This is a genomic window from Duganella sp. Root1480D1, assembly GCF_001427305.1.
Lineage (GTDB): Bacteria > Pseudomonadota > Gammaproteobacteria > Burkholderiales > Burkholderiaceae_D > Rugamonas.
The window spans coordinates 1-57,054 of record NZ_LMFZ01000012.1; the positions used below are offsets into that span (position 1 = coordinate 1).

Here is a 57,054-nt window from a genome sequence, read left to right on the forward strand (position 1 = left end):
GCTTGCGCGCTACCGCTGGACTCTCGTTTTCATCGAAACTGTCGAAATCCCTAGCCACACTGATCCGGTCTTCGCTCCTGCATCCGAAACCATCATGCTGTTCGCATTTTGGCGCCACAGTCCCTATTCCGGGACAACATCCCAAGACATATTTTCTATGCGCCTGGGGTGCAGGCCCGGGCTTGTCCAACAAACGGTTCAGATCGTGGCTTCGCACGATCTAACCTTATTCGTTATGTTCGAACAATCTGCGGCTAACGACAGGATGGACTATGAGCGAATCGGTCGTTTCATATATTCATTTCATCGAGTTTCTGGATCTGTTGATGAGTTGAATGTTTTTGCGTCAGATGTAAATGTCCCGCCAGAGCTTGCCGCACGAGCCGCGAATCTGGCTTGTATTTTGAAGAACTGTGGCTCGATCGCCGAAGGTGAGCTTGAATCAACGCTCCGTGAAGCCTCTGAAGTGCAAACAGGGATTCAAGATTGGCGATCGCGCAATGTGGAGCGGTAGCCGGCCAGAAGCGGACCACTTTAAACTCCAATGTTTATGCGTTCAATAATATTTTTCTTTGCAGCTTTTGGTGTATTAAACTCCGTTGCAGACGCTTGCCAGCCTTTACCTGAACAATATTGGAGAAATTCGCCTAATCGTGTGAAGAGCAACTTTGACAATGCTCAGTTTGTTGTTATAGCTACTGTTGTAAGTGTTCGAGAGGTAGAAGAATCCTCTCAGCTTGATCCAGCCTTCAAGATGAATCTAGAACGCGCTAAGTTTCGTGTAGATCGGGCATTCAAAGGAAAGCTTCGACCTGGCGATACTTTTGAGATCGATACCGGCAGAACCACGTGCGGACATGGTGTGCAAGATCAAAATTGGGTTCCACAAAGGAAGAACCCTAGCGATCGAAGTGACTTTCCGAAGCAATGGATAATTTACTATACTTCACATGGTGAAATTACAGATTCTCCCATGCAACCGCCATCATTTGAGATAACAGTTTCGCCGCTTAGTAGGCCCGCTGCAGAAGCGGATTACGACTTAAAGATTCTGGAAAAATTGCGAGCGCGTTAGGCTGTGGTCGGCCAGGAGCGGACGCTGGCATTGAACATTTTGAACTGGAGTATCGTGTTACTTGAAGTTGAAAAAAAAGGCCCCAAGCAAGACCCACTACGGCTCAGGTAGGTGCTGCGATCGCGAAGTTGCGCTCATATGGCCCGTCATCTTTTGCGTCACTCACCGACGAGCAGGGGAATTACATACAGGTGGCCGGTGGAGGGATAACCTGTCTGCCAGAGAGGCGAGCTGTGGCAGGTCCACAGCATTTCCGGGCATATCTAGAAAAGCCAAGCACCATTCATCCAGATGGTACCGTCCTCGCCTTCAGCGGTGGCGAGGTAAAGCTCCGAGCCGACGAGTGGATATCTGCTCCGCTCGTCATTGAAGCGTTTACCGCATTCTTGCAAGGACACGAGCTTCCTCAGACTATCCGGTGGCGAGACATCACGTCCGTACTCGGCTGCCGAAAGACGGCTTGAGGGCGGTAGCTGCCTCCCAACTGGCAGGCGATGTCAGATACTGTCTAGATTAGGAAAGAGCCGGCATGCCGGCTCTTGAGGACGACCTTACTGGCGATTGCCGCGGTCGATCAGTTCGTCCGTGGCATCGTCGATGGCTTCACGCAGGTCGCCACGCTGTTTCTGCAGCTTGCCTTCAACCTGTTTGGCAACGCCCTTCACCTGCTGCTTCGAGCTGCCGACCAGTTCCCCGGTTTCTTCCTGGATCTTGCCGCCGATTTCCTTGGCCTTGCCCTTCACTTGGTCCTTGTTCATGATCCGCTCCTCTTAAAAAAAGTGCGACGAGCAAATCATACGAACAGGCATCGACACCTACTGTACGCAAGCTAACAGAACTAACCTTTACGCCAGACTGAAGCCAGCCATGGCTGCTGTTCGCGCGGTAATCCTGCCGGGCGGTAATAGTGCGTGATAGGCTCGAAGCCAGCTGCGGTTACCACCGTCGACCATGTTTCGAAATCGTAGTAACAACCGTAGCGTGGGCCGTTCCAGCCCTCTTCGTTATGGCCACGAGGATTGGAACTGAACAGCACACCGCGAGGTTTCAACGCTGCATGCAAGCGCGATAAAACATCGGGCAGCACGGCGCTGGGGACGTGGAACAGGGAGGCGTTGGCGAAGATGCCGTCGAACGAGCCTGCCGGCAGGTCCAGCGCGACAAAGTCCTGGTGCAGGACGGTGCAGCCACTCCAGTTTTGGGCCATCTCGACGAAGTGGGCCGAGCCGTCGAGGCCGACCGGCTCATGCCCAAGCGACTTGAAGGTGCGCAGGTCGCGGCCAGGGCCGCAACCCAGATCGAGAATGCGGAACGGTGGCGCTACTTCGATCGCATCGAGCAGCGCCGCGATGTTCTGGCTTACGTCGTGGTCGCGCGTGCCTTCCAGGAAGGCTTGCGCGTTGCGTTCGTAATGTTCCAGCGTCCGGCGGGTGATCTGCTCGATGTCGTCCATTCCCCTACTTTACCAGACGCGCACGCGCTGTTCCGGCGCCAGGTACAGCTTCTGGCCCGGCTTTACGTCGTAGGCCTGGTACCAGGCGTCAAGGTTGCGCACGGTGTAAGTACGCCACTTGGCCGGCGAGTGGCCGTCGGTCATGACCTGGTTGCGCAGCGAAGCGTCACGGGCTTTGTTGGCCCAGCTTGCGGCATAGCCGTTGAAGAAATCGCGGTCTTGCACAGGAGTGGCTTTGCCGCCCAGCGAAACGTGATACGCATCCAGCGCTGCAGCCAGGCCGGCCAGGTCAGCCAGGTTTTCGCTCAGGGTCAGGGTGCCGTTCAACTTCAGGTCAGGGAAGGCTTCATAGGAATCATACTGCGCCACCAGTTTGGCTGCAGCTTGCTTGAAGTGCTCGCCGTCTTCCTTGGTCCACCAGTCGCGCAGGCGGCCCTTGGAATCGAACTGCGCGCCCTGGTCGTCGAAGCTGTGGCTGATCTCGTGGCCGATCACCGCGCCGATCGCGCCGTAGTTCAGCGCATCGCTTGCCTTCATGTCGAAGAATGGCGGCTGCAGGATCGCGGCCGGGAAGTTCAGCGCATTCTGCATCGGCATGTTCACCGCGTTCACCACGTGCGGCGGCATGCACCATTCGGTCGGGTCGACCTTCTTGCCCAGTTTCGCCAGTTGCTGCTTGTAGTGGAATTGCTCGGCGCGCAGGGCGTTGCCCATCGCATCGTCAGGCTTGATTTCCAGGCCATCGTAGGTAGTCCATTTGTCCGGGTAGCCCACGCCCACGTACAGGGTGCGCAGTTTTTCCTGTGCTTCCTTCTTGGTGGCTGGCGCCATCCAGTCCAACGCATCGACGCGCTTGCGGAAGGAGTCGACGATATTGGAGACCATGGTTTGCAGGCGCGCTTTGGCTTCAGCCGGGAAGTAGCGCTCGACGTACATCTTGCCGGCGGCATCCGGTACTGCGTTGTTCACCGCGCTCAGGCCGCGCTTCCAGCGTGGCGACAGTTGCGGCGTGCCGTTCATGGTGCGGCCATAGAATTCAAAGCGCTGGTCGACGAAGGCCTTCGGCAGGAAGCCGCCGAAGTGGTTCACGGTGTGGAAGGCCAGGAAGTCTTTCCAGGCTTGCAGCGGCATCTCGTTCACCAATGCGGCGCTGCCGGTGATGGCGCTCGGGTGGTAGACGATGAACTTGTTCTGCTTGCCCAGGCCTGCAGCGCGGAAGAAGGCGCGCCAGTCCATGCCCGGCGCCTTGGCGGCGAAGTCGCGCATGGTCCAGGTGTTGTTTGCTTTCTGGATGTCGGCGGAGTCTTCGCGGCTGCCGTGGGCCTGCGCCAGTTTGCGCTCCAGTTCATAGACGCGGGCGGCACGGGTTTCCGGCTCGCTGTAGCCGGCCAGCTTCAGCATGGCGGCAATGTGGGCCTGGTAGGCGGTGCGCAGCTGGTGCATGCGCTGGTTGTCGTCCAGGTAGTAGGCGCGGTCCGGCAGGCCCAGGCCGCCCTGCAGGATGTATGGGGTGTAGTGATTCGGGTCAGTCAGGCCTTGCGCGATCCAGATCCCGAACAGGTTCTCGGTATAGAAATTAGTGGAGTTCAGCGGGTCCACGTCGGCACGGATGGAGGCGGCCAGGGCGTGTACCAGCGCGGCCTTGTCCTTGATGGCGTCGATCTTTTCCAGTTCGGGCTTGAGCGACTTCAGGCCATGCGCTTCGATTGCCGCTTCGTCCATGAAGCTGCGGTAGAAGTCCGTCACGCGGCGGGTGTCGCCGGTTGGCGACTTGGCGGCGGTTTCGTCGATCAGCTTGACGATGCGCTCATTGGTCGCGTCGCCCAGGGCTGAGCCGGCACCCCAGCTGCCTTTGTCGGCCGGGATCTGCGTCTTGGCCAGCCATTCGGCGTTCACATGGCCGAAGAAATCGTCGCCCGGCTGCGGGACGGCGTCTTGCGTTTGCGCGGCTGGGGCCGGGGCTGCCTGTTGGGCAATCGCCGGGACCAATCCAAAAGTGGCTCCACAGAAGGCCAGGGTAAGGGCCAGCTTGAGCGGCGTGACGCGGGTGGATGCTTGCATTTTTTGTATCCCTATCTAGTTATAAGTGGCGGAATGAGCCAGGCTGCACTCTAACTGCAACGCAGTCGTGACCTTGCTCAATTGCGACAGACTGCAAATTTCGGGGATCAAATGCAGAAAGCTGGGAATGCTGTGCGGAGCCGTCAACGAATGTTAAAAAACTTGCTGCACTCCCCTCGGGAATCGCTATATAGTTTCACCCACAGCAACGCCGAATTTAGAGGAGATTTTTCATGAAGCTCGAAGCACTGTTCCAGAATCCAACTGCGTTGCCGACCGCCCCGAAGGTTGTTGACGAATTGATCAGCAGCTTCGACAAGGCCAGCGTCTCCACCGAGGAAATTGCCAAGAAACTGTCGGCCGACCCGGTGCTGAGCGCCAAATTGCTGCGCCTGGCCAATTCCGCCTATTACCATGTGTCGCGCTCGATCGGTACCGTGGAAGATGCCATCCTGATGCTGGGCTTCGTCACCGTGCGCACGCTGGTGATCAGCTCCGGCCTGGTGAGCGGCTTCAAGACCGTGCCGGGCATGGACCTGCGCCAGTTCTGGCGCTACAGCCTGCGCACTGCGGTGGGCGCCAAATTCATCGCCAAGGCTTGCAAGCAAAACACCGACCTCGCCTTTACCATCGGCATGATGCATGCGATCGGCCAACTCGTGATCCATGCCGGCATGCCCGAGCAGGCGCTGGCGCTGGACAAGGTGGCCGGTCCGCTGGATGAGCGCCGCCTGGAAGCCGAAACGACGGCATTGGGTTATACCTATGCCGACGTCGGCGCCGAACTGGCCAGCCGCTGGAAATTCCCGCCAACCTTTGCCGAAACCATTGCCGCCATCCCCCACCCGGGCGAAAATGACCTGGCTGCGGTGATCCACCTGGCTGCCTGGCGCGCCCGCATCGACGAGAACAAGCTGTCCCCGGACGAAATCGCTGCCTGCTACCCGACCGCCGTAGCGGAAAACCTGGGACTGGAAGAAAACGCACTGATCGACCAGATGCCATCGCTTGATGAGCTGAGCGCGGGCCTGGACGAACTGATTTCCTGACCGCTTCGCTTGAGATTTGCCGTTGTGACCCTTGGGATGGGGGCGCAACGGCAATTTTTTTGGAAATTTCTCAAATATTTTTCAAAAAGACCCTAAAGTTCCTTCCGAGCCTGACGTTAATCCTGACATGCGGTACTCCGCGCACAGAATTCAAGGCTCAAAATGTCCTCGACCCAAGTCCTCGCTACCTACGAAAAAATTGCCGGTTTGACCAGCCAGATGGTGGGTGCCGCGCAAGCCGGCGACTGGAATTCGCTCGACAGCATGGAAAACCAGTGTGCTGCCGCTTCGGTAGCACTGATGGGCGGCGCGGCTCCCCTGCAGGGCGAAGCCCGCAAGCGCAAGATCGAACTGCTGAAGCAGATCATGGCCAACGACCGCGCCATCCGCGACGTGACCGATCCCTGGCAGAATCGCCTGAACGGCTGATTACAGCGAACTCAAAGAAAGCGCCTCCGGGCGCTTTTTTATTTCCTGAAAAATGGGGTACGTCCCCATTTTTCAGGAAACAAAAAGGCGCCCGCTTGGGGCGCCTTGGAATTCGGAGGGGCGAGCACCAGGTATCTCCTGGTGTCGCCTCAGCGCCGGTTGCACCCGGCGTTCATATCGCCTCAGTCGGCTATGAACTGCTTCCAGACGGGGTCGTTTCATCAACGTCGCTCTGCGGTTCGCGTCACACTATCGGTGGTGACTGCGGCAGAACCCGGTCCGTGTGAACCCAGTATAACGCAGGTAAAAAATTCCTGTCCAGAGGTGAAATGCAATGCTAGTTACTACTGTGCAGCAACCTCCACAGCGTCTTCCAGTGTCGGTACGTCGTCTTCGGCATTGCCCTTTTTCCGGAAGGACTGCCAGATCTTCAGCGGGCCTTTCGCCTGGCGCCTGCGCAGGAAGTAGATCAGGCCGCCAAGCGCTGCCAAACCGGCCAGCACTCCACCGACAATCATCATCAGCCTGCTGCGCGGATTGGCCGCCAGGTCCGCCGCTACGCCGGGCTTGACCGGGGTGGCGCCGGGTTTTGCTGGCGCTGTGCCCGCCTTGGCCGCGGCAGCAACCGGCTTGGCTGAGGCCGAGACCGCTTCTGGTTTTGCTGCGCTCGATGGCGTGGATGCGGCCCCAGACGCTGCCGCGGGCGCAACGATCGCAGTCTGAAGGCGTTGCATCTTTCCTTCGATATCGGTCAGCTTGCTTGTCAAGGCTTCGCACTGCCGGATTTGGGCTTCCACCTCCTTCTCAGGGGCGCATGACCGGGCGGGCACTGAAGCAGCCGCAGCCGCGGCAACGACAGGCTTTGCCGTCGACTTGCGCGGCGGAGGAATCACTGCAGGTTCCCGGGCAGGCTCGACCTTCGGCGCGGGAGCTGGCGCTGGTGGCGGAACAGGATGTGCGCTCTGCTCCTGGGCTTTTGCCAAGGCGACTTGCTGGCGGTGCGCAAAGGCACGCTGGGCAGCCTCGTTGAGGCCAGCCTCGCCGTTATCCTGTGCTGCCGGGCTCGCAGCGACTGGAATGGCTGCACTGGGCTTCGTGGCCGGGGCAGCCAGGGGCAAGGGCTCCGCCGCTGGCATGATTACCGTATTCGCCGCCCGCTGGCCTGGAGGCTCGGGCGTCATCCAGAGCGAAGCAGCACGGATGATCTGCCGCCCTCCACTATTCAACTCGATGAACAGGTGCAAAGCCTCCGCGTTCACAGGCTGAAGCGTGGTCAGGTGCAGGAAGCGTTTGTTGTCGCGCCGGGCAATAGCGATGTACAGACCGCTCAGTGCAGGCGGCATAGCCACGTTGGCCCCCTTGAAGACATCGGGATTGGCAAGCCTGGCCTGGATGTCGGCCAGGTCGGCTGCCGTCAAGTCGACCAGTTCAATATCCGCCGAAAGTTGCTGCCCAATGTGGGAATTGACCTTGATCTCGCCCAGTTCGGCCGCCCGCAACGAACCGCACAGAGCGATGACGAGCATCGGCAATGCAAGGGCGCGAATGGTCAATCGTTTGCTTAGCATGGAGGACAGGCCTATTTCTTCAATGTATTCATTAACGGCAGAATATCCGGATTTTGTAGGCCTCGGCAGAGTGAGCGGCATTGGCGTTAGAATCCAGACATCACTTTCCAACCCGGGAGCCTTACATGAACAGCAGAACCGAGCGCGACAGCTTCGGCCCGATTGAAGTTCCAGCCAGCCAGTTGTGGGGCGCCCAGACCCAGCGCTCGCTCGAGCACTTCCGCATCTCCAGCGAACGCATGCCGGCCGAACTGATCGCCGCGCTCGCTAGCGTGAAGCGCGCCGCCGCCAAGGTCAACGTGGATCTCGGCGTGCTCGATAGCGCCAACGCCAATGCCATCATGCAGGCGGCCGATGAAGTCCTGGATGGCAAACATGCGGGCGAATTCCCACTGGCCGTGTGGCAGACCGGCTCGGGCACCCAGTCCAATATGAATATGAACGAGGTGCTGGCCAATCGCGGTTCCGAACTGCTGGGCGGCGAGCGCGGCGAGGGCCGCAAGCTGCACCCGAACGATGACGTCAACAAGGGCCAGTCGTCGAACGACATCTTCCCGACCGCCATGCATGTGGCGGCCGCGCAGGCCGTGGCAACCAACGTCCTGCCGGCCCTGCGCCAACTGCGCGCGACACTGCAGGCGAAGGCGCACGCGTTCGAGGGCATCGTGAAGATCGGCCGCACGCACCTGCAGGACGCCACGCCGCTGACCCTGGGCCAGGAGTTTTCGGGCTACGTTGCCCAGTTGGACTACGCTGAAAAAGCAATCGAAGCCACCCTGCCCGCCGTACTGGAACTGGCTGCCGGCGGCACCGCGGTCGGCACCGGCCTGAACTCTCATCCCGAGTATGCGACGCGCATCGCCGCTGAATTGGCGAAGCGATTGAAGCTCCCCTTCCGCACTGCCGACAACAAATTCGCGGCGCTGGCCGGGCACGATGCCCTGGTAGCCGCGCACGGCGCACTGAAGACGCTGGCCACCGCACTGATGAAGCTGGCCAACGATGTGCGCTGGATGGCGTCCGGCCCGCGCTCCGGCCTGGGCGAGATCAGCATTCCCGAGAATGAGCCGGGCAGCTCGATCATGCCTGGCAAGGTCAATCCGACCCAGAGCGAAGCGCTGACCATGCTGTGCTGCCAGGTATTCGGCAACGACGTCGCAATCACCGTTGGCGCCTCGTCGGGCAATTTCGAGCTGAACGTCTTCAAGCCGCTGATCGCCCACAACTTCCTGCAAAGTGCCCGCCTGCTGGCCGACGGCATGCGCAGCTTCGACGAACATTGCGCCCATGGCATCGAGCCCAACCTGGACCGTATCGAAGAGCTGATGGAGCGCTCGCTGATGCTGGTGACCGCGCTGGCTCCCCATATCGGTTATGATCGCGCCGCGCAAATTGCGAAGAAGGCCCAGCATGAGGGCAGCACCTTGAAAGAGGCGGCCTTAGCCCTTGGTTTTGTGAACGAAAGCCAGTTCAATGAGTGGATTGTTCCGCTGGAGATGACCAAGCCCGGCGGCAAGGGTTAATGCCTGGTGGGAATACAACACCCCCGCGCCAACCCAACAGAAAGAGGATTAAAATGCAGAAAGTAGATTTCGAATTGACAGGCGAGTACATCGAGCTGAACCAGCTCCTGAAGGTGGTTGGCCTGTGCGACAGCGGCGGTGCCGGCAAGCAGATCGTAGCGAGCGGCGATGTCAAGGTCGACGGCAAACAGGAGTTGCGCAAGACGGCGAAGATCCGGGCGGGCCAGAAGGTTCGCCTGGGCGACGTGCAGATCGAGGTTCATGCCGAGGGCAGTGCGGCCTGATTGATCCGCGCGGAGGGTTAGCTCCATGGATGGTCCCTACGAGAAGCAAGCGCAGTCCCAGGAACAACTGATCGGTGACCTGCGGCAGGTCATCGAGAACGCCGAGGAGCTGCTCAAGAACACCGATCATTACACCAGCGTGCTGTATCAATCGGCACGCGCCAAGCTTGCGCAGGCCCTATTGGCAGCGAACGAGGAGCTGGAACGGTGCGAGGATGCGCAACTCTTGCGCATGATCGAAGCCACCCATCGCGCGAATTTGCTGCACCTGGACTTGTCCGGCGAGGATAAGCTAATGCGGGCGTTTAACTAGGATTTGCTGTTGCAGCCATTGCTGGAGGCTGGCGGCGACGTTGAAATTTTTATCCAGCGCAAAGGCGGCGTCCAGCGCGTCGCCGAATGTTTTCCCTTCCTTGAGTGCCTGTAGCGCAGCATATTCCGGTGCGTGCAACGGCGTGACCTGGGCTGTCCATTCCGGGCGGCTGAGCAGCGCGCGGCTTGGCGCATCCATCTTTTGCGGGAATTCCTTGCCCTGGTGGGCCAGCCAGAGAGGCACGATGGCCCACTCCGATTCGAATAGCTGGGCGCTTGGCTGCCAGGTGAAACTTTGTTCCTCCACTGTTTGCGGATTGATGTCGCTGGTGTGCAGCGCCAGCTCGTGCCGCGCATAGTGGATGCGGTGCAGTTGCCATTCCAGGCGGGCCATGTCGGGCAGGTAGGGCAAATCTCTTACGTGCTCGAAACCGCGCAGGAAGGATTCGAACTGGGCGCCGAAGCGGTTCAGGTCCCCGCTGTCCGATGGATGGGCGCAGCCGTATTCGCGGGCCAGGCCAGTGAAGAATTCTTCGCCGACCAGTTGTGCTATGACTGGATAGGCGGCAGCCAAGGCCTTGCTCCAGGTCGACGTAAGGTTGCCGCGGTATCGGCCGAAACGCTCAGCGTGCCTGAGCTGGAGGCCTTTTTCGGCGCCTGGCGCGAACAAGGCATCCGAAAATGCCTGCTGCTGCTCGGCTAAAGCGTCGTCGCTGCCTCGCTCGGAATGTCGCGCAAGAGCCGGGGCGCCGGAGTGGCTGCAGGCAGGCGGGAACCGGGTGGCGATGGCGGCAGCTTTGTCGGCTTCGCCAAGCAGCACTTCCAGCGCAGGGATGTCGGTGTCCCATTCGATCAGCGTGGGGACGGCGCCGAACCGGGCTAACGCCGCCTCGTACAGGCGCCAGACAGGATCGGCGACTACTGCACCGTGGTGGTCAACCACGCCATCGGGAGTGACGAGGTGCCCGGCGAGGTGGATTTCACCGACTGTGCCGCGGACGATTGCTGCCAGCGCTGCCATCGCGTCTTCTTCGTGGTTGCATTGATTGACATACAGGTTATTCACGTCCAGCAGCAGACCGCAGCCGGTACGGCGCGCGAGGACGGCCAGGAATTCGGCTTCACTCATTGCGTCGTCGGCAAAGCGCACGAAGCTGGAGACGTTTTCGAGCAGGATGGTGCGGCCAAGCGTGTCCTGCATGCGCCCTACCCGCTCTTCCAGCAAGTCAAGCGCGGCGTGATTCAGCGCCAGCGGCAGCAGGTCGTTCAGGTGGCGGTCGAAGACTGCGCCCCAGCACAGGTGCTCGGAGACGAGCGCGGGCTGGATGCGTTGTGCGAGGCTGGCGACGCGTTCGAGGTGGCCGGTGCTGAAGCCTCGCGCAGAGCCGAGGCCAAGGCCTACGCCGTGCAGGCTGATTGCATAGTCGCGCCTCAGTTCCTGCAATACGTAAAAATCGCCGCCGGCCTGGTCGAGGTAATTTTCAGTGTGGACTTCGAGCCAGGCGGCGCGCGGCCGCTGTTCGAGGAATTGGCGGTAATGTGGTGCCCGCAATCCAACGCCGGCTCCTCGAGCCGCGGTGTGTGACGCCATCGATTATTTGGCTGGCGCGGAGGTCTTGCCGCCGGCTTTCTCGCAAGTGCCTTTGGCGACGAATTTCCACTCGCCCGCCATATTGTCGGTCTTGGCCTGGCTGGAGCAGCCGTGCGTGCCGGTGGCGCAGTCGTTCTGGCCAGCCTTGGCAATGCCGTAGCACTTTTCTTGTTCCGCTGGCTTGTCCTGGGCGGCGGCAGCAACGGTGCTGGCGGTGGCGTAGACGGTTGCCAGCGCGGCGGCGATCAGGGCTTGACGGTTTTTCATGCGGGGTCTCCTCAGTCGATTTGCAGGTCTGCGATTAGACCATAAAAATTGCCTGATAGTTCCCGCCAGCCTCCAGCTATGCAGGAATTTTTGCAAGTAGCTCGTCGTAACGTTGGAGGTGATTATCGGGATAAAAATCGCTCGCTTGTATGCCAAAGCCAGGACGCCATTTGGCCCAGCCAATTTCGCCAAAATGATCGACTGGCCATTCACCCAAATAGGTATGCTCTTGGAATTGGGCGGATGAACTGAGGACAACGCCATCGTTTGCACCACGCAGCCCGCCTATTCGGGAGGCAAGTTTCAATAGGATCAGTTGGGAATTCGCTGGAGCGACGCCTGCGATATTCATGTAATGCACACCTTTGACGTCAGGCGTTTTCGCATTGAATGCTTGCGCTTTTGCGGTTGTCAGGTCTGCTATTGCACCGAATTGTTTGAGAAGAACTGGCGGCAACAGGTCATCGAAGTTGCGAGTAGCCGAATGAACGATATCCGCAACTGCGGAACCATGGTGCGGCGTTCCGATTGTAGTGAGCGATTTAACACGCGCGGCGATCTTCGGGTAGTTATGCAGGACGTAGCGCGCGTCCAGACCACCCATGCTATGGGCGATGATATCGATCCGGTCCTGGGGCAGAGTGCTCAAATACTGCGCCAACTTCTCGCCACGATCTTCAATGGATTGAAGCGGCGGAATCGTTGGCGCCTCAACTGTATGTCCGGCTTTTCTCAGGTGGGCGGCCACCCCATTGAAATAGTCGATGGCAGGTTTAACTGGCCACGGCAAGTCAGGGAATAGTTCAGCACCAACACCAAGAATTCCGTGCACCAGAACGATGGTAGCCATAGCCAGTCCTTTTACAGGTCTTCGAATTGAACAGGGCCCTCCGCCGGACCTCACATCAAGTTTCGCACCTAGATTCTAAGGAATTAACGCAGAAAGAGAGTCGCAAATTTCCACCACTTGCGAAATAACAACGCCCAAGAAAAAACCGCCAGCACCGTTGCCCGGTGCGGCGGTTATCTCCTGACTTCGAAATGCCTGGACAGCGCGGTGTCAGGCGGTGGTGTTGATGTTCTGGCCGAGGTGGGATGGCAGGTTGGCGGCGGCTGGCGCTGGCGGGATCGCTTCAATCAGTGCCTGGGCGCTGGAGGCTTGCACGTCTTGTGCTTTTTTCAGGACGGCGTAACCAATCTCGGTACGATTGCTCGTATCGGCCATTGTCGTTGCCAGTTTTGCAATGCTCACTGCATCCATTTTTGATCCTCCCACGCGTATCTAACTTGATTTACGGATGGGATTTGGCGAACTTTAGGCTTGGCGCGGGATTTTTTTCATCAGCCAGGCCAATACGGTGTCGGGGCGGTTGAGGTCAAGCCATTGCAGGCGGGGCGGCAGGCCGTCCGGGGCCGGCTGGTCGGAGGCGACGGCGACGACGGTGTGGTCGTCCAGGTAACGCGGCGGCTGGCCCGCGATGCCGCGGTAGACTTCAAGCTTGTCGATTTGCCATGCATGGAAGCCCTCGACCAGGGTCAGGTCGGCGGGTTGCAGGCGGGCCAACTGTTCGTCGGCGCCCGGTTCTTCGGCACCGCGCAATTCGTGGATGATGGCGAAACGGTAAGGCGAGGCGATCATCACTTCTGCAGCGCCAGCGTGGCGGAACCGGGCGCTGTCTTTCCTTGGCGGCTCGAGTTCGAAGTCGTGGTGGCTATGCTTGATGACGTTGACTTTCCAGCCACGGGCGGCCAGCTCGGTGACCAGGTATTCGATCAGGGTGGTTTTGCCGCTGCCCGAGGGGCCGGTGACGCCGATGACGTTCTGCTTACCGGTCATAGCGGCACCCGGTAGCGGTAGCCGCGGAAGCTGAAGACTGCTTGCTTGGGTTGGAGCTTGTCCAGGATCAGGCCAGGGGCGACTTCTTCGCCTTCCCTGCGCAGGACTTTGTCGATCAGCAGCAGGCGATCGGCGGGGTTCTTCGAGTACATGTAGCCACCAAGGGTGATCTGGGGGATGGCGCGCTGGATTGGCTCGGGGAGCTCGCGCAGGGCTTGCACTTGTTCTTCCACTGGCGCTGGCGCAGGAGCCGGGGCCGGGGCTGGAGTAGCCTGCGCTGCGTCTGCCCCTCGCGCTGCGGTTCCGGCTTGTTTTGGGGCGTGAGCGTCAGCGGCGCGCGGGCTGACTACCTGCTGGGCGGCTTGCTGTGGGACCGGTTGGCCAATCGCGGCATGCCCGGCGAGCGAAGCGCTGGAGGCAGCTGCGGCGCCCGGAGCCACAGGGCGCGCGACGGCCACGGGGGTTGCCGGGGCCTGGGTGACGACAGGGGCGGCTGCCGGCGGGACGCCAGCTTGGGCGGGAGCCGCTTGGGCGGTCGGGGCCTGGACGGCAATGGCGGGCACGGCGCCGCTTGGAGGCTGGCTGGCGGCCGGCTGCTGGCGCACCAGCATGGTCGCAAGGCCGGCGATGGCGGCGGCCATCAGGGCCATCGCCACGATCACCGGCGTGCGCTTGCTGCGCGCGCCCTGCCCTGCCGGCACGCTGGCCAGGCTGGGTGCGTGGATGGTCGGGGTGCTGCCGATCTGGCGTTCGGCCTGCGCTTTTTTCAGTGCTTCGAGAATATAGGACATATTATTTACCCGCCTCGGCCAACAGGTGCGGCTCGGTCTCCCTGCCCGGCTGCGACAGGCGGATGAAAGTTCGCGGCCCCGCCACGCCGTCGGCCTTCAAGCCTTCGGCAATCTGGAACTCGCGCAAGTATCGCAAAGTTTCGCCAGCTAGTGGCTGGTTGTCTCGCGGTTTCTTGACCCCGTTCATTTGTGCCAGGCGGCGTGCCAGCCAGTCCACGTCCGGGCCTTTATCGCCTTCGCGGACTTCTTCGCGCCAGGAGCGCGGTGCACGCCAGAAAGTGGTGAAAGTGCCGTCAAAGCGGTCGTCCAACGCATCCAATGCCACAGTCTCGCTGCCGCGCGCACCTACCAGGGTAGCGTTCTTGCCGTCGAGCGCCGTCAGCAGGACATTGCGTGGCAGGGATTGGCCGTCGCGCAGTTTGATGATGACGGGCCGGTCAAGGTTGCGGATTTCTTCCAGGCCGCCTTTGGTCTGCATGCAGTGCAGGTTGCGCTTGAGGGCTTCGGCACAGCCCTCGCCTTCGGACAAAGCGACATCCCACTTCGACGCCAGTTGGCTCAAGGCGGCGTCCATGGTCAACCAGCTCGGTGCGGGGGCTTGCGGTGCGGCAGGCGAGTCCGGCGAAGAGTCGGCGCCGTGCGGCGCCGAAGCTGCCGCCTGCGCTGCGTGGGGTGCAGCGGCACTCGCCGGCGCTGCACGGCCAGCTTGCGGCGCGGCTGCGGCCACGGAAGCCGACGGCGCCCGTGCCGATGGCATCATCTGCCAGGCTGCGGCGGCAGTAAGCGCCGCCCCGGCCAATACGCCGGCTGCGGCCACGCGCCATGCACGCGCCTTGACCGGGGCAGCCTCGCCGGCAAACACTTCTTCCGCCGCGCGGCGCAGGATGAGCGCATTGACCTGCGCACGATTTTCAACATAAGCGCCGAGCAGTGCGCGGTCGCACAACAGGTTGATCCGGCGCGGCACGCCCTTGCTCAATTGGTGGATACGGCGTAGCAGCCCGCGCGGGAACAGCTCCACCGCACCAGCGCCAGCCACCGCCAGGCGGTGCTGGATATAGCTGCCCACTTCCGTCTCGGACAAAGGCCCCAGGTGGTAGCGCGCAATCACGCGCTGCGCCAGTTGTTCGAGTTCCGGCCGCGCCAGCATCTGCCGCAGTTCCGGCTGGCCGATCAGGATAATCTGCAGCAGCTTGCGCTCGCTGGTTTCCAGGTTGGTCAGGAGGCGCAGCTGCTCCAGCACGTCGGCCGACAGGTTTTGCGCCTCGTCGATGACCAGCACATTATTCAGGCCGGCAGCGTGCGACTCCAGCAGGTAGCTGTTGACCGCGTCCACATAGGCCTTGACGCTCGCCCCTTCCGGCGCCACGCCGAATTCATCGCACACCGACTGCAGCAGTTCTTCCACCGTCAGCTTGGGATTGAAAATATAGGCCAGCCGGCAATCGGCCGGGATCTGCTCCATGAAGCAGCGGCACACGGTGGTCTTGCCGGCGCCGATTTCGCCGGTCAGCAGCACGAAGCCGCCGCCGCTGCCCACGCCGTACAGGAGGTGCGCCAGCGCCTCGCGGTGCCGTTCGCTCATGAACAGGTAGCGCGGGTCGGGGGCGATCGAAAACGGTTGCTGTTTGAGGTTGAAGTATTGCGTGTACATGGTCGGCGCTTAGCGCAGCGCGGGCGGCAGTTGCTTGAATTTGGCGCAGTATATCTTGGAGCGCGTGTTGAAATAGACGATGCGGCTGCCTGGCTTGGATTCCCGGACCGGATAGCGCGAAGTGTCGATTTTCGCATAGGCCTGGCCGTCCTGGCGAAGGATGGCCTTTTCCAGCTCCTCCGGCGTGGTATCGGTCACCGCGCCGACAAAGCTGTACGGGTAGCTTTCGTCGCTGATGATCACCTCCAGCACGGGAAAGCCCCACAGGATCGCGTCATCGGTGCGGAACCAGTAAGCCCCGCCCTCGCGCTTGTAAGGGCGCCCGAAGTACTGGCTGAGGTAGTCGAAATAATAATTATTGGAGGTCTGGTCGCGGCACAGCAAGCCATTGCCGAGCACATCGCCGAAATGGGAAGGTGGCGCTGCCGGCGCCGCGCAACTGGTGGCCAGCAGGCCCGCCGCCGTAAGGAAGCGCCGCATCATTCAGAGCTTCTGGAACCAGGCGCGGTTCGCACTGATCTTGGCCTTGGCCGAGGGAGGCAATGCTTCATAGCAGCCAGGGTATTGCTTCAGGGAACCCTCGCGGACTTCCTTCTGCAAACCATTGATCAGGAACACGTATACCGTTCCACCCTGGTCGGTCTTCTTGGTTCCTAAGTACTTGATCATATGTGTCTCTCCTGACGAGCATTATGACATTTCAAGGCGAAATCACAACTTTTTGACCGATACCGTGTGCATTTCAGTATCGGAAAAATGCAGTTGGTTCCCCGATTTTGCGCGTCTGTCTTTTTCCGGCCCGGCGGCAGCGCCAATTCGCATATCTTTCCAGCATCACCAATCCTGAACAGTGACAATCAAAATGAATAAGCTGATCACCTACGCCGCCGCTGCTTCCCTGATCGCACTGGGCGTCACGGCCCTGCATGCGAGCCCTCCGGACAGCGAAAAGAAGGCCGATGCCACCCCAACCAGGGAAAATCGCCCGGTGACGGCTTTCTCGCGTATTGAAGTCGACGGCCCCTATAAAGTGCTGATCAATGCCCAAGGCGAGCCGGCAGTGGAAGTCAGCGGCCCGAAACGCCAGGTCGAGCAGCTCGAAACCGTCGTCCAGGGCGACACCCTGCACGTGCGGCCACTGCGCCGCAATCACTGGGTGTTCAACTTCGGCAAGCAGCGCGAGCCTGTGATCGTAAAAATCAGCACCAACGGCCTGAAAGCCCTGAGCAACAGCGGCAGCGGCGACGTGGAGCTGGAGCGCGTGGACAGCAGCGAGCTAAAACTGATCTCCACCGGTCCCGGCGACTTCAGCGCCTCCGGCACGGCCACCGAATTGACCGTCAAGGCCAGCGGCAGCGGCGACATGCACCTGCACCGCATGCGCGCCACCAACGTCAACCTGGTCATGACCGGTCCTGGCGATGTCAGCGCACCGGCCATTACCGGCGACCTGAATGCGGTCTTGTCCGGTTCCGGCGACCTGGAGGCAAGCGATGTGCGCGCCAATAAGGTGAACGCCGCGATGAGCGGTCCCGGTTCGGTCGAATTGCGCGGCAGCAGCCGCGACATCCGCGTCGAAATCTCCGGCTCGGGCGACCTGGACGCCTGCAGCATGCAGGTGGAAAACGTCAGCGCCATGCTGAATGGCCCGGGCGGCGCCTGCCTGAGCGGCCAGATCAAGAAATTCGACGCCGAAGTGCATGGCTCCGGCGACCTGGAAGCGCGCGGACTGCAAACCCAGAATACCCGCGTCAGCCTGAGCGGCCCTGGCGGCATGAACCTGTCCGGCAGCAGCGACACCCTGAGCGCCGACGTCAGCGGCTCGGGCGACCTGGATGCCAAGCAGCTCAAGGTAGCCAAGGCCATTGCCCGCAGCAAGGGCCCCGGCAATATCTTCCTGAGCAAGGTAAGCGACTCGCTCGATGCCGACGTGCGCGGTTCGGGCGACCTGAAAGCCGAACCGGAATGCAAGGACGTCAAGGTCACCATGAGCGGCCCCGGCGGCGTGCAACTGCGCGGCTGGACCGGCACCCTGAACGCGCAAGTAAGCGGTTCGGGCAGCCTGGATGCACGCGACATGTTGGCCAAGCAGGCCGAAGTCAATGTGCGCGGCCCTGGCAACGCCACGGTCAACGTGCAAGGCAAGGTCGAGGCGCAAGGCCAGCAACTGATCTCCGACAAACAGCGTGTGGTGACGGTCGACCGTCGCGGCGCCCACGCCGAATGATTGACGACATCGCTGCTGACGCCTGAGGCGCCGGCAGCGATTAGCTTTTCTCCCTGATGCCCGGCCTTCGTGCCGGGCTTTTTTTCGTCCACATTGCAACTTTGGCACCACAGTCCATACCAAAGTGCATACCATTCACTCCAGTGCAATTCTCCTTAACAATCAATAACTTGGTATTTATAACCGGCGTTTAGCCCCAGACCTAAACAATACCAGTTAAATACCTGTTGACAAGCTGGTGTGCTCCTCATATAGTCGCCACAGTTCTTTTCATCCCTCGAAAAAATGATCGAATTCCTGATAGGCGTCGATGGCGGCGGCAGCGGTACACGGGTGCGTCTGGCGCGTGCCGACGGGCAGTTGCTGGGCGAAGGCCAGGCCGGCCCGTCCGCCCTGCTGCACGGTATTAAGAATGCATGGGCCGCCGTTGAGGAAGCCACGGCGCGTGCGTTCGAGGCTTCCGGCGTGGCGCAACCGGCGCGCGCGCACATCGCGATTGGCCTGGGGCTGGCCGGCGTGCATAACAAACAGTGGGCCGCCAATTTCGTGGCAGCCAATCCTGGCTTTGCCGCCGTGGCGCTGGAAACCGATGCCTTTACCACCGTGTTGGGCGCACATGAAGGGCAGCCGGGCGCCATCATCGCGCTGGGCACCGGCAGCGTGGGCGAAATCCTGCACACCGACGGCTCGCGCCATGAAGTGGGCGGCTGGGGTTTCCCGTCCGGCGACGAAGCCGGCGGCGCGTGGATCGGCATGAAGGCGATCAACCATGTGCAGCAGGTCATTGATGGCCGCGTGGCGGGCAGCGCCTTCTCGCAGGCAGTGGCCGATGCATGCGGCGGCGCCCGCGACCGCATCCAGGTCTGGCTGGCGAATGCCAACCAGACCGCCTTCGCGCAATTGGCCCGCATCGTCCTGCAGTATGCCGAAACCGATACGACCGCGCGCGGCATCCTGTCCGAAGCGGGCCGGCAAGTGGCATTGATCGCCCATGGCCTGGATCCGAGCGGCACCCTGCCGATCGCTTTGTGCGGCGGGCTCGGTGAGCCGCTGCGCGCCTACCTTCCCCCTGCCCTGCAGCAGCGGATCGTTCCACCCAAGGGCGACTCGGCCGCGGGTGGTCTGCGCCTGATCCAACAACATTTGAAGGAGTAGCCCGTGCTATCCCAGTTGAGCGATTTCCGGCCTGACGCCGACAGCGACACCCCTCTGTATATGCAGTTGGCAAACAAGCTGTCCGATGGCATAGCGAGCGGGGACTGGCGCGCCAACGAAGCGCTGCCGTCCGAACGCGTGCTTTCGGAAATACTCAATATCTCGCGGGTGACCGCGCGCAAGGCGATCGACATGCTGTGCGCGCGCGGCATGCTGACGCGCCGCCGCGGTTCCGGGACCTACATCACGCCCAAACTGGAACAGCCGCTGTCGCGCCTGACCAGTTTTTCGGAAGAGCTGCGCCAGCGCGGTTTTACTGCCGGTTCGCAATGGCTGCAGCGCGAGATTGGCGTGGCGGCGCCGCTGGAATTGCTGTCGCTTGGCCTGTCGCCGAACATGCCGGTGGCGCGCCTGAAGCGCCTGCGCACCGCCGACGACGTGGTCATGGCAATCGAGACCTCGACCATCCCCGCCATGTACATGCCCGATCCCGGCACGGTGCACGGCTCGCTGTACGGCTACCTGGAAGCCACCGGCAATGTGCCAATGCGCGCGCTGCAGCACATCCGCGCCATCAACGCCAATGCCGAGCAGGCGCGCCTGGCCAATATCGCCGCCGGCACCGCCATGCTGCACATTACGCGCGTGAGCTACCTGGAGAGCGGCGCAGCGGTAGAACTGACCCACTCCTTCTGCCGGAGTGACTATTATGAATTTGTAGCGGAGTCGCGTCGATGAACGAGGCAATCAAAGGCAATATCCTGACACCGTCCGGCTGGCTGAATGGAACGATTTCCTTCGGCGAACGGATCGAGGACGTGGCAGGCAGCAGCACCGACCCGAAGTCGAACAGCGACGACTATATCCTGCCCGGCTTCATCGACCTGCATGTGCATGGGGGCGCCGGCAAGGACGTGATGGAAGGCGGCGATGCGGTGCACGCGATTGCCGCGATCCACGCGCGCCACGGCACGACTTCGATGCTGGCCACCACCATGACCGCCCCGCCGGAAGATATCGACGTGGCGCTGGCCGCCATCGGCAAGGCTGTGCGCCAGCGCGGCAAAGGTGAGGCGCGCGTGCTGGGCGCTCACCTGGAAGGCCCATATATCAATAGCGGCAAGCTGGGCGCGCAGCCGAACTTTGCGCGCGCCGCCACGATTGAAGAAGTTCATCGCCTGGAGAAGCTGGCGCCGATGCGCGTGATCACCGTGGCGCCGGAGATCTCCGGCCACCTGGAACTGGTGCGCGACCTCGCCAACCACGGTGTGCGTGTGCAGATCGGCCATACCCTTGGCTCTTATGAGGAAGGCGTGGCAGCACTGGACCATGGCGCGACCGGCTTCACCCATTTATTCAATGCGATGAGCGGGCTGCACCACCGCGAGCCCGGCATGGTCGGCGCTGCGCTGGCGCATGCCGAATTTGCTGAACTGATTCCCGACCTCCTGCACGTGCATCCCGGTGCGATCAAGGGCGCGCTGCGCGCCATCCCGCGCCTGTATTGCGTGACCGATTCCACGGCTGCCACCGGCATGCCGGATGGCGAGTACATGCTGGGGCGCCATATCGTCCATAAATGCATGGGCGGCGTGCGCCTGCCCGACGGCACCCTGGCCGGCTCCACGCTGACGCTGGACCAGGCTTTGCGCAACCTGGTCGGCCTGGGCCTTGACCTGGCCGACGCCTCCAAACGAGTTTCCACCCATGCAGCCGACTACCTCGGCCTGCAGGACCGCGGCCGCCTGGCACGCGGCGCGTATGCCGACCTGGTCGTGATGGGCCGGGACCTGAAACTGAAAGCCGTTTATATCGAAGGAGAACGTTGTGACCTCAATGATGCTTAAAGAAGCCCTGTCTGCCGCCGACTGCGTGGAACAGCAGTTGGCGCATGACACCGACCGCTACGCGGAACTGGGCCGCAAACTGAGGAGCACTCCGTTCAACTCCGCGCTGACCGTAGCACGCGGCAGTTCGGACCATGCCTGCAACTACATCGCCTACCTGATCATGTCGCGCCTGGGGCGCGTGGTCGCTTCGCTGCCGATGTCGCTGGTGACCCTGCACAAGTCGCCGCTGATCACCCGAGACACGCTGGTGGTGTCGGTTTCGCAGTCCGGCCAAAGCCCGGACGTGGTGGAACCGATCCGCTATTTCCGCGATGGCGGCGCCACTACCGTTGCGCTGGTCAACGATGCCGATTCTCCACTGGCCCATAGCGCCGAGTGGGCAATGCCGCTGCGTGCCGGTAAAGAGCAAAGCGTGGCCGCCACCAAGAGCTTCATCACTTCCCTGGTAGCCGGCGCGCGCATGGTGGCGCATTGGCAGAACGACCCGGAACTGCTGGAAGCCCTGGCTGCCTTGCCCACTGCATTGCGCGCTGCCTGCGACGTCGATTGGTCGCCGGCGATTGAAGTGCTGGCCCCGGCCCGCAACATCATGGTGGTGGGCCGCGGCATCAGTTTCCCGGTTGCGCTGGAGGCTTCGCTGAAATTCAAGGAAACCTCGGCGCTGCAGGCGGAGGCCTTCTCCGGCGCAGAGATCAAGCACGGCCCGATGGCGCTGATTGAAGAAGGCTATCCGCTGCTGATCTTCGCTACCCGCGGCCCGACCCAGGCAGGCTTGCTGGCGCTGGCCGAAGAAATGCGCGGCCGTGGCGCGCGTGTGCTGCTGGCGGCGCCGGAAGATGTCGCATCACGCGACTTGACCTTGCCTGTTGCGGCAACGCCGGATCTCGATCCGATTGTTGCGATCCAGGCCTTCTACGTGATGGCAGCCAGGCTGTCCGCTGCGCGCGGCCTGGACCCGGATCGTCCGCGCCACCTGAACAAAGTCACCAAGACCCACTGATCCCGCGCGCGGCCATCGATGAAGAACAGTCTCCTGCTTGCTGCATTGATGGCCATTGGCGGTGCGGCCTTTGCCGAGCCGGTGCAGCGCATCGAGTTCTGGACCTTCAGCATGAAGCCGCGCTTCACGCCATATTTCGAGGACGTGGTGAAGCGCTACGAATCAGCCAATCCCGGCGTCAAGCTGGAATGGGTCGACTTCCCGTGGGACATTATCCAGACCAAGCTGGTCACGCGCATCGTCGCGGGCAAGCCGCCGGCGCTGGTCAACCTGAATGTGCCGTGGGCCGAGGAATTTGCGCGCGACGGGCTGCTGACGCCAGTCGACCCGCTGCTGGGTGCCGATCGGGGACGCTACCTGCAAAGCGCCCTGCGCGACCTTTCTTTCGCGGGCAAGACTTATGGCTTCCCGATGTACAGCAATGTCGCCGTGATCGCGTATAACCGCGAGATCTTCCGCGCGGCTGGCATCCCGCATGCGCCGCGTGATCTTGATGAACAACTCGCGTTCGCGCGCCAGATCGCCCAGCGCACTGGCAAGGCAGGCTTGTGCCCTGCCCTGTCCAAGGTCGATGGCCTGATGCTGCAACAAGGGCTGCCGGTGCTGGCTGGGGGTCGCGCGGTGTTCAATTCTCCTGCGCACGTGGCGTTCATCCGCAAGCTGGCCGAGACTTATCGGGCGGGCGGACTGCTGAAGGACGGCCTGTTTGCGGAAGATAACTTCCCGCCAGCCGTTGAAGCTTACAAGAGCGGGCGCCTTGGAATGCTGCTGGCGCCGCCGACGGCCTTGAAGCGCATCAAGGCCGACGCGCGCGACGTTTATGCTCTTACCGAGGTGGCGCCCGCCCCGCTGGGTCCCACGGGAATTGCCGATGGCGGCTGGCTGATCCACTTTGGCGTGCCGGCCCGGGTGCCGGCGGCGGAATTGCCAGGCATCGGCAAGTTTGCGCGTTTTTTGACCAGCGACGCAAACCAGCTCGAGTTCGCGCGGCAGGCCAGCGTGTTCCCGGCATCGGCGCACGCCGCCAATGATCCCTTCTTCACAGCAGTACCGGCCAATGCCGGCGCAGCGGAAAAGGCCGTGGCTGCCGGCGCGGTATCGATGCCCTACTCGCGCACCATGTACGTGGCCGGCATCGAAGACTACGACGAATTACGCCGCGCGCTGGTGAAAGCGGTCGAAGCAGGCGTCACCGGCCGCGCAGACATCAAGCAATCGCTCGACGCGGCCGTTGTGATCTGGAACCGCAAGCTGGCATCGACGCTACCCACCGCGCATGCCGCCGCTCGTGCAACCATCGCGGAGATGGCGCGATGAAGCGCGCGGTAACGGCCTGGCTGTTCCTGGCGCCGGCGCTGGTGCTGCTGGCGGTGTTCGCATTCTGGCCGGTGCTGTTTGGATCGGTGCTGGCGTTCACGGACTTTTCACTGGTGCGGCCGACGCACTGGGTCGGCTTCGACAACTTCCGCTACATCTTCAATAACGAGATGTTCGTCACCGGGCTGAAAAACTCGCTGGTATTCCTGCTGATCGTCCCCTGCGTGCAGCTCGGCGCGATTGCGCTGGCCGTGATGGTGAACAACCAGCTGCCCGGCATCAAGATGTTCCGGGCCGCGTATTACGTACCGGTGGTGACGACGGTTTCCGTGGTCGGCATCATGTGGGGCTTCATGTTTCACGAACAAGGGGCGCTGAATTACATCCTCGGCACGCACATCGGCTGGCTGCAGGACGATACGTTTGCGCTCGCGGCGATCATGTTCGTCACGCTGTGGCGCGGTCTGGGCTGGTATATGGTGATGTACCTGGCCGCGCTGCAATCGGTGCCGCAGGAGATGCAGGAAGCAGCGATCCTCGACGGCGCCACGCGCTGGCAACGCTTCTGGCACATCACCGTGCCAATGCTGCGCCCTACCATCATGGTCTGCACCATCCTGTCCGTGCTGGGCGCGCTGAAGGCCTACCAGGAGGTCGACGTCCTGACCCAGGGCGGCCCGATGAATTCCACCTTCACCGCCCTGTATTACGCCTACGACCAGGGCCTGAAGCACCTGAAGCTGCCGCGCGCCCTGGCTGCCAGCTTCATCGTGTCGCTGATTTGCATCGGCATCGCCCTGCTTTGCCTGCGCTACCTGAAGCCAAAGCACCGATGAAAAAGACCGCACAATACCTGCTGCTGGCCGCCATCGCGCTGCTGTGCATCTTTCCGTTCTGGTGGACGCTGGTGACAGCGCTGTCCACCGAAGGCAATATCTTCTCTTACCCGCCGACCTTCTGGCCGAAGCAGCCATCGCTGGAGAACTTCGCCGAAGTGTTTCGCGTGATCCCGATCTGGTCCTTCCTGAAGAATTCCATCCTGATCACGACCTTTACCGTGCTGTGGAAGCTGGTACTGTGCTCCATGGCCGCCTACCCGCTGGCGCGCCTGCACTTCAAGGGCAAGAAGCTGGTATTCGGTCTGATTGTCGCGACCATGGTGCTGCCCTCAGAAGTCAACTTCCTGGTCAACTTCATCACGGTGACCGAATTGGGCCTGGTCGACACTTACTCCGGCGTGATCCTGCCGAACGTGGTGAACGCTGTCGCCATCCTGCTGCTGAAGCAGGCTTTCGAGGAAGTACCGCAAGACCTGGTCGATGCTGCCCGTGTCGACGGCGCGTCCGAATGGACCATATTCACAAAGATCATGCTGCCACTGATCGCGCCCTGGCTGGCGACGGTAGGCATCCTGACCGCGGTGGAAGCCTGGAACGAATACATCTGGCCATCGATCGTCATGAGCAAGCCGGATGAGTTCCCGCTGTCGGTGGGGGTGCTGTATTTGCGCGGTACTTTCGGCAGCAGCACGCGCGTGATCGCGGCCGGTACCATCATCACCATTGTGCCGACCCTGGCGGCATTCCTTTTCACCCAACGTTACTTCATGCGCGGCATGGACGGAGCAGTTAAATGAGCACACAAGAACTACGAAAAATCGCGGGACAACTAATCATGATCCGCTTCCCCGGCACGGTGCTGGACCAGGCGACGGCTGCTTTTATCCGCGCCAACGGCATCCGCGGCGTGTGCCTGTTCCGCGGGAACATGACCGACTCCGTGCAACTGGCCAAGCTGACCGCCGACCTGCGCGACGCAATGGGCCCGAACGCGCTGATTGCCATCGACCAGGAAGGCGGCGCCGTAGTGCGCTCAACCTGGGTGCCGGCACCGCCGGCCGCCATGGGCCTGGGTGCAGCCGACGATACCGACCTGGCCTACCGCACCGGCGCCGCCGTGGCGCGTGCTGCCAAGTCGCTTGGTTTCAACTGGAACTTCGCGCCAGTGCTGGACTTGAACAACAACCCGAACAACCCGGTCATCGCCGAACGCTCCTTCGGTGCCGAACCAAAGCGCGCGGTGGAACTGGCCATGGCCTGGATGGCTGGCAGCCATGCCGAAGGCGTGGCCTGCTGCGTCAAGCATTTCCCCGGGCACGGCGACACCCATGTCGATTCGCACCGCGACCTGCCGACCGTCGACAAGGCACTGCCCGAGCTGGACGTGCTGGAGCTGGCGCCATTCCGCGCCGCGGCCCCGGTGGCGCCGGCCATGATGACCGCCCACATCGTCTACCCGGCAATCGATCCGGACAATCCTGCCACCATGTCGCCCGCGATCCTGGACGGCATCCTGCGCAAGCAATGGAATTACAAGGGCATCATCATCACCGATGGCATGGACATGCACGCCATCGCCGGCCGTTACGGCGTGGGCAATGCAGCCGTGCGCGCGCTGCTGGCCGGCGCCGACATGGTGATGGCGCTCGGCACCACCGAAACCCAGGACGAAACCCTGCACGCGATTGCCACGGCGCTGGCCGATGGCTCGCTGTCGAAAGCGGCCGTGGAAGAACGCCTGGCTCGCCTGAACGCCCTGGCGCAAGCCTACCCTTGCCAGCAGCGCTCCTATAAAGAAGATGCCGCCGACCGCGTCATCATGGCCGAAGGCTGGCGCCGGGCGCTGACCGCGCGCAGCAACCCGCAGCGCCCGGCGCCGGGCAGCAAGCTGCGCCTGGTGGTGCGGCAGGACGTGGTGAGCGACGGCGTTTCCGAAGCGGGCGTACCGGCAGCCACCGTGGCCGCTTCGCTGGGCAAACTGTATGACGTGGACCTGGTTACCTTTGCCGACGCTAACTCCTTCGACTGGTCCTCGCTGCCGCAGGATGGCCGCTTCACGGTCCTGGCTTCGACCTCACGCCTGCGCTACGGCGACAACGCCCGCAACAATTGGAAGCCGGACCTGCACCTGGCGCTGTGGAACCCCTACCAGGCGCTGGACATCCAGTCCCCCGCCTTGATGACCTACGGCTTTGCCGCGCCCGCGCTGGTAGCCGTCAACGCCTGGCTATCGGGCGAACTTGAAGCCACCGGTCGCTGCCCGGTTCCCGGTTTCGCCTAAGGAGAAATGATGGACGTCGCACGCAGCTCCCCCCTTAAGTGGATTCCTACGCTGTACCTGGCGCAGGGCCTGCCGTATTTCGCTATCTCCCTGGTCTTCGGCCAGATGATGAAGAGCATGGGCATGGGCAATGCCGAGATCGGCCACTGGCTGGCCTTCCTCGGCGGTGCATGGATGTTCAAGCCCCTGTGGAGCCCCTTCCTGGAACTGGCGTCGAGCAAGAAGCTGGTGGTGGTCAGCCTGCAGCTATTCGGCGGCGTGTGCCTTGGTCTGGTCGCACTGGCACTGCAGTTCCCATTCTGGCTGAGCGCTAGCGTCGCAGTGTTATTCCTGGGGTCGATCGCCTCCGCCACCCACGATATATCCTGTGACGGACTTTACATCGCCAGCCTGTCGAAGAAAGCTCAGGCCCAATACGCTGGCTGGACCGGAACCTTTTTCAATGCCGGCCGCCTCATGGCGCAGGGCGGCTTACTGACGCTTGCCGGGTACCTGGAGAAAATGTATGGCGTCACCTCCGCCTGGACAGTCATTTTCGGCATCGTCGGCCTGACCATGTGCGCGCTTGGTGGCTACAACTACTGGGCCCTGCCCCTCAGCCCTAACCCGCGCATGGCCGACCACAGCGCCAGCGCCGTCGCACGCACCTTGGGCGAAGTCATCATCGACTACTTTCGCAAGCCGGGCATCTGGGTCGCGATCCTGTTCATTATTCTGTTCCGTGCTGGCGAGGCGCAGGTGCAAACCATAGGTCCGCTGTTCCTGCGCGAAGCACGCGCTGCCGGGGGGCTGGGGCTGGATACCGCGCAGGTAGGCATGGTGTACGGCACCGGCGGCACCATTGCCTTCATCATCGGTTCCATCGCCGGCGGCTATTTCACTTCCTGGCTTAGCCTGCGCCGCGCCATCCTGTTCCTGATCCTGGCAATGAACCTGCCCAACCTGGTGTTCTATTACCTGTCGCACGCGCTGCCGACCGATCTGACCGTAATCGGAGTCGCCCTGAGCCTGGAGATGTTCGGCTACGGCTTCGGTTTCGTCGGCGTGATCCTGTACATGATGCAAGTGGTAGCACCAGGCAAATACACCACCGCACATTACGCCTTCTCTACCGGGATAATGCAGGTCGGCCGCGTGCTGTTCGGCTGGATCAGCGGCGACATGCAGGCGGCGCTGGGATACCAGCAGTTCTTCGTCTGGGTGCTAATCTCCGCCGTGCCGGTCGCCATCCTGTCGCAGTTCATCCCGATGGAGTCGCGCGACAAGCAAGCCGGCGGCGCCGTGCCGGAAGCCGCCTGATGGCCGCAGTATCCCTGCGCGGCATCGCCAAGCGCTATGGCGACAATGACCCTGTGATCCAGGGCATCGACCTGGATATCGCGGACGGCGAATTCACCGTCTTCGTCGGCCCGTCCGGCTGCGGCAAATCGACGCTGCTGCGCATGGTTGCCGGCCTGGAGGAGATCAGCGGCGGCCAGCTGCATATTGGCGGCCGGTTCGCCAACAACGTGCCGCCGGCCCAGCGCGGGCTGGCCATGGTGTTCCAGTCGTATGCACTCTACCCGCATATGACAGTGTACGAAAACATGGCCTTCGGCCTGAAGCTGGCCGGCACACCCGATGCCCAGTTGCGCATGGCGGTCGAACGCGCGGCCGCCACGCTGCAGATAGGCCACCTGCTGCAGCGCAAGCCGAAGGAATTGTCCGGCGGCCAGCGCCAGCGCGTGGCGATCGGCCGCGCCATCGTGCGCAAGCCGCAGCTATTCCTGTTCGACGAACCGCTGTCCAACCTGGATGCCGGCCTGCGGGTCCAAATGCGGCTGGAAATCGGCCGCCTGCACAAGGAACTGGGCACCACCACCATCTACGTGACGCACGACCAGGTCGAAGCCATGACGCTGGGCCAGCGCATCGTGGTGTTCAACGGTGGAAAGATCGAACAGGCCGGCACTCCGCAGGAGCTATATAACAGTCCGGCCAACCTGTTCGTGGCCGGTTTCCTCGGCGCGCCGCGCATGAATTTCATCCCGGCCGAAGTGATCGCCCTGGGCGCCACGCACGTGGCGATATTGCTGCCGGGCGGCGCCATCGTTGAAGTGGCAGCCCAGCCCCGCGACGTCGAGCGCGGCAGCCGCGTCACGCTTGGGGTGCGTCCGGAACACCTGCAATTGCGTGAAGAGGCTTACAATGCGGCCGCTGTGGCGATCAGCCACGTGGAGTACCTTGGCGATCAATCAATTGTCTATGCGGCCTTGCCCGGCATGCCGGAAGCGCTGGCGGTGAAACTGGCGCAGGATATGCCCATGCCGGCACCCGGCACGCCTGCCACGCTGTTCCTTCCGCCTGAGCGCTGCATGCTGTTTGCGGCCGATGGCACGGCTTTCGCCCGGCCATAAGAAATCGTTACAATTGGCTACTTCAGAAAACCGGTCCCATGACAAAATTATGGGAGAATAGACGTTTGCCTCAACCACAAGAAGGATCACATACCATGACCCAACACCGTTTCGCACGTATCGGCCTGCTGCTGGCAGCTATTGGCCTGGGCGCAGTCCCGGCGCTGGTCCAGACCGCACACGCGCAAGACAAACAGGCTGCTGCCAGCGCTCCACAAGAGACAGTGCGCAAAGATATGGTCAAACTCCTGGACGGTAAGGTCCTGGGTCCCCTGCTGGAAGCCAAGAAGTATGAAGAAGTGAACGCTTTGCTGGACCAGGCAGACGCGATGCCGAACAAGACCCCTTACGAACAGTACATCATCAACCGTATGCGCCTGGCTTCGGCCCTGGGCATGGGCAACAAGCCAAAGCTGATCGAAATGCTGGAGTATGTGCTGGCCTCCGGCCGCCTGGAGAAAACCGAACAGAGCAAGTTCACCCAGGCACTGGCCGGCTACTACCAGGAACAGAAGAACTACCCTAAGACCATCGAAAACCTGCAGAAGTACGGCGAATTGAGCGGCGATCCGAAAGTGGCGCGCCAGATCATGGCGATCCGCTTCGAATCGGGCGACTACAAGGGCGTGCAGGCTGACCTGCTGAAGAAGCTGAACGACAGCGTCAAAGCCAACCAGCCAATGACCCGCGAAGAACTGCACATGCTGGCCGATGCATCGCACCGTCTGAAAGACAAGGCGACCTACCTGACCGCGCTGGAAGGCCTGGTGCGCTGGCATCCGCGCGACCGCTACTGGTCGGACATGCTGTACCGCACCCGCGGCAAGGAAAACTACTCCACCCGCTTCTCGGCTGACATCATCCGCCTGCAGAAAGTGGCCACCACCAAGATGGAAGAGCAGGATTACGTGGAACTGGCCGAAGTCGACCAGCTCGAAGGCCAGTTCATCGAAGGCAAGGCCGTGCTGGACGCCGGCATCGCCAACGGTGCTGTCACCCAGAACGCCAAGATCAAGAAGCTGAAGTCCGAGCTGGACAAGCAAGCTGCGGACGACATGAAGAACATCGCCTCCACCGAATCCTCGGCCCGCAAGGCCAAGAACGGTACCGGCATGGTCAACCTGGGCTACGCGTTCGTGACCATGGGCCAGTATGACAAAGGCATCCAGCTGATCCAGGACGGTATCGCCAAAGGCGGCCTGAAAAATGCCGATGACGCCAAGCTGCGCCTGGGCTACTCCTACGCAATGGCCGGCAAGAAGGATGAAGCCATCAAGATCCTGGAAACCGTGCAAGGCGCCGACGGCCGTGCCGACCTGGCCCGCTACTGGATCCTGTGGGTCAACCGCCCATACCCAGCGACTGTTGGCGACGACGAAAAACAAGGCTAAGCCAATCGTCTAAACGTCTAAGCAATACAACAAAGCGGGGATGGCTTTCGGGCCCTCCCCGCTTTTTTTCGCCGGTCACCCCCGATTCAATTGAATCACTCTTGCCGTTCGCGAAATTCTAGGCTGTAATGGCGGTCCGCACCGTTACTGAAAGAGCAACACCCATGCACGCCCCGCTGTCAGAAGGCGACTTTCACCAGTCGCTGCGCGAACCCCTGCTTAGGTATTACGGCTACGAAGAGAATTTCCAGGACCAGCTCCAGACGTTCGAGCATGTGCGGGAGCGCCTGCAGCAACCGCCGGAGATGATTTCGGCGATCCCCCTGTATAACCTGATGAACACCACCAAGCGCCTGGCGACGGATGCCAGCGCGTTCCTGGTCAATTGCTACAGCGGCGGGCACGATATCGGGCAACTGCAAGCTTTCTACGACAGTGCGGTCGAAAATTGGGAAACCTACGCCCACTACAACCAGGCCTACAACGACAGCAACGATCGCGAGGCTCCATGGCCGCACGTTGCCCTCGCGGGCCCTGAATACCACCAGGCGCTGACCATGATCTGCCTTGGCATCCTGCTCGGCAAGCAGGAAGTGCTGCATCGACTGGTGCCACTGATCGACTATCTCAATGAGAAACGCGATGCGCTGGTCGAGCGCCTGCTCAGTTGCTGTGTCGAAGGCCGGGATCCAGCAGTCAGCATCTGCCGCCGCAACCTGCCTTATTCGAAAGCGCTCCCGATCTTTGCTGCGCAGCCTTCCGAGCGCCCGGCACTGATGGCGCAATACCTCGCGGAATGGTACCAGGCAAGCCGCCGCGAAAATTACTACGACCTGCATAAATCCGGCTACCAGTTCGTTGGCTACTGGTCGTGGGAAGCCGCGGCCATCACCCTTGTGCTGGGCATCGACGACGCGAGTTTTCGCCACCTACCGTACTACCCCGCGGACATGGTCGCCTTTGCCCGCCAGGCCAACGCCGGCAAGATGCCAGCCTATGTAGCCCCAGCCATCGAGGATAGCGCTGAATTGCCCTTGCCCCAGACGGTCAACGAGTTGGGCGAGTTTTGGCGGCACAAAAAGCTGTCGCCCGCCGACTTCGAACAGCGGCGCCGCTCCAGCCGCATGCGCTATGGCAGCTACGAGGAAAACCTGGTGCTGTTCGCCGACAAGGTATGCCATGATTGCGCCGATGCGGACGAATTCGACGGAGCTCAATTGCTGGCATGGGAATCCGTGAATCACCTGCGCAACACCTATAGCGCCGGCCATGCGTTGGAGGACCTCAATACTTTTTTTCCGCTGGCTCTCAGCTTTTGGGAAAGCTACGCGCGCTTCCTAACGCCATTTACACCGTCGGGGGACGACGAGGACGAGGGCTGCTACAAGCACTGGCTGGACCTGCAAGACGATGACTACCATACCGGCCTGTCGCTGGTGTGCTTCGCCATCCTGCTAGGCCACCAGGACAAGCTGGCCCGCATCATGCCTATCCTCGACTTTGGTAACCGCCGCCGCGACGCGCTGCTGGAGCACCTGGTCGCACCCTTCGTGCCGGGCCGCGAAGCGCCGCCCAAGAAATGCACGCGCGGCAAACCCTACTCGCAAAGCTTGCCCATTTTCGCCGCAGCGCCCGAAAAACGCCCCGTCATGATGGCGGGCTACCTGCAGTCCTGGTACGACATGAGCGAGGATGAACCCTACTTCGGCACCAACCGGAAGGGCTGCCAATTCTTCGGTTACTGGTCCCTTGAGGCGGCTGCCATCAGCTTCGTGCTCGGCATCGACGATACTTCCTTCCGCCACGACCACTTCTACCCGCGCGAGCTGGCCGACTTCGCACGCTCGCGCATCGCATAAACCGGAAATTCACGATGAAAGCCCAACTCCTTGGCGCGCTGCTGCTCGCCATTGGCCTGCCGCTGCACGCGCAGCAAGCCATCACGCCACAACGCGACATCACACGCATTTCGACCAACGGCATTGAACTGCAGATGCTTTACACGGAGATCGGCTGGAACAATCCCCACACTCATCGCGCACTTACCTTCTTCCGCACCAATGACAAGGGCCCCGCACAGCAAATCCCTCTCGAGATCAATGAAAAGTTCGTGTCGACGCTGCAACTGGAGTCTGGCCCCGAATGCGCCATCAGCGGATTCCGCGCGTTCATGTTGAAGTCTGGCCTGCGCTTGATTTATGCCGAGCGCGAAGGCTACTGGGCTGACTCTCGCCGCGTGACTTTCACGGTCCTGGAATTGAAAGAAAATGACGATCCGGAATCCGATTCGGCGCCGATCCTGTCCTTCCGGCAGGTCAACAAGTTCACCAGCCAGCGCAACTTCTGCGACGCGGACAAAGCAATGGACGCGGAAATCGCCCGCCTCCGCAGATAACTTTCATTATGCAAGTATAGCGATTCAATTGAATCTCTCTTGCTTCAAAAGAACTTCTAGGCTGTAATGGCGGTCCGTATGGTTATCGAAAACACAATCTCATGCTGGACCGCCTCACTCAAGATACACGCCTGCTGCGACTGACCACGCCGCAGGGCGCCGCGCAGCTTTTGGTCGAATGCGTGCGCGGCGAGGAGGCGATCGGCAAGCCCTTCGCTTTCGACATTTCAACGCTGTCTACCGACGCTGCGATCCCGCTCAAATCCCTGCTTGGCCAGCCGGCCCTGCTGGAACTGGTGACGGCTGCCGGTCCGGAAGCGTTGCGCCAATTCCATGGCCATATCACCGCCATCGAATTGAGCGGGTCCAATGGCGGCCTGGCGCGCTATGCGGTACGGCTTGAACCGTGGACGGCCTTCCTGGCGCAAAACCGCGACAGCCGCGTTTTCCAGGACTTGTCGGTATGCGACATTCTCGATGCCGTGCTGGGTAGCTGGCAAGGCCAGGGCACGCTGGTGCCCGAGTGGCGTTTCGAACTGGCCGACCGCGCAGCCTACCCCAAGCGCAGCTTGTGCACCCAATACCAGGAAAGCGACTGGGCCTTCGCCGAGCGCCTGATGGCCGAAGAAGGACTGTTCTATTACTTTGAACACCGCAGCGACGGCCACGTACTGGTCATCGCCGACCACAATGGCGCGTTCCAGGCGAACGCGCAGGCAGCAGTGCGTTTCACGCAGCCTGGCGCCGTCATGCGAGAAGACAGCATGGATCGCTGGCGCATGCAGGCCAGCCTGCTGACCAGTGAAGTCGCGCTGCAAAGCTGGGACTACCGCACGCTCGACCAGCGTGCCGCCAGCGCGGCCAGCGTGGACGACGGCGGCATTCCACTGTCCGCCCGCGACGTGCCGGGCGCTTACGCCTACAGTGGCCGCGATCACGGCCAACGCCTGGCCGAACGCCGCCTGCAGGCACTCGACGTCGCACGCAAGAACATGACCGGCGCCGGCACCGTGCGCTCCATGGCGCCGGCCACGCGCTTTTCCCTGCAAGGCGAAGCGGTGACCGGCGACAGCGGCGACTTCATCGTCACCCGCGTGCTGCACCTGATGCACAACAACCTGGCGGCGCAAATGCGCTCCAATATCCAGCGCGAGCTGGGGCAGGCCGCGTTGCAGTTGTTGAACGACAGCGACCTGGCCGAAAGCCGCCATGCTGTCGGCAACGCCATTGCCGAGCGCCCGCTGTACCGCAACCGCATCGACGCCATCGAGGCCGCCCAGCCCTACCGCAGCGCGGCGCCGTGGAAGCGCCCCACCGTACAGGGCCAGCAGACCGCCATCGTGGTCGGTCCTTCCGGGGCGCCAATCCATACCGACCGCGACCACCGCGTGAAAGTCCAATTCCACTGGCAGCGCGGCGACAACAGCCATAGCCGCCTGGCGCCATCGCTGCAAGCGGGCGACACCGGCGCGCCGGCCGACGACAGCGCTGGAACCTGGGTTCGCGTCGCCACACCGCTGGCCCCAATCGCAGGCGCCAACTGGGGCAGCAACACCCTGCCCCGCGTCGGCCAGGAGGTGCTGGTTGACTTCCTCGAAGGCGATATCGATCGCCCGGTGATCATTGGCGCACTGTATAACGGCGACGGCCAGGCCGATGCCCAACACAACAAGGTCGGTGCAGGCACCGGCGCAGCAACCGGCAACGCGCCCGTATGGTTCCCCGGCGAATCAGGCGGTCACGCCCACCCGGCTTCGCTGTCCGGACTGAAAAGCCAGGCCATGCAAAGCAGCCAGGCCGGCTCCGGCGCATACAGCCAGCTGGTGTTCGACGATTCGCCCGGCCAGTCGCGCGTGGCCCTGCAACGCCACGCCAAGCCGCACCAGGGAACCGCTGAACTGAACCTCGGCCACCTGCGCCACCAAAGCGACAACCAGCGCCTGCATGCAGTAGGCTTTGGCGCCGAACTGAAAACCGAACATGCACTCGCCCTGCGTTCCGGCCAGGGCATGCTGCTCTCCACCCATGCTGCGCGCGGCGCCAGCGGCAACGTGCTGGATGCCCGCTCCGCCCAAAACCAGGTTGAAAGCGCAAGGCAATTGCAGGTTTCGCTGACAGACCAGGCCAAGACCCACAAGGCCGACCTGCCCAAGCAAAAGGAAGCTGACAAGCTTCCGGTAGCGCAAGGCCTGCAACGCACCGCCGACACGTTGTCCGCACGCGCCAACGGCGGTGCGCCAGCCTTCGACGCCCCGCTGCTGCAAGTCGACAGCCCGTCCGGCATCGTGGCCGTCACGCCAGCTGACGCCTTGCTCGCTTCCGAAACAACCAGCAGCGTGACTGCCAACCAGGACATCAATTTCGCCGCCCAGGCAAATTTGCTGCACTCCTCCGCTGGCGGCATCAGCCTGTTCACCTACGGCAAAGCCACCGCCAAGGAAAAGCCGAACCAGGAAACCGGCCTGCATATGCACGCCGCAAGCGGGAAGTACAGCAGCCAAAGCCAGGATGCCGCGACCAAGCTGACCGCCGACAAGGCAGTGACAGTCGCCAGCATCAACGCCGAAGTGAATATCGCCGCCAAACAGCATGTGCTGCTGACCACCCAAGGCGCGGCCATCCGTATCGAGGGTGGGAACATCACGCTGAATGCACCTGGCAAGGTCGAATTCAAGGCCAGTAAGAAGGAGCTGGCAGGCCCTGGCAGCAGTGAGTACGAACTTCCAAAGTTCTCCCGGCCCGACATGAAGTTCGCGCAACGGTTCCAACTGTTGGACACCAGTGGCCTGCCATTGAAAGAGGAACCTTACACGATCTATGTCGCCGATCAACAAGAAATCCGCGGCAAGACCAACGCACAAGGCCTGACTTCACTGGTCGACACCGAGCACAGTGAATCAACCTACATTATTTTTGACCGAGACCTGCAATGGGTCTGCGAAGGAGATTCAGACGATGAAGACCATGCACATTGTTAAGCTTTTATGCGTAGCGCTGTTGGCCGCCAGCCCGCAGCTGCACGCTCAAACCGCGATCACCCCACAACGAGACATCACGATCATTGACCTTGGTAACGAAAAAGTGTCAATGCTGTACACGCACATCGACAAGAACAATGCACACCCGATCGACACGGTGACGTTCTTCCTCAGTAATCCTTCTGGAGCGGCACAACATATCCCATACCAAATCAATGGACGCTTTGAGCCGATCCTCCAATTGCGTTCCGGAGCCGATTGCGCAATGACTGGCTTCCGTGCGTTTAAAGCTGGCAATCGAATGCGCGTGGTCTATGCGCAGCGAGACGGTAACTGGGCGGACAAGCGCCGAGTGACTTTCACTGTCATGGATCTCAAGAAGAACAGCGACGAACAACTGGACACACCGCCGCTGTACTTCCAGGAACTCACCAAAGTCACTACACAGGCAAGCTACTGCGATGTGAACACCGCCCTTGATACTGAAGCTGGGCTGTATCGGATGGGGAAATGAATAAATGACCGCTCCCAAATATGTATCCGCACGCGATGGCAAGAAGAATTCCGTCATCTACGTGGACAAGGATGGCAAAGAATACCTTCACTCTGGCGGCACACGCGCTTGGCGCAACAACAATCCGGGGAACTTGAGCAAAGCGGAAAAAAGCGGACTTGCCATCGGCGTTGGCGGCCCTTTCGCCGTTTTCCCAGATCATGAGACTGGCAAAGCAGCACTAAAATTCGTCTTGCTGTCGGTCTATAAAAACACGCGCCTTGACAATGTTTTCGAGAAATATGCGCCGGCAAAAGACAATAATGATCCCGAGCACTACACCAAACTAGTCAAGAAATTTACCGGACTGGAAAGCTCTCGCACAATCGGTAGTCTGAACTCGGCCGAGCTTGATAAATTTATGGGCGCCATCGAGCGTGTAGAGGGCTGGAAAGAAGGAAAGGTCGAAGCGATTCCCTTCGCTCAACAGTTCGAATTGAAGGGCGTAAACGGCAAGCCCATGTCTGGCATCGACTACATCATCAGGTTCTTCACCAGCGATGGAGCAGAGCAGAAGATCAAAGGCAAGACAGACGAAAAAGGCAAAACCGACGTAGCAGTCACAGAAGAGCGCGCGTCGGTTTCCCTGGATTTACCACGCCCTGATCCCGGCCAATCGCTAAAAGGGTCCGGCGCCAAAGCAGGCGCAAAGACCGATCCAACCAAAAGAGTTGAAGCGGCGTGCGTCAATTCGAAGCCATGGTACGCGTTCGCGTTTGGTAATGCCGACGAGTGCCTGACAGAGGCGAAGAACAAGTCTGGTTCCGCAGCAGCAAGCGAAAAGGAGTCGGCCCAAAAGTCGCCACCGAAAACCGACACCCCCTCCAAAAAGGAGAAGGCTGAAGCTCCCCCTCCGGAAGCCCCTGTCGCAACGGTAAAACAATCCGGCGCCATCAAGGCTTCCGCAACTGTCGACAAAGCTGAAAATAAAGTGTCGACAGTTGTGAAGGAGCCCGGTGTTTTTGTGACGTGGGAGTTTGATACTACCCACGGCTCGGAAAAAAACCTGAAGGGACTGCCATACATCGTCGTCCAGGTCGATGGAAATTCAACGACGCCATTGGTGGCAGACCAGAAAGTCCGCATTCTGGACGACAAAAAGAAGATCCGTCAAAAAGTCCCATTTGGTAAAACGGTAGCTCTTCATCTCGGCAATGATGCAAAGAAGCGATATCGGAAACGCCCGCTTTACCAAGTTACGGCGGAAGACGGCTTGACGGATATTGTCGTCAAAATTGAAGAATGGGGTGGGCTCAACTATGTGGCGCAACGCGAGATACCAGACCTGACCGAAGAGACCGGGACCAAAAAAATTTACAAGGCTCGGCTTTACGGAACGACTTGGTTCAACTTCAGCCATAAGTTTACAGTCGAGGAAGCCGCTGAACTAACCAGCGAAGCGCCGGCCGCAGTGCAACAGGCCGTCGCAAGCATTTATCGAGGAGACCCTCAAGTTAGCGCATCTACGATTCGGTTGAATGTCCAGAAACCAGATGGCTCAATAATGAAGATTACGTGGCAATCGAGCGCATTCTCAAATTGTAGAGAGCACATACCTGCCATTACGGACCTTGAAAGCGCAAAGCGTGAACTTATCCCTCGAGTAAATCCCAACACCTATCAGGCATTCATACAAGCAGCATTTGAAATGGGGGCGCAGGAAATGGAGATCACCTCTGGTTGGCGTCCTATGCTAGGTTCTGTGTTGCACCGAATTGGTGTGGGGCTGGACGTGGGCAGCATCAAGGTTAACGGCAACGTGCGTCAATATCAGCGATCGTCCACGTCGGAGGAAACGGCATTGTCGACGCTGAGGGCGGAAAAAGCGACCTTGGAGAAAAAGAAAAACCGCACTCCAGCAGAGAATACACGCCTTAATACGCTCAAGGCTGAGGAACCTGCAGCGATCACCAGGGCGCAGAATGCGGTAGCCCCACTCGAACATGCCGACCTGAAGTCTTTCACGACCAAACTACGTGCAAATGCAGAGGTTCGCCAAACGTTCGACCCGTGGCAAATGGAGTCGAATACGGCTGACAAAGCGGCGCCGACGACTAATATTTTGAGTAATGGCAACGAAGTCTTGCATAAGACACACTTGCACATTACTGTTTTTGACGAAGAACTAGGACATGGACATTAAAACAACCGTACTTGCGCTGGCATTAACGCTCACGGCTCCGTTGAGCCATGCAGGGAGCTCAACTAACGGCAAAACTTATAGCAATTTCGGGAACGACCTCACGAGCCCAATTTTCCCAGCAAACGGGACCCTGAAAGTCTATAAAAACAAGAATGACGCCAAACCAATCACGGAGTTCCATGATTTGGATTTTGTGATCATGGACGACGATACGCTTTTAGCTGGATGCATCAACAAGTCAAGCCCTGATGGCTGGGTGAAATGTGATATCAACGGGAAGGTTGGCTGGGTTCAACGCAGCGAGTTCCAAAGTGGTTCGCAAATGCAACCTGTGACGCAGTGGCCGATTCGTTACTGGCTCAACATCGCAAGCCGCGGAATTGGAAGCGAAGACTACTTTGAAATGGAGAAGGTAGTTCCGCGCTCGCCCTATCTCGTCACGCAGAGAGAATTTTCCAACATATTCTTTAAAGTCTTCTTTGACAAAGAAGGGTATGCAATAAGCCCGAAGACTATGAAGAAGACCGGGGACAGGGTCTTCAAGGTTGGTAAGGGTATTTATCTTGCACCCGCTGACGATGCCAAGCGTGAGAAGGCCACCTGGTTGTTTCTGAATTACTTCGAACCCAGCTTGGAGGCGATGTGCCCTTCGATTTCGAAAGAAAGCTGCTACAGCGCCGCCAACCAATCTCCCGACTGGCAAGGAATTAAGCTCTTACACACTTCGCCTGCCCCACAGTTCGCTTACAGCGACGAGCGTCAAGCGAAGGAAAAGGCACGCTGGTTTGGTTACGAGGAGGTGGCGTTCGCCCGATTCACGGACCCGGTGAAGCCGTTGATGTACTACGTGCCAGATGAGGTCTATATGGCCGCCGACGGGAACGGAGCTACTGATCAGAAAAAGCTGAAAAATCGAGAAAAGCCTTTTTGCATAATCGATTGCAAATGACGGGAACGGAAGCCAGCCTTACCGAGCAAAGAAGCAGATTTGCAGAGCATTCGCACCCTACCTCGCATTGTGCCGATGACCGGCTTCCGTTAGCGTCAGCAAAGCATTGTCACGCCCACTTCATCTCATTGAATTGTTAAGCCAGAACATGGCCGCCAAAGCACTAACCATCATCATCGCGCTGGCCGGCCCCATGCCGGTCACGCAGGCATCTACTCTTTTCGGTCCAGATCTCAAGGCCCCAATTTTTCCACACAACGGAACGCTGAAAGTCTACAAGGCCAAGAACGACGAGAAACCGCTCGCTGAATTTCGCGACCTGACGTACTACGCGATCGGCCCCACTGGCTTTGCTGACACCTGCCTGGGGAAAAGCGATGACGGCTGGGTACGGTGCAATATCAAAGGAAAAGCAGGTTGGGTGCGCCGCAGCGATTTCGTCTCGGGTGCGCAATACCAGCCTGAGTCCGACTGGCCGATCCGCTATTGGCTGGCCAGCGCTGGCGGCAGCATGCCTGGCGAAGAAACCGACGAACTCCTTGATGAGGCAAAACGCAGCCCTTACCTCGCGCCACAAAAAGAGCTCACCAATATCTTGTTCAAAGTAGTGTTTGATAAGGACGGATTCGCCATCAGCACCAAGACCGGCAAGCGGACCGGCGACCGCGTGTTCAAGGTTGGCAATTCGATCTACCTGGCGCCAGCAGATGGAGCGAAACGCGACAAGGCCACATGGCAGTTTTTGAACTACTTCGACTCCAGCCTCCAGGCTATGTGCCCCTCCCTTTCAAAGGAGAGCTGCTATAGCGCGGCAAACCTGGCGCAGGGATGGCCCGGGATCAGCATGCTGCATACCTCTCCGTCTCCTCAGTTTGCGTACAACGCCGAACGCGAAGAGAAGAACAAAGTGGAATGGTTCGGCCAGGAGGAAGTCGGCTTCGCGCGTTTCTCCGATCCTGTGAAACCGTTGATGTACAAGCGTCCTGATGGCAAGCAGGTTTGCATCATGGATTGCAAGTAGTCGCCACAATGCACAGCGCGCTGTCGATAGCGCTGATGTTGTCAGCTTGCTGCATCGCCAGCACGGGTTTCGCCTACGACTCCGAGAATGGTGTTCCATTGACGGTAGGCGTACAGCTGGGCGAGACCAGGATCAAGGCCGTTCAGATCAGCTTGAACGGCCGCGAAGTGGAACTGGCGGTCTCTTTGAGCAATTGGACGAAGCGTCCGCAATATGCAGGCTTCTACGCTACGACGCCCCTATTCGGTTACCTGGGCGAAGGCGAAGAGTATGCGGATAAGACCTTCCACGACCTGAAGGCGTTCCAGGACGGTGATGCGCTGCGCGTAACGAATACTCAACGCGCCTACTTCCTTGGGCAGGACATCACTCCTATCCTGCGCAAGGCCGGCATTGGCCCGATCTATTCGAACGAGATCCATTGGAAAAAGCTCGAGAAGCTGCCGACGCTGGAGAACATCCGCATCGACAACTGGCAAAGCCAGGTGTCCTTCGGTTGGAGTGCAAGGATTGCTCCCAAATCGACCGCGGTTGAAACAGTCACCTATTCGTCATTGCCGCAGTTCGGAATTGAATCACTCGATTCCGAAGGCTTCTCGCAACTGGTGCAGCAACATTGTGGACAACCCGAGGCGTTGAAAGAGTTAGTTCATGCTGCTGCACCGGAGGAAACGGGCGTGCTGGCGGAGGTCTTTCAATTTCCGCTGCCCTTCCTGAATCTGGAAGAAGCGCGCGTAACAATCGAAAAGCCAAAAAGCCGATGGATGCATTCGCGCCCGATCGCTGCGGTGGCATGCGGGTACGAAGGGGCTCTCGAGCTGCCATCAGAAGGTGTAATTCGGCGCACCAACAATACTATCTCTATCCTGGTGGTGTCCTTGCTGCCAAGCGCACCCGCTGACGAAACGAGCGCAATGCCGACGTTGCACTATAAGGTACGCCATCGTCATTCGCAATGCAATTTGCCGTATAAGAGTCTTGGCGCCCCACGCGGCAGGTCGCCATACGAAGCACTGCAGGTCGCCAACATCAAGCTGGCCGCATCGAAAGACAAGATACTAGCCCTCGTAACGAGCTTCTTAAGCGACGGCCAGACATCCCGGTATCACGTGCTCTCTATCGATCCGCGAACCTGCAAGGTAAGCCTTGCCGCGAAACTTGGCGATCCGGATTTGCTGGTGGAGTTGGGACAGTCCAGGCATGGCGGCTGGTGGATCACCGGCTCCATCGAGCAGACGCTCCTGACCTCGAGAGATGGGAAGAAGTGGAGCAAGGCCAGGCTGCCGGAGGGATTGTCGTCGCTGGTGAGCAGCTACGTCGTGGATAGCAAACAAATCTGGCTGGCCGGTATTCTCGATAACTCCGACGACCATCCCAACCTGCTTGTCTATTCCGGTGATGGCGGTATTACCTGGAGCAACCTGAAGAGGGATGATGCCTTGCTCTCGAAAGTTCCGGCCGGTTGGCTCGAAGGGCAGAAACGCAAGGCTGCACGATAGGCTGGCGCGGGGCCGCGCCAGCCGGCGCCGGGCATTATGCGCCGCTCGCAGCTTTCTCAAGCTTGCTACGGCTATAGACGCGACATTCGTTTTTCTTCCATCGGCCTTCGCAGACACGAATACGGCAGCGGGCGGCATCCTGCTTGCCTTGCTTGCTGCATTGGTCGAGCGCCTTCGACAAGGGCAAGCGGGCATTTGCCGAAGTATCGTACTTGGCATGTGCAACGAGGGCTGCCAGGAGCTGGACGTCATTCTCTTCTTCCGCCGATGACGGCACGGCTTCCTGTCCGGATTCCTTGGCAGGCTTTTCCTTCACAGGCTTGCGCACGGTCTTGGACACCGCAGGCTTGGCCGCGCCCGGCGTGCCGCTTTCCAGCATCTGCTTGAGAGATTCCTTCGGCTTGGCCGCGACAGCCGGCGGAGATTCGTCGATGATGGCCGCCACTTCCGATGTTGGCGCGGTCAAAGCCGCGAGTGGATTGTCAGGCGTTTGTGCGGGTGGCGCCTCTACTGCACTGACGGCAGTTGGTGCGGCGGCAGGTGCAGCGACTGGAGCTGGAGCTGGTGCCGGCGCCCGCGCCGCGACCAGTGCTTCTGCAGCAGGTTCGCTGTCGCCGAAGGACATGAACGCCAAGGCGATGGCGACAACCAGCACACTCGCGCCGCCGGCAATCCACAGGTGTTTGCGGCGCGGCGCCTCAGCAGCCGGCGGTTCGAACGCCGCCGGGGCTGCTGGTTGATTCTCTAGAGCATTTTGTTGCTCAGCCGAAAGCAGGCTTGGACGGCCTGCCGGTTTCCGGGTTTCGTTGCTTGATGACAATGGATTACTCCTGGCAAAGGTTATCATTAATATACTTTATCCATGGAAAAAGGTGCGCACTCTAGGGCAGAGCGCCTTTAATTGGGGTGCGCACGATTGAAATCCAGGCAAAAGCGGATTATCAGAACTTCAAGATATACTTTCCCGCAAATAACTTATTGCTAAGGCGACACACGCCCGCGATGTTATCAAATTGGTAATTTAGATTCCAGAGGTCAATTGTGGTGTTCGTTGCCGTCGTGCTGTATTTCCTGCTGGCTTGCGCGCTGAGCTGGATGGTCCTGTTCCCTGCCGGGCGGGCCTATGTCTCGCGCCGCCTGGAGCTGGTGGGCAGCCGATTCCAGCGCAGCGTGCAGAATTTCGCGCGCCGCGGCGGCGCACAGGCTGGCGCACTGGGATCGGAATCGGCCATGGCCGTGCGCCAGGGCGGCAATTTCCTGCGTGAGCACAAATGGACCGCGATTGCAGCGCTGGTGATCATGCTGCTGCCGGCGGGCGTGGCGTGGATGGCAAGCAGCCGCACCATGGTTGGCGGCTTCGATGCACCGGTACGCGAAGCGAACCAGCAAGTTTCGGAGCTGCTGCAGGGCGAGCAGCTTGTGCCGCCTCCAGCCTTGCCGCCGGTGCTGTTCATGACGCCTGAGGTGGAAGTCGTGCGTCCTAACCTGGTATCGGCAAGCCGCGACTGGGCCTTGCTGGACAAGGAATATTCGCAGCGCTTGCTGCAGGCGTTCCGCATCATGAAGGAGCGCCATGGTTATGACATGGCCATCCTGGAAGGCTACCGCAGCCCCGAGCGCCAGGATGCGCTGGCGGCACAGGGCAGCAACGTGACCAATGCCAAAGCCTTCCAAAGCTGGCACCAATATGGCCTGGCCGCCGACTGCGCCTTCCTGCGCGACGGCAAGCTGGTGATTTCGGAGCGCGACCCTTGGGCCATGCGCGGTTACCAGTTGTTTGGTGAAGTGGCGGAGAGCCTGGGGCTGACCTGGGGCGGCCGCTGGAAGATGATGGATTTCGGCCACACCGAGTTGCGTGTGGACGGCGTGAGAAAGAAATAGGAGTAGGAAATGCCTGGAGCACTGATCCTTTTAGGCGATAAGACGACACATAAGGGCACCGTGGTCGAAGCATCGCAGCAGAGCGATAGCGGCGGCAAGCCGATCGCCTGCCTGGGCCACAAGGTGTCCTGCCCTGTGCATGGCGATACCACCATCACCAGTGGCGACCAGACCCTGGTCGTGGATGGCAAGCCGGTGGCGCGCCATGGCGACAAGACCAGTTGCGGCGCTACGCTGATCGCTGGACAGCAGAACACGATGGACGCAGTGTGAGGCAGGCATGCAGAATTGGATGAAACGCAGCTTGCTGGTGGTCGGGGTATTCGGACTTTGCTGGATTGGAGCGATTTGGTACTGGCGCAGCACCACGCGTATGCCCGACACGGGCGACCTGGCGCTGGCCATGCTGGTCATGCCGTTGACGCTTATCATGGGCTTTGTTCTGGCACGCAAGACCTTTGCCGGGTCGGATGCGGCGAGGGCGCAGGCGCCGGCCGGCCCGGAACTCAAGCCGGGCCAAGGCTCGCAAGGCGCAGCCGAGGCAGGCGGTTCGGCAGCCGCGCCCGATGCGGCCGCACCGTGGATGCAGTTCGCTGTTGCCGGCACCGCGCTGCGCATGGCACACGGCGATTCGCCGGCCGAACTGGCTGCCGCCTTTGCCGAAGGAGAGGCACGCCTGGACCTCGATCCTGAGCTCACGGACTTGCAAGGCTTCCCGCTTCTCGCAGGCCGCGTAGCGGACATTGCCCTCGGCCCGCTGGAAGAGTGGCTTTCCACCTTGCAGCCGGCTCCGCGCACGCCGTCCGCACAACACTTGCGCGCCATGGCGCTTGGCGGCGATATCGCGGCCAGCCTGGCTGAACGCGCCGCAGAAGGCGGCAGCGAAAGCGTGCTGCAACTGCTTCCCCTGCTGCCACAGGACTGGCCAGCTACCACGCAGGTATTGACTACACGCTGGCTGGAACATTCAGTCATCGAAGCGGGCTGGCCACAGGAACGCCTGGTGGTTCGCCAACCCGCTGCGGCAGCCCATGCATCCTCGACTTCCATGCCGCCGGCTCCTGCGACGCCGCTTGCCGCTCTGCGCGCGGTGTCGGCCCAGGCTGCGGGCGCCAACGCACCGGCATTCAACCTGCTGCTGGCCTGCGGCTCCGATATCGATGCCGACGCCATTGAACACCTGGCAGTCAACGGCAAGCTGTATGGTCCGCGCAATCCAAATGGCCGCATGCCGGCAGAAGGCGCGGCCGGCATCTTGCTGCAGTTGTCGAAAGATGCTGGCGACGAAATGCGCCTGCTGGCATTGCACGCAAAGGAAAATGCCACCTTGCGCGAACTGGCCGAGGAAGTCCTGGTCCAGGCCAATGGCGAACAACCAGCTTATGTAGCCGCCGATACCGATCACCGCGCTGCCCTGATGTCGGACCTGATGCAATGCGTCGAAGCCGCCGTCCCAGGGCTGGACGCCAACACTTCGCTGGCCTGCGTCGGCGCAGCCTGCGGCCACACCGGTGCAGTGGGCACCCTGGCCGCCATTGCGCTGGCCCACGAGCAGGCAGCGGACAGCAGCGGCTTCGCGCTCGCGCTGGCCAACAGCGACCCAACCCAACGTTACGCCTTGCTGGTCGGCCCGCTTCCGGCCCCGGCAAGTAAAGCGCCATCCCTTAGCTAACCTTGCAAGAGTAAAAAATGATGCACAGAATCCGGGAAATCCTGACCTCGCGCACCGCCTTCCTGATCTACGGCTGGCTTGCCTTCGCGGCATTCCTGCTGGTGGCGGCGGTACTGCTGGAATTGCCATACACCCTGGCCTTCGCCGTGCTGGCAGCCGCCCTGCTGCTTGGCATAATGGTCTGGTCATGGCGCCGTTATCGCGCGCGCCGTGCCGCCAACCAGTTGGGCAGCATGCTGGAACAGCAGGCTGTTACCACGCCAGCCAAGGCCGATCCGGCGCCGCGCCACGAAACGGAAGCCCTGCGCAAGCGCATGCTCGATGCGATCCAGACCATCAAGACCTCCAAGCTCGGCCTGCGCTCCGGCAGTGCCGCGCTGTACGAGCTGCCCTGGTACATGATCATTGGTAACCCGGCTGCCGGCAAGAGCACGGCGATTGCCAACTCCGGCCTGCAATTCCCGCTGGCCGGCAGCCGCATCGTGCAGGGCGTGGGCGGCACCCGTAACTGCGACTGGTTCTTCACCACCGACGGCATCCTGCTCGATACCGCCGGCCGCTACGCGGTCAACGATGAAGACCGCGCCGAGTGGTTCGGCTTCCTTGGCCTGCTCAAGAAATACCGCAAGAAAGCACCGATCAACGGCATCATCATCGCCGTCAGCATCGCCGAACTGACCGGCAAGCGTCCTGAATTTGCGATCGAACTGGCCAAGAACCTGCGCCAGCGCGTGCAGGAACTGACCGAAAAACTGGAAGTGCATGCGCCGGTCTACATCGTCTTCACCAAGGCCGACCTGATCAACGGCTTCACCGACTTCTTCCACGATGCCGAAATCGGTGAGCGCGACCGCGTCTGGGGCGCCACCCTGCCCTACCACAAGAACCAGCCGAACGAAGACCTGCTGCGCCAGTTCGACGCACGCTTCGACGAGTTGTACGAAGGCCTGAAGGAAATGAGCCTGGCCAATATGGCCTTGCAATGGCGCGAGCGCCTGCCTTCCGGCGTCTTCACTTTCCCGCTGGAGTTCAACTCGGTCAAGGCGCCGCTGCGCACCTTCATTGCTACCCTGTTCGAAGAAAATCCATTCCAGTTCAAGCCTGTGTTCCGCGGCTTCTACTTCACCAGCGCGCTGCAGGAAGGCGAAGGCGTTTCCGCCACCTCGCACCGCGTGGCGCAGCGTTTCGACCTGAGCCTGCAACGCGAAGAGCACCACGGCAGCGAACAGCAGCATGGCTACTTCCTGCTCAAATTGTTCCGCAACGTGATCTTTGCGGACAAGAACCTGGTGGCGCAGTACGCCAGCCCGGCCAAGGTGCGCATGCGTTACGCGGCCTTCTTCGGCGCGGTCGCGTTGAGCGGCCTGCTGCTGGGCGGCTGGAGCTGGTCTTACATGGGCAACCGCACCCTGGTGGCCAATGTGCAGGCCGACCTGGATAAGGCAGTCAAGCTGCAGAAACAGCGCCCTGACCTGGCGGCACGCCTGGAAGCGCTGGAAATCCTGCAAGACCGTATCGAACAACTGGACCGCTTCCGCGACAACCGTCCGCTATCCGTCAGCCTGGGCCTTTACCAGGGTGCGTACCTGGAACGCAAGCTGCGCGAGGAATACTTTGCCGGCGTGCGCGAGGTGATGCTGAAGCCTGTCGGCCAATCGCTGGAAACCTTCCTCGGCGAAGTCAACGCCAATGCGGAGCGGCTGCAGCCGCTGGTGCGCAACGCCGCAGCAACCCCGGCCGCCGCAGCGGCAGGGGCGGCATCCGCGCAAGCCGCAACGCCGGCGCCGGCCGTCGCACAAACCGGGCCGCAGCAGTTCAAGGACGCTTCGCCGGAAAATGTGGAAGACGCCTACAACGCGCTGAAAACCTACCTGATGCTGGGCGATAAATCGCGCGCCGAAGCCAGCCACCTGAACGACCAGCTGACCCGCTTCTGGCGCGTATGGCTGGAATCGAACCGCGGCGCCATGCCGCGCGAGCAGATGATCCGCAGCGCGGAACGCCTGATCGCCTTCTACCTGTCCGAGATCAACGATCCGTCCTGGCCGAGCGTTGAAAACCGCCTGACCCTGGTCGATCAGTCGCGCAACACCCTGCGCGGCGTAGTACGCGGCATGCCGGCGCGCGAGCGTGTGTACGCCGACGTCAAGGCCCGTGCAGCGACCCGCTTCCCGTCCATGACCGTAGCGCGCATCGTGGGCGACCAGGACCGCGAACTGGTCCTGGGCAGCTACTCGATTTCCGGCGCCTACACCCGCGCGGCATGGGAAGGTTATGTGCGCGACGCCTTCAAGGAAGCAGCCAACCACGAACTGCAAAGCGCCGACTGGGTGCTGAAAACCGCAGCCAAGGACGACCTGACGCTGGAAGGCAGCCCGGAGCAGATCCAGAAAGCCCTGGTCGACCTGTACAAGAACGACTATGCCAAGGAATGGCAGAAGTTCCTGCAAGGCGTGGCAATCAAGGACCTGAACGGCTTTGAAGCAGCAGCGACGGCGATGAACCGCCTGGGCGATCCGCAAACCTCGCCGCTTTCCAAGTTGATTAACACCGTGTACCAGGAAACCTCGTGGGACAACCCTTCCCTGCTGGATAGCGGCATGCAGCGCGCCAAGCGCGGCATCGGCGACTGGTTCCGCGAAACCATCCTGCGCCAGAAGCCTTCGCAAGTGAACATCAACCTGCCGGCAAATCCGCAAGGCCAGCCAGGCGCACCGCTGCCGCTGGGCCCTGTCGGCAAGGAATTCTCCGGCGTGGCGCAACTGGTGGTGGTCAAGGACAACAACGCTTCGCTGATGCGTGGCTATATGGACAACCTGGGCAAGCTGCGCGCCCGCTTCAACCAGATTCGCAACCAGGGCGACCCCGGCCCCGGCGCCAAGCAGCTCATGCAGCAGACGCTTGATGGCAGCGGTTCCGAACTGGCCGACGCTTTGAAATACGTCGACGAGCAAATGCTGGTCAGCATGAATGATCCGCAAAAACAGGCTATCCGCCCGTTGCTGGTGCGTCCGCTGATGCAGACCTTCGCTGTGATCGTGCAGCCGACCGAAGCCGAAATCAACAAGGTATGGACGGCGCAAGTGCTGGAGCCGTTCCGCCGCGACCTGCAAACCAAGTACCCGTTTGCGACCGAATCGAAGCTGGAAGCAAGCAATGCCGAAATCGGCCAGGTGTTCGGTCCTGACGGCGCCGTGGCGAAGTTCTTCAACACCACCGTCGGCCCGCTGGTGGTGCGACGCGGCGACTCGCTGAGCGCCAAGACCTGGGCCAATATGGGCATTACCCTGTCGCCTGCCGTCGCTACCGCCTTCCCGGGCTGGATCGCTCCGCTCAGCGCGAACGGCGTCGCCAACCAGGCCGCCAGCAGCGAAGAAGCGCAAACCCGCTTCGAACTGCAAACCGTGGCCGTGACCGGCGTCAGCGAATACACCATCGAAATCGATGGCCAGTCGGTACGCTGGAAAGGCCAGCAGCAGCCGTGGGTGGCGATGGTATGGCCTAACCCGCAAGGCGTTCCTGGTTCGCGCATTACCGCTTTCACGCCGGATGGCAGGAAAGTGACTGTCCTGGAAGAGAATGGTCACTTCGGCCTGAAAAAGATGATCGATGCGGCGCAGCGCAAGCGCCGTCCGGACGGCAGCTTTGAGTTGAACTGGACCAGTGGCGGCGTGACCGTGGCGGCCAACCTGCGCCTGCTGCCTTCCGCACCTGCGCCGGTGGCAGCACCGGCACAGGCCAGCCAGGGCTTCCGCAAGCTGCGCCTGCCTGACACCGTGGTCGGCGGCCCGGCGCCAGCAGGCGCCGCCGGCGAACCAGCGATTGCAGCGGCGGGAGGTGCGCAATGAGTCGCGCTGCCGCTATCGGTTACTTCGGCAAGATTCCGAGCCGCGCTGACTTTGTAAAAGGCGGCAGCGATCCGAAAGTCCTGCAGATGATGGATGACTGGATGGCCCGCTCGATGGACATGCTGAGCACCGACGCGCGCTGGAAGCTGACCTACGACGCGGTGCAGCCGCTGCACTTCGCCCTGTTCGGGCCGCGCCGCCGCGCCGCGATCGCTGGCCATATTGCGGCCAGCAGCGACCAATCGAGCCGCCGCTTCCCTTTCCTGATGGCCGGCAGCATCGACGTCGACGAACCGTCGGCCTTTGCCGCCAACAGCCCGCTGGTGCTGACGCGCCTGTGGAACCGCCTGGAAAACCTGAGCGGCGGCGTCTTGTCTGCCGAAGATGCGGCCGCGCCGCTGCAGGCCCTGAACGGCAACACCGTGGAACTGGATACCCGTGCCAGCGCCTACGATGCGGCGTTTGCCGACTTCCTTGAGCTGCAAACTGTCGGTGGCCTGGACGCCATGCTGGCGCAGGCCGGCTTTACCGGCAGCGTGCGCCAGGTGCTACTGGCGCTGGGCATCCTGCTGCAGCCGGTGATGGCCAGCAGCTCGAGCCGCCTGGAAAAGAGCCTGGTGCTGCCGCTGCCGACCGACCCGATGTACCGCTACCTGGTGGCGGCGTTCTGGATGCACGTGGTCACGCCATTCCTGGCACGCGCCGACTTCGAGCTGTCGCTGTTCGTCACGCGCCTGGAAGCCAAGCCGGTGCTGGTGCTTGGCTTCAGCGGCGCTTCGCCGCAAACCCTGCTGGGCATCATGGACCCGCAAGTCGGCGAAGGCCACCACATCGCCTTCGACGACGTCGATTGGGTCGAGGACCAGGTCAATGAAGATTATGCGATACAAAAGGTATCGGCCTACCTCGCCAATCCCGGACTTTCCCTGAAATCTGCGCACGACTCGCTGCGTACTTCCTTTATTGGAAACTGATATGCGTTACCTTCCCCTCCTCCTGCTGTGCGCCGCCTTTGCGGTGCAGGCGCAAGTACCCGGCCAGGTTGTCGCCAGCGGCACCGTGGCCGATGAAGCCAGCAAGACCGCCCTGCTGGCCAAGCTGCGCGAAGTCTACGGCGCCGACAAGGTGCTGGACCAGATCACCATCGGCCAGGTCACCACGCCGGCCAACTGGAGCGATTACGTGCAGAAGCTGATCACGCCGGACCTGAAACAGGTCAGCAAAGGCCAGCTCAAGATCGACGGCACCACGGTCAGCGTGCGCGGCGAAGTCGCCAATGAAGCGCAGCGCCAGCGCATTGCCAGCGATTTTGCCACCCGCCTGAACCCTACCTACACTGTCACCAACGGCCTGCGCGTGTCGGCGGCCGACCAGGGTGTGCTGGACCGCACGCTGGCCAACCGCATCGTCGAATTCGAAAGCGGCCAGGCCGTGCTGACGCCAACCGGCAAGGTCATCCTCGACGAAATGGGTGCCGCCATGCTGAAATTGAAGGGCCAGAAGGTGGAAATCATCGGCCATACCGACAATGTCGGCCTGCGCACCAGCAACCAGAACCTGTCGCAGGCGCGCGCCGAAGCGGTGCGCAACTACTTGGCCGGCAAGGGCATTCCGGCCGAAACCCTGGTCGCATCCGGCTCCGGCCCGGATCGTCCGATCGCCAGCAACGACACGGTGGAAGGCCGCGCGCGCAACCGCCGGATTGAATTCCGCATGGCGCAGTAACCGAGGAGATATCCATGTTTAACGCAGAAACCTTGCTGGCGCCGATTTCGCCGGCACAACCGGCCGGTGACGACCTGTCTTTCTCCAGCGACTTCGACGCCATCGCCCAGGCGCGGCGTTTTGACGATCCTTCGCTGGAACAGGGCGAGTGGGTCACCGAGCTGAAAGAGGCCGACTGGGCTTTCGTGGTCAAGCGCTGCAGCGCCCTGCTGGGCGAAAAGAGCAAAGACTTACGCGTGGCGGTCTGGCTGGCGGAAGCCGCTGCCAAGCAGCACCGCATGCAAGGCCTGGGCGAATCCTTCCGCCTGCTGGCGGGCCTGATCCGCGAATTCTGGAACAACGGCCTGTACCCCGAGCCGGATGGCGACGATATGGAACAGCGCGTCGGCAACCTGGCCTGGATCCTGGGCCGCACCCCTGCCCTGCTGCGCGAAATGCCGCTGACCGAGGGCCAGGGCACGGCCTTTTCCGCCATCGATTTCGACATGGCGCGCAAGCAGGCCAGCCTGCCGGAACACGCGCGCAATTCCGATTGGCCAAAGCTGGCCGAGATGGAAACCGCCCGTTCGCGCAATTCGCCGCGCTTCCGCGAACAGTTCGCGACCGATGCGCGCTATTGCATGGATGCCCTGAAAGAGCTGGAACAGGTGTCCGATGAATTCCTGGGCAATGACAGCCCCGGTTTCGCAGCGGCACGCGACGCCGTGCAGGCGATGATCGACGCGATGCCATCGCATGCCGGCTTGCCGGCGACGGTCAGCACGCCGCTTGGAGCGGCACCGGCGGGTGAGCAGATCATCATTGCACAGGCGGTGGCCGGCGTTGTGCAACAAGCCAGCGGCCCGGTTACTTCGCGCGCCCAGGCCATCACGCAATTGCGTGAGATCGCCAGCTTCTTCCGGCGTACCGAGCCGCACAGCCCTGTCTCCTACTTCGCAGACAAGGCTGCCGACGCTGGTGAACAGGACCTGCACACCTGGCTGCGCAGCGTCGTGAAGGACTCCAATTCGCTGCAGCATATCGAGGAGATGCTTGGCATCCCCCCGTCCAACTGATCAGACTACGCTGTAGCTGAAATTCCCCTGCTGGTCGGCCGCTACTTCGATGCGGCCGATCGCACTTCCCTCCGCCATCTTCGCCAGCACCGCTTCCGCAATTTCAGGCAGCAGCGTGCCGTTCAGGATATTGTCCACGTTACGGGCGCCCGAATCCACTTCGGTGCAACGTGCCAGCACGGCTTCCACCAGCGTATCGTCGTAATGGAAGGTCGCCTTGTGGTTGGCAGCCACGCGCTGGCCGATGCGGTCCAGCTTCAGGGTGATGATGCTGGCCAGGACGTCGTCGCCCAGCGGATAGTACGGCACCACTTTCAGGCGGCCCAGGAAGGCTGGCTTGAAGGCTTTCACCAGTTGCGGGCGGATCGCCGCTTCCAGCTCTTCCGGCGACGGCATTTCTTCCGCTTCCTTGTTCAGGCAAGCCTGCATCATGGTGGCCGAACCGACGTTGGAGGTCAGGATGATGATGGTGTTGCGGAAGTCGATCTCGCGGCCTTCCGCGTCATCCATCACGCCCTTGTCGAACACCTGGAAGAAGAGTTCCAGCACGTCCGGGTGGGCCTTTTCCACTTCATCGAGCAGCACCACGCTGTACGGGTTGCGGCGCACGGCCTCGGTCAGCACGCCGCCTTCGCCATAGCCGACGTAGCCCGGAGGCGAACCTTTCAGGCCGGAGACGCTATGCGCCTCCTGGTATTCGCTCATATTGATGGTGACCATCTTGCGCTCGCCGCCATACAGCGCATCGGCCAGGGCCAGGGCGGTTTCGGTCTTGCCGATGCCCGATGGCCCAACGAACAGGAACACACCCTTCGGTTTGTTCGGATCGTCCAGGTTGGCGCGCGCAGTACGCACGCGCTGCGCCACCGCTTCGATGGCGTGCGGCTGGCCGATCACGCGTTCCTCCAGCGCCGGGCGCAGCTTCAGCACGGCCTGGATTTCGTCCTTCACCATCTTGCCAAGCGGGATGCCGGTCCAGCCGGCGACGATCTCCGCCACCACGTTGCCGTCCACCTGCACCGGCACCATTGGCGCCTCGCCTTGCAGAGCGCGCAATTCCCTCAGCATGGCCTGGATGTCGTGCGCCTGGCTGGTTGCCCCACCCTGTTCGGCCGCTGCCGCTTCGACGCTGGCACGGGCCTCGCCGATCTGCGCCGCCAGTGCCTTTTCCTGCTCCCAGCGCGCTTGCAGCGCAGCCAGTTCGTCCCGCGCCACGGTGCGGCTGTCGGCCAGCTCTTTCAGGCGCTCCTCATGCGCACCGCCGCCGGCCAGTTCGCGCTCCAGCGCGCCCGTTTCCGCGGCCATGCGCTCCAGGCGGCGCTGCAGCGACTCGATCAATGCCGGGGTCGCGCTCTGGCCCAGTGCCACTTTGGCGCAGGCGGTATCCAGCACGCTGATCGCCTTGTCCGGCAGCTGGCGGCCCATGATGTAGCGATGCGACAGGCGCACAGCTTCGGTGATCGCCTCGTCGAAGATGCGGACGTTGAAATGCTGCTCCATCAGCGGCGCCATGCCGCGCAGCATTGCGCAAGCCAGTTCTTCGCTTGGCTCTTCCACCTTGATTACCTGGAAGCGGCGTGCCAGTGCCGCATCCTTCTCGAAGTACTTCTTGTACTCGCCCCAGGTGGTTGCTGCGATGGTGCGCAGTTCGCCGCGCGCCAGCGCCGGCTTGAGCAGGTTGGCCGCATCGTTCTGGCCAGCCTGGCCGCCGGCGCCGATCATGGTGTGCGCCTCGTCGATGAACAGGATGATCGGGGTCGGGCTCTTGCGCACTTCGTCGATCACGTTCTTCAGGCGGTTCTCGAACTCGCCTTTCACGCTGGCGCCGGCCTGCAGCAGGCCCATATCCAGGGTGTGGATGGCCACGCCTTTCAGCACGTCCGGCACGTCGCCCTGCGCGATGCGCAAGGCCAGACCTTCCACCACGGCAGTCTTGCCGACCCCGGCTTCGCCGGTCAGGATCGGATTGTTCTGGCGGCGGCGCATCAGGATGTCGATGGCCTGGCGGATTTCCGCGTCGCGGCCAATCACCGGGTCCACCTTGCCGGCGCGTGCGCGCTCGGTCAGATTGGTGGTGAACTGGTCCAGCGCTGGGGTCTTGCCGGCCGGTTGCTGCATTTCGCCAACCGGGTCGCCGCCCAGGGCGCTATCGCCGCCCGTACCTGCAGCGCGGGTCGCCGCTGCCGCCTCGGCCTCTTCCGAGTTGGCGGTCAGCTTGTCCAGGTGGTGCTTGATATCATCCGCTTCGAAGCGATGGAACAGGGCCGAGCTGCGGTAGGCAAGTTGCGACAGTTCCGGATCGGTCAGCATGGCCTGCAGCAGGTGCCCGCTGCGGATGAAGACCTGCTGGCCGGCCTGCAGGTCGAGCGAGGCGATCAGCCAGGCGTGTTCAAACAGTTTCGGCAGGCGTGCCGAGAACACCGGGGTGCGCGCGTTGCCGCTGCGGAAGCGCGAAATTTCAGCCTGCAGGTCGGATTGCAGACGGCTGGTGTCGACTTCGAAATGGCGCGCCAGCGCCACCATATCGCTGCGCGGATTCTCCAGCAATGCCAGCAGAAGGTGCTCCTGGTCTACTTCGTACTGGCCAAGGCCAACGCAAATGCTGGCCGCGCGGGTAGCCGCATTGCGGCAAGTGTCATTCAGTTTCCCGATCAGGGTTTTCAGGTTGATGCTCATCGAGCGGTCCTCACATTGTTAATCCATGGATGAAGTAGCGGACATCGGTGCGGTCTTCGCTTGCACCCTCGTCCGGTATAAAACTGTCCCAGCCCAGCCGCGCGCCGGCGCCCAGCGACGCCCCGGAAACGTCCGCCGCGCGCAGCACCAGGCAGATTTCGTATTCCAGCGTGACGCCGGTGAACATCGACAGCAGCTTTTCCAGCGCGCGCGCCGCAGTACCTCCGGGAAGGAAGGCATCGAAATCGCTACGCCGCAGCGGCCCGATGGTCAGGCGCATGCGCAAGTCGCGCTGCCAGACGCGCGAGCCGATCATGGCGGTGGCCCCCAATTGGGCCTGCTCGCCGCCCAGCACGGTCTGTTGCAGCGCCGGCACCGTGCACCAGCAGCCCACAAACTGCGTTGCCGTGATATCGACGCGGAAGTACTCGCCCAGCACGCGCGCCATGGTGGACGCCGAGGCCGGGCGCTGGCGCAGCGCAGTGGCGAAGTAGGCCAGCGACTCGTCGCGCACCTCGCCCGATGCCATCGCATCGCGGCTGGCCAGCCTTTGCGTCAGGCCTTTGTTGCCAAGCCCGCCCAGCGCCAGCAGCAATGGCAGGAAGCGGTCCTGTCCATCGACCTGGTATTTGAGTTCCAGCCGGTACTTGCGCCACGCCTCGTAAAACAGCGACAGCGAACGGGTCGAAAACGCGTCGAGAAAGGCCCGCGGGCCCTCGTCTTTTGCGTACAACTGGTGCGCCGCAATGGATTCCGTATAGTGAGCCGGCAAAGCGCCAGCGCTGCCCAGGAAGCCCATGAAATTGGGCGTCATGCGCAGGTAGCGAAGCTGCTTGGATTGCAGGGCATCGGTCAGCGCCGAGGCGGTAGGCAGGATCTCGCGCGGCTCGGGGTGCAGCGTCTCCAGCTGGCTGGCCGGGAAGCGCAGCGTCACCGAGTTCTGGAAGCGCAAGAAGTTGGTAATCGCCCCCTCATGCGCGACGCCATTCCGGCGCAGCCATAGCTCCACCATCCGCACCGCCTGGAAGAACTGGAAGCGGAACGGCTCGGCGAACAGGCGCTCGATTACAGCAGGCTCAAATCGCCGCTTCGCGGTGTGCATCGCAGCAGCTCCTCCCCAGTCCTCTCGGCCACGACGACCAGTTGCGTAAAGCTGTTGGCATGCACGTACAGTCCCAGGAATCGTTCGATCACCTGGGCGAAGGCGTGGATGCCGCTGCCGACGAAAGCTTCTTCGTCGATTGTCAGCCGCACTTCCATGCCGCGCACCACGCAGGCAAACGGATTTCCCGCCAGCCAGGCGTTGGCCGGCTTGTATTCCACCGCCTGCAGACCGCGGATCTGGCGCTGCGTTGCGGCAGAGCGCGGCAAGTCATAAAGTCCCAGCATTTCCTGGAATGCTTCCAGGCCGCCGCCCGACAGCGACAGGTGGTTCAGCGACAGGTGCGACACCAGGCGCCAGTGCGCGCCATGCCCACGATCGAAGCGCTGGGAAGGCGTCGGCTTGCGCAGGAAATTGATGCTGCGCACGCTGGAGCCGCCTTCCAGGAACAGGTCGCCGCCGCGCAGGCCGTAGGCCAGCGATGCCGGCAAGTCGCGGTTGGTGCAGCTCAGTTGCAGGCTCAGGGTGTCGGTTTCCACCGCTGCCGGGTCGAAATCGATATCGACGATGGTGATCTCGGTTTCATAACCTGGGCTCTTGTGCGCCATCTGTTCGTCGCGCCGCATCACCCAGTAATGGCCATGCTTTTCCGGCGTCTCGCCGTGGCGCAGCGAATAGAACGGACGGAATTCGACGATCGACTCGCCCTGCGGCGTCTGGCGCACCATGCGCACCGCATCGATCGCGTACACCTCGTAGGCATAAGCGCGGCGGGCATCGGCCAGCACCGGATAGCTGGCGGCAGTATGCGAGATGCGAATCGGCTCGCCGCGCTGGCGGAACAGGTTCACTACCGGCGTGCAGCCCAGCAGCAGGTTATTGGTCGACAGTGTCGACAGCATGCGCGCCACATGCGAATCCGGACGGATGCCGCTCATCGCGATATGCAGGGTCAGGCGCTTGGTGCCGATCGGCAGCAGCGCGCACAAGGCAGCCAGGTCGATATCGAAGAAATTGAACTTCTCGGGGAAGCAGAAATATTCGGTCAGCAGGCGGTAAGCCTGGTGCGAACGCGCCGAAAAATCGATCAGGGCATCTTCCTCGTCAAAGCCGGCGGCAGCGACAGGAATGCGCGCCAGCGGAATCCAGCGGCCGTTGCCGTCGCACTCGACCCAGGCCTTGGCGCTGCGCATGAACAGCGCGTCGC

The 57,054-nt window shown here is 61.4% G+C and carries 51 protein-coding genes (1 of these 51 only partly in view); 34 read left to right on the plus strand and 17 right to left on the minus strand.

What is annotated here, in order from left to right; genetic code table 11:
• A partial coding sequence (locus ASD58_RS31635) for a hypothetical protein (protein WP_162253013.1) occupies nucleotides 1–514 on the plus strand: 514 nt, incomplete at its 5' end.
• A 30-nt stretch (nucleotides 515–544) separates the two neighbouring features.
• Entirely contained in the window at nucleotides 545–1,075 is a 531-nt protein-coding gene (locus ASD58_RS31195) for a hypothetical protein (RefSeq protein WP_156401260.1), read from the plus strand.
• Nucleotides 1,076–1,626: 551 nt separating this feature from the next.
• Here ASD58_RS31195 and ASD58_RS12460 read toward each other — a convergent pair.
• From ASD58_RS12460 to ASD58_RS12470, 3 genes are all read right to left on the minus strand, one after another.
• Nucleotides 1,627–1,833 (minus strand): CsbD family protein, encoded by a 207-nt coding sequence (locus tag ASD58_RS12460; protein WP_057261494.1) that lies wholly within the window; start codon nucleotides 1,831–1,833, stop codon nucleotides 1,627–1,629.
• Between the two features lie 80 nt (nucleotides 1,834–1,913).
• The gene (locus tag ASD58_RS12465) at nucleotides 1,914–2,528 is read right to left on the minus strand and encodes a bifunctional 2-polyprenyl-6-hydroxyphenol methylase/3-demethylubiquinol 3-O-methyltransferase UbiG (RefSeq protein ID WP_057261495.1); all 615 of its coding nucleotides are present in this window, start codon (nucleotides 2,526–2,528) and stop codon (nucleotides 1,914–1,916) included.
• A 9-nt stretch (nucleotides 2,529–2,537) separates the two neighbouring features.
• Nucleotides 2,538–4,589 (minus strand): M13 family metallopeptidase, encoded by a 2,052-nt coding sequence (locus ASD58_RS12470; protein ID WP_057261496.1) that lies wholly within the window; start codon nucleotides 4,587–4,589, stop codon nucleotides 2,538–2,540.
• A 233-nt stretch (nucleotides 4,590–4,822) separates the two neighbouring features.
• Here ASD58_RS12470 and ASD58_RS12475 point away from each other — a divergent pair, with 233 nt between their 5' ends.
• Both ASD58_RS12475 and ASD58_RS12480 read left to right on the plus strand, forming a co-directional pair.
• Nucleotides 4,823–5,638 (plus strand): HDOD domain-containing protein, encoded by an 816-nt coding sequence (locus tag ASD58_RS12475; protein ID WP_057261497.1) that lies wholly within the window; start codon nucleotides 4,823–4,825, stop codon nucleotides 5,636–5,638.
• Nucleotides 5,639–5,800: 162 nt separating this feature from the next.
• A complete protein-coding gene (locus ASD58_RS12480; RefSeq protein WP_057261498.1) occupies nucleotides 5,801–6,067 on the plus strand; it encodes a flagellar protein FliT in 267 nt (88 codons plus the stop codon).
• A 344-nt stretch (nucleotides 6,068–6,411) separates the two neighbouring features.
• Here the strand turns inward: ASD58_RS12480 and ASD58_RS12485 are convergent, their stop codons facing one another.
• Nucleotides 6,412–7,593 (minus strand): FimV family protein, encoded by a 1,182-nt coding sequence (locus ASD58_RS12485; protein ID WP_057261499.1) that lies wholly within the window; start codon nucleotides 7,591–7,593, stop codon nucleotides 6,412–6,414.
• 167 nt (nucleotides 7,594–7,760) lie between these two features.
• Here ASD58_RS12485 and fumC point away from each other — a divergent pair, with 167 nt between their 5' ends.
• Genes fumC through ASD58_RS12500 form a run of 3 tightly spaced genes read left to right on the plus strand, consistent with a single transcriptional unit; the run spans nucleotide 7,761 to nucleotide 9,755 of the window.
• A complete protein-coding gene (gene fumC / locus ASD58_RS12490; protein ID WP_057261500.1) occupies nucleotides 7,761–9,158 on the plus strand; it encodes a class II fumarate hydratase in 1,398 nt (465 codons plus the stop codon).
• A gap of 53 nt (nucleotides 9,159–9,211) precedes the next feature.
• Nucleotides 9,212–9,442, plus strand: coding sequence for an RNA-binding S4 domain-containing protein (locus ASD58_RS12495; protein ID WP_055936947.1), 231 nt, complete (start codon nucleotides 9,212–9,214; stop codon nucleotides 9,440–9,442).
• Between the two features lie 25 nt (nucleotides 9,443–9,467).
• Entirely contained in the window at nucleotides 9,468–9,755 is a 288-nt protein-coding gene (locus tag ASD58_RS12500) for a DUF883 family protein (protein WP_057261501.1), read from the plus strand.
• Here the strand turns inward: ASD58_RS12500 and ASD58_RS12505 are convergent.
• The 9 genes from ASD58_RS12505 to ASD58_RS12545 all read right to left on the minus strand — a co-directional run bounded on the left by ASD58_RS12505 (nucleotide 9,735) and on the right by ASD58_RS12545 (nucleotide 16,563).
• The gene (locus tag ASD58_RS12505) at nucleotides 9,735–11,345 is read right to left on the minus strand and encodes a DUF692 family multinuclear iron-containing protein (RefSeq protein WP_057261502.1); all 1,611 of its coding nucleotides are present in this window, start codon (nucleotides 11,343–11,345) and stop codon (nucleotides 9,735–9,737) included. The genes ASD58_RS12500 and ASD58_RS12505 overlap by 21 nt on opposite strands.
• A 3-nt stretch (nucleotides 11,346–11,348) precedes the next feature.
• Nucleotides 11,349–11,612, minus strand: a complete 264-nt coding sequence (locus tag ASD58_RS12510) for a DUF2282 domain-containing protein (protein ID WP_057261503.1) — start codon at nucleotides 11,610–11,612, stop codon at nucleotides 11,349–11,351.
• 76 nt (nucleotides 11,613–11,688) lie between these two features.
• Nucleotides 11,689–12,462 carry an alpha/beta fold hydrolase gene (locus tag ASD58_RS12515; protein WP_057261504.1) on the minus strand — a complete coding sequence of 258 codons (774 nt, stop codon included), beginning with the start codon at nucleotides 12,460–12,462 and terminating at the stop codon, nucleotides 11,689–11,691.
• Nucleotides 12,463–12,672: 210 nt separating this feature from the next.
• Nucleotides 12,673–12,873, minus strand: coding sequence for a YjfB family protein (locus ASD58_RS12520; RefSeq protein WP_057261505.1), 201 nt, complete (start codon nucleotides 12,871–12,873; stop codon nucleotides 12,673–12,675).
• A gap of 54 nt (nucleotides 12,874–12,927) precedes the next feature.
• Nucleotides 12,928–13,449 carry a molybdopterin-guanine dinucleotide biosynthesis protein B gene (mobB, locus tag ASD58_RS12525; protein ID WP_057261506.1) on the minus strand — a complete coding sequence of 174 codons (522 nt, stop codon included), beginning with the start codon at nucleotides 13,447–13,449 and terminating at the stop codon, nucleotides 12,928–12,930.
• Complete coding sequence (locus tag ASD58_RS12530; protein ID WP_057261507.1) at nucleotides 13,446–14,240, minus strand: general secretion pathway protein GspB; 795 nt, start codon at nucleotides 14,238–14,240, stop codon at nucleotides 13,446–13,448. The genes mobB and ASD58_RS12530 overlap by 4 nt, the downstream gene beginning before the upstream one ends.
• 1 nt (nucleotide 14,241) lies before the next feature.
• On the minus strand, nucleotides 14,242–15,894 hold the full coding sequence (locus ASD58_RS12535; protein ID WP_057261508.1) for an AAA family ATPase: 1,653 nt from the start codon (nucleotides 15,892–15,894) through the stop codon (nucleotides 14,242–14,244).
• Between the two features lie 9 nt (nucleotides 15,895–15,903).
• The gene (locus ASD58_RS12540; protein WP_057261509.1) at nucleotides 15,904–16,377 is read right to left on the minus strand and encodes a hypothetical protein; all 474 of its coding nucleotides are present in this window, start codon (nucleotides 16,375–16,377) and stop codon (nucleotides 15,904–15,906) included.
• The gene (locus ASD58_RS12545) at nucleotides 16,378–16,563 is read right to left on the minus strand and encodes a hypothetical protein (protein WP_057261510.1); all 186 of its coding nucleotides are present in this window, start codon (nucleotides 16,561–16,563) and stop codon (nucleotides 16,378–16,380) included. It lies immediately after the preceding gene.
• A gap of 193 nt (nucleotides 16,564–16,756) precedes the next feature.
• Here ASD58_RS12545 and ASD58_RS12550 point away from each other — a divergent pair, with 193 nt between their 5' ends.
• From ASD58_RS12550 to ASD58_RS12645, 20 genes are all read left to right on the plus strand, one after another.
• The gene (locus ASD58_RS12550; RefSeq protein WP_057261511.1) at nucleotides 16,757–18,121 is read left to right on the plus strand and encodes a GIN domain-containing protein; all 1,365 of its coding nucleotides are present in this window, start codon (nucleotides 16,757–16,759) and stop codon (nucleotides 18,119–18,121) included.
• 285 nt (nucleotides 18,122–18,406) lie between these two features.
• Nucleotides 18,407–19,276 (plus strand): BadF/BadG/BcrA/BcrD ATPase family protein, encoded by an 870-nt coding sequence (locus ASD58_RS12555; protein ID WP_057261512.1) that lies wholly within the window; start codon nucleotides 18,407–18,409, stop codon nucleotides 19,274–19,276.
• Between the two features lie 60 nt (nucleotides 19,277–19,336).
• Nucleotides 19,337–20,014: a GntR family transcriptional regulator gene (locus ASD58_RS12560; protein WP_057262074.1), complete on the plus strand. Its 678-nt coding sequence runs from the start codon at nucleotides 19,337–19,339 to the stop codon at nucleotides 20,012–20,014.
• On the plus strand, nucleotides 20,011–21,123 hold the full coding sequence (gene nagA, locus ASD58_RS12565) for an N-acetylglucosamine-6-phosphate deacetylase (protein WP_057261513.1): 1,113 nt from the start codon (nucleotides 20,011–20,013) through the stop codon (nucleotides 21,121–21,123). Before ASD58_RS12560 ends, nagA begins: the two co-directional genes overlap by 4 nt.
• Nucleotides 21,113–22,126 (plus strand): SIS domain-containing protein, encoded by a 1,014-nt coding sequence (locus tag ASD58_RS12570; protein ID WP_057261514.1) that lies wholly within the window; start codon nucleotides 21,113–21,115, stop codon nucleotides 22,124–22,126. Before nagA ends, ASD58_RS12570 begins: the two co-directional genes overlap by 11 nt.
• Before the next feature lie 18 nt (nucleotides 22,127–22,144).
• Nucleotides 22,145–23,443 (plus strand): ABC transporter substrate-binding protein, encoded by a 1,299-nt coding sequence (locus ASD58_RS12575; protein WP_057261515.1) that lies wholly within the window; start codon nucleotides 22,145–22,147, stop codon nucleotides 23,441–23,443.
• Nucleotides 23,440–24,279 (plus strand): carbohydrate ABC transporter permease, encoded by an 840-nt coding sequence (locus tag ASD58_RS12580; protein ID WP_057261516.1) that lies wholly within the window; start codon nucleotides 23,440–23,442, stop codon nucleotides 24,277–24,279. The genes ASD58_RS12575 and ASD58_RS12580 overlap by 4 nt, the downstream gene beginning before the upstream one ends.
• A complete protein-coding gene (locus ASD58_RS12585; RefSeq protein WP_057261517.1) occupies nucleotides 24,276–25,079 on the plus strand; it encodes a carbohydrate ABC transporter permease in 804 nt (267 codons plus the stop codon). The genes ASD58_RS12580 and ASD58_RS12585 overlap by 4 nt, the downstream gene beginning before the upstream one ends.
• A complete protein-coding gene (locus ASD58_RS12590) occupies nucleotides 25,076–26,563 on the plus strand; it encodes a glycoside hydrolase family 3 protein (RefSeq protein ID WP_057261518.1) in 1,488 nt (495 codons plus the stop codon). The genes ASD58_RS12585 and ASD58_RS12590 overlap by 4 nt, the downstream gene beginning before the upstream one ends.
• A 6-nt stretch (nucleotides 26,564–26,569) precedes the next feature.
• Entirely contained in the window at nucleotides 26,570–27,862 is a 1,293-nt protein-coding gene (locus ASD58_RS12595) for an MFS transporter (RefSeq protein WP_307177445.1), read from the plus strand.
• Nucleotides 27,862–28,959: an ABC transporter ATP-binding protein gene (locus ASD58_RS12600; protein ID WP_057261519.1), complete on the plus strand. Its 1,098-nt coding sequence runs from the start codon at nucleotides 27,862–27,864 to the stop codon at nucleotides 28,957–28,959. Before ASD58_RS12595 ends, ASD58_RS12600 begins: the two co-directional genes overlap by 1 nt.
• Nucleotides 28,960–29,054: 95 nt before the next feature.
• The gene (locus ASD58_RS12605; RefSeq protein ID WP_057261520.1) at nucleotides 29,055–30,350 is read left to right on the plus strand and encodes a M48 family metallopeptidase; all 1,296 of its coding nucleotides are present in this window, start codon (nucleotides 29,055–29,057) and stop codon (nucleotides 30,348–30,350) included.
• Nucleotides 30,351–30,514: 164 nt separating this feature from the next.
• Nucleotides 30,515–32,209, plus strand: coding sequence for a PoNe immunity protein domain-containing protein (locus ASD58_RS12610; protein WP_057261521.1), 1,695 nt, complete (start codon nucleotides 30,515–30,517; stop codon nucleotides 32,207–32,209).
• A gap of 14 nt (nucleotides 32,210–32,223) precedes the next feature.
• Nucleotides 32,224–32,745, plus strand: coding sequence for a hypothetical protein (locus tag ASD58_RS12615; RefSeq protein ID WP_057261522.1), 522 nt, complete (start codon nucleotides 32,224–32,226; stop codon nucleotides 32,743–32,745).
• Nucleotides 32,746–32,846: 101 nt separating this feature from the next.
• Entirely contained in the window at nucleotides 32,847–35,723 is a 2,877-nt protein-coding gene (locus ASD58_RS12620) for a type VI secretion system Vgr family protein (protein WP_057261523.1), read from the plus strand.
• Nucleotides 35,701–36,237 carry a hypothetical protein gene (locus ASD58_RS12625; RefSeq protein WP_057261524.1) on the plus strand — a complete coding sequence of 179 codons (537 nt, stop codon included), beginning with the start codon at nucleotides 35,701–35,703 and terminating at the stop codon, nucleotides 36,235–36,237. Before ASD58_RS12620 ends, ASD58_RS12625 begins: the two co-directional genes overlap by 23 nt.
• A gap of 4 nt (nucleotides 36,238–36,241) precedes the next feature.
• Entirely contained in the window at nucleotides 36,242–38,419 is a 2,178-nt protein-coding gene (locus ASD58_RS12630) for a hypothetical protein (protein ID WP_057261525.1), read from the plus strand.
• The gene (locus ASD58_RS12635; protein ID WP_057261526.1) at nucleotides 38,409–39,368 is read left to right on the plus strand and encodes a hypothetical protein; all 960 of its coding nucleotides are present in this window, start codon (nucleotides 38,409–38,411) and stop codon (nucleotides 39,366–39,368) included. Before ASD58_RS12630 ends, ASD58_RS12635 begins: the two co-directional genes overlap by 11 nt.
• 148 nt (nucleotides 39,369–39,516) lie before the next feature.
• Nucleotides 39,517–40,389, plus strand: a complete 873-nt coding sequence (locus ASD58_RS12640) for a hypothetical protein (protein ID WP_057261527.1) — start codon at nucleotides 39,517–39,519, stop codon at nucleotides 40,387–40,389.
• Nucleotides 40,390–40,397: 8 nt separating this feature from the next.
• Nucleotides 40,398–41,888 (plus strand): hypothetical protein, encoded by a 1,491-nt coding sequence (locus ASD58_RS12645; RefSeq protein WP_057261528.1) that lies wholly within the window; start codon nucleotides 40,398–40,400, stop codon nucleotides 41,886–41,888.
• Nucleotides 41,889–41,922: 34 nt separating this feature from the next.
• Here ASD58_RS12645 and ASD58_RS12650 read toward each other — a convergent pair whose 3' ends face one another.
• Nucleotides 41,923–42,708: a hypothetical protein gene (locus tag ASD58_RS12650; protein WP_057261529.1), complete on the minus strand. Its 786-nt coding sequence runs from the start codon at nucleotides 42,706–42,708 to the stop codon at nucleotides 41,923–41,925.
• A 221-nt stretch (nucleotides 42,709–42,929) separates the two neighbouring features.
• Between ASD58_RS12650 and ASD58_RS12655 the strand changes: the two genes are divergently transcribed.
• From ASD58_RS12655 to tssA, 7 genes are read left to right on the plus strand one after another with little or no spacing between them, the layout of a single operon-like run.
• Nucleotides 42,930–43,769, plus strand: a complete 840-nt coding sequence (locus ASD58_RS12655; RefSeq protein ID WP_057261530.1) for a M15 family metallopeptidase — start codon at nucleotides 42,930–42,932, stop codon at nucleotides 43,767–43,769.
• A gap of 9 nt (nucleotides 43,770–43,778) precedes the next feature.
• The gene (locus ASD58_RS12660; protein WP_057261531.1) at nucleotides 43,779–44,042 is read left to right on the plus strand and encodes a PAAR domain-containing protein; all 264 of its coding nucleotides are present in this window, start codon (nucleotides 43,779–43,781) and stop codon (nucleotides 44,040–44,042) included.
• A gap of 19 nt (nucleotides 44,043–44,061) precedes the next feature.
• Nucleotides 44,062–45,441, plus strand: coding sequence for a hypothetical protein (locus ASD58_RS12665; RefSeq protein ID WP_156401261.1), 1,380 nt, complete (start codon nucleotides 44,062–44,064; stop codon nucleotides 45,439–45,441).
• A 20-nt stretch (nucleotides 45,442–45,461) separates the two neighbouring features.
• Entirely contained in the window at nucleotides 45,462–49,289 is a 3,828-nt protein-coding gene (gene tssM, locus ASD58_RS12670; protein ID WP_082565433.1) for a type VI secretion system membrane subunit TssM, read from the plus strand.
• Nucleotides 49,286–50,263, plus strand: a complete 978-nt coding sequence (gene tagF / locus ASD58_RS12675) for a type VI secretion system-associated protein TagF (protein ID WP_057261534.1) — start codon at nucleotides 49,286–49,288, stop codon at nucleotides 50,261–50,263. The genes tssM and tagF overlap by 4 nt, the downstream gene beginning before the upstream one ends.
• 1 nt (nucleotide 50,264) lies before the next feature.
• Nucleotides 50,265–51,014, plus strand: coding sequence for an OmpA family protein (locus ASD58_RS12680; RefSeq protein WP_057261535.1), 750 nt, complete (start codon nucleotides 50,265–50,267; stop codon nucleotides 51,012–51,014).
• Between the two features lie 14 nt (nucleotides 51,015–51,028).
• Nucleotides 51,029–52,069 carry a type VI secretion system protein TssA gene (gene tssA, locus ASD58_RS12685; RefSeq protein ID WP_057261536.1) on the plus strand — a complete coding sequence of 347 codons (1,041 nt, stop codon included), beginning with the start codon at nucleotides 51,029–51,031 and terminating at the stop codon, nucleotides 52,067–52,069.
• On the opposite strand, the gene tssH is transcribed toward tssA, so the two are convergent.
• The 3 genes in view from tssH to tssF are tightly spaced (at most 10 nt apart) and all read right to left on the minus strand, a layout consistent with a single transcriptional unit that may run on beyond the window.
• Nucleotides 52,070–54,745, minus strand: coding sequence for a type VI secretion system ATPase TssH (tssH, locus tag ASD58_RS12690; RefSeq protein WP_057261537.1), 2,676 nt, complete (start codon nucleotides 54,743–54,745; stop codon nucleotides 52,070–52,072).
• Nucleotides 54,746–54,755: 10 nt separating this feature from the next.
• Nucleotides 54,756–55,847, minus strand: coding sequence for a type VI secretion system baseplate subunit TssG (gene tssG / locus ASD58_RS12695; RefSeq protein ID WP_057261538.1), 1,092 nt, complete (start codon nucleotides 55,845–55,847; stop codon nucleotides 54,756–54,758).
• Nucleotides 55,811–57,054: the 3' portion of a type VI secretion system baseplate subunit TssF gene (gene tssF, locus ASD58_RS12700; RefSeq protein ID WP_057261539.1), read on the minus strand. 601 nt of this gene lie beyond the right edge of the window; the window shows 1,244 of its 1,845 coding nt (coding positions 602–1,845); its start codon lies off the right edge, out of view; it ends in the stop codon at nucleotides 55,811–55,813. The genes tssG and tssF overlap by 37 nt, the downstream gene beginning before the upstream one ends.

Excerpts from the sequence above, each read along its gene's own strand:
- ASD58_RS31195 (WP_156401260.1), top strand. The coding sequence starts at position 545 with ATGTTTATGCGTTCAATAATATTTTTCTTTGCAGCTTTTGGTGTATTA.
- ASD58_RS12460 (WP_057261494.1), bottom strand. The coding sequence starts at position 1,833 with ATGAACAAGGACCAAGTGAAGGGCAAGGCCAAGGAAATCGGCGGCAAG.
- ASD58_RS12465 (WP_057261495.1), bottom strand. The coding sequence starts at position 2,528 with ATGGACGACATCGAGCAGATCACCCGCCGGACGCTGGAACATTACGAA.
- ASD58_RS12470 (WP_057261496.1), bottom strand. The coding sequence starts at position 4,589 with ATGCAAGCATCCACCCGCGTCACGCCGCTCAAGCTGGCCCTTACCCTG.
- ASD58_RS12475 (WP_057261497.1), top strand. The coding sequence starts at position 4,823 with ATGAAGCTCGAAGCACTGTTCCAGAATCCAACTGCGTTGCCGACCGCC.
- ASD58_RS12480 (WP_057261498.1), top strand. The coding sequence starts at position 5,801 with ATGTCCTCGACCCAAGTCCTCGCTACCTACGAAAAAATTGCCGGTTTG.
- ASD58_RS12485 (WP_057261499.1), bottom strand. The coding sequence starts at position 7,593 with ATGCTCGTCATCGCTCTGTGCGGTTCGTTGCGGGCGGCCGAACTGGGC.
- fumC (WP_057261500.1), top strand. The coding sequence starts at position 7,761 with ATGAACAGCAGAACCGAGCGCGACAGCTTCGGCCCGATTGAAGTTCCA.
- ASD58_RS12495 (WP_055936947.1), top strand. The coding sequence starts at position 9,212 with ATGCAGAAAGTAGATTTCGAATTGACAGGCGAGTACATCGAGCTGAAC.
- ASD58_RS12500 (WP_057261501.1), top strand. The coding sequence starts at position 9,468 with ATGGATGGTCCCTACGAGAAGCAAGCGCAGTCCCAGGAACAACTGATC.
- ASD58_RS12505 (WP_057261502.1), bottom strand. The coding sequence starts at position 11,345 with ATGGCGTCACACACCGCGGCTCGAGGAGCCGGCGTTGGATTGCGGGCA.
- ASD58_RS12510 (WP_057261503.1), bottom strand. The coding sequence starts at position 11,612 with ATGAAAAACCGTCAAGCCCTGATCGCCGCCGCGCTGGCAACCGTCTAC.
- ASD58_RS12515 (WP_057261504.1), bottom strand. The coding sequence starts at position 12,462 with ATGGCTACCATCGTTCTGGTGCACGGAATTCTTGGTGTTGGTGCTGAA.
- ASD58_RS12520 (WP_057261505.1), bottom strand. The coding sequence starts at position 12,873 with ATGGATGCAGTGAGCATTGCAAAACTGGCAACGACAATGGCCGATACG.
- mobB (WP_057261506.1), bottom strand. The coding sequence starts at position 13,449 with ATGACCGGTAAGCAGAACGTCATCGGCGTCACCGGCCCCTCGGGCAGC.
- ASD58_RS12530 (WP_057261507.1), bottom strand. The coding sequence starts at position 14,240 with ATGTCCTATATTCTCGAAGCACTGAAAAAAGCGCAGGCCGAACGCCAG.
- ASD58_RS12535 (WP_057261508.1), bottom strand. The coding sequence starts at position 15,894 with ATGTACACGCAATACTTCAACCTCAAACAGCAACCGTTTTCGATCGCC.
- ASD58_RS12540 (WP_057261509.1), bottom strand. The coding sequence starts at position 16,377 with ATGATGCGGCGCTTCCTTACGGCGGCGGGCCTGCTGGCCACCAGTTGC.
- ASD58_RS12545 (WP_057261510.1), bottom strand. The coding sequence starts at position 16,563 with ATGATCAAGTACTTAGGAACCAAGAAGACCGACCAGGGTGGAACGGTA.
- ASD58_RS12550 (WP_057261511.1), top strand. The coding sequence starts at position 16,757 with ATGAATAAGCTGATCACCTACGCCGCCGCTGCTTCCCTGATCGCACTG.
- ASD58_RS12555 (WP_057261512.1), top strand. The coding sequence starts at position 18,407 with ATGATCGAATTCCTGATAGGCGTCGATGGCGGCGGCAGCGGTACACGG.
- ASD58_RS12560 (WP_057262074.1), top strand. The coding sequence starts at position 19,337 with ATGCAGTTGGCAAACAAGCTGTCCGATGGCATAGCGAGCGGGGACTGG.
- nagA (WP_057261513.1), top strand. The coding sequence starts at position 20,011 with ATGAACGAGGCAATCAAAGGCAATATCCTGACACCGTCCGGCTGGCTG.
- ASD58_RS12570 (WP_057261514.1), top strand. The coding sequence starts at position 21,113 with ATGATGCTTAAAGAAGCCCTGTCTGCCGCCGACTGCGTGGAACAGCAG.
- ASD58_RS12575 (WP_057261515.1), top strand. The coding sequence starts at position 22,145 with ATGAAGAACAGTCTCCTGCTTGCTGCATTGATGGCCATTGGCGGTGCG.
- ASD58_RS12580 (WP_057261516.1), top strand. The coding sequence starts at position 23,440 with ATGAAGCGCGCGGTAACGGCCTGGCTGTTCCTGGCGCCGGCGCTGGTG.
- ASD58_RS12585 (WP_057261517.1), top strand. The coding sequence starts at position 24,276 with ATGAAAAAGACCGCACAATACCTGCTGCTGGCCGCCATCGCGCTGCTG.
- ASD58_RS12590 (WP_057261518.1), top strand. The coding sequence starts at position 25,076 with ATGAGCACACAAGAACTACGAAAAATCGCGGGACAACTAATCATGATC.
- ASD58_RS12595 (WP_307177445.1), top strand. The coding sequence starts at position 26,570 with ATGATGGACGTCGCACGCAGCTCCCCCCTTAAGTGGATTCCTACGCTG.
- ASD58_RS12600 (WP_057261519.1), top strand. The coding sequence starts at position 27,862 with ATGGCCGCAGTATCCCTGCGCGGCATCGCCAAGCGCTATGGCGACAAT.
- ASD58_RS12605 (WP_057261520.1), top strand. The coding sequence starts at position 29,055 with ATGACCCAACACCGTTTCGCACGTATCGGCCTGCTGCTGGCAGCTATT.
- ASD58_RS12610 (WP_057261521.1), top strand. The coding sequence starts at position 30,515 with ATGCACGCCCCGCTGTCAGAAGGCGACTTTCACCAGTCGCTGCGCGAA.
- ASD58_RS12615 (WP_057261522.1), top strand. The coding sequence starts at position 32,224 with ATGAAAGCCCAACTCCTTGGCGCGCTGCTGCTCGCCATTGGCCTGCCG.
- ASD58_RS12620 (WP_057261523.1), top strand. The coding sequence starts at position 32,847 with ATGCTGGACCGCCTCACTCAAGATACACGCCTGCTGCGACTGACCACG.
- ASD58_RS12625 (WP_057261524.1), top strand. The coding sequence starts at position 35,701 with ATGAAGACCATGCACATTGTTAAGCTTTTATGCGTAGCGCTGTTGGCC.
- ASD58_RS12630 (WP_057261525.1), top strand. The coding sequence starts at position 36,242 with ATGACCGCTCCCAAATATGTATCCGCACGCGATGGCAAGAAGAATTCC.
- ASD58_RS12635 (WP_057261526.1), top strand. The coding sequence starts at position 38,409 with ATGGACATTAAAACAACCGTACTTGCGCTGGCATTAACGCTCACGGCT.
- ASD58_RS12640 (WP_057261527.1), top strand. The coding sequence starts at position 39,517 with ATGGCCGCCAAAGCACTAACCATCATCATCGCGCTGGCCGGCCCCATG.
- ASD58_RS12645 (WP_057261528.1), top strand. The coding sequence starts at position 40,398 with ATGCACAGCGCGCTGTCGATAGCGCTGATGTTGTCAGCTTGCTGCATC.
- ASD58_RS12660 (WP_057261531.1), top strand. The coding sequence starts at position 43,779 with ATGCCTGGAGCACTGATCCTTTTAGGCGATAAGACGACACATAAGGGC.
- ASD58_RS12665 (WP_156401261.1), top strand. The coding sequence starts at position 44,062 with ATGAAACGCAGCTTGCTGGTGGTCGGGGTATTCGGACTTTGCTGGATT.
- tssM (WP_082565433.1), top strand. The coding sequence starts at position 45,462 with ATGCACAGAATCCGGGAAATCCTGACCTCGCGCACCGCCTTCCTGATC.
- tagF (WP_057261534.1), top strand. The coding sequence starts at position 49,286 with ATGAGTCGCGCTGCCGCTATCGGTTACTTCGGCAAGATTCCGAGCCGC.
- ASD58_RS12680 (WP_057261535.1), top strand. The coding sequence starts at position 50,265 with ATGCGTTACCTTCCCCTCCTCCTGCTGTGCGCCGCCTTTGCGGTGCAG.
- tssA (WP_057261536.1), top strand. The coding sequence starts at position 51,029 with ATGTTTAACGCAGAAACCTTGCTGGCGCCGATTTCGCCGGCACAACCG.
- tssH (WP_057261537.1), bottom strand. The coding sequence starts at position 54,745 with ATGAGCATCAACCTGAAAACCCTGATCGGGAAACTGAATGACACTTGC.
- tssG (WP_057261538.1), bottom strand. The coding sequence starts at position 55,847 with ATGCACACCGCGAAGCGGCGATTTGAGCCTGCTGTAATCGAGCGCCTG.